Origin of the sequence: Primorskyibacter flagellatus (assembly GCF_014638275.1) — a bacterium.
Lineage (GTDB): Bacteria > Pseudomonadota > Alphaproteobacteria > Rhodobacterales > Rhodobacteraceae > Pseudooceanicola > Pseudooceanicola flagellatus_A.
Genome location: NZ_BMFJ01000002.1, coordinates 224,670 through 279,334 on the forward strand (window position 1 = coordinate 224,670; position 54,665 = coordinate 279,334).

Annotated in this window: 61 protein-coding genes and 1 other RNA gene (2 of these 62 cut by a window edge); 32 read left to right on the top strand and 30 right to left on the bottom strand. The window is 66.6% G+C overall.

Translation table 11 applies throughout. The features are described from left to right. On the top strand, positions 1–2,092 hold the 3' portion of the coding sequence (locus IEV87_RS15300) for an efflux RND transporter permease subunit (RefSeq protein ID WP_188478699.1). It extends 1,307 nt beyond the left edge of the window; the window shows 2,092 of its 3,399 coding nt (coding positions 1,308–3,399); its start codon lies beyond the left edge, outside the window; the stop codon is at positions 2,090–2,092. Between the two features lie 51 nt (positions 2,093–2,143). Here the strand turns inward: IEV87_RS15300 and IEV87_RS15305 are convergent, their stop codons facing one another. Further along, positions 2,144–2,941 carry a protein-disulfide reductase DsbD domain-containing protein gene (locus tag IEV87_RS15305; RefSeq protein WP_188478700.1) on the bottom strand — a complete coding sequence of 266 codons (798 nt, stop codon included), beginning with the start codon at positions 2,939–2,941 and terminating at the stop codon, positions 2,144–2,146. Between the two features lie 146 nt (positions 2,942–3,087). On the opposite strand from IEV87_RS15305, the gene IEV87_RS15310 reads away from it, so the two are divergent. Further along, positions 3,088–3,654 (top strand): YqgE/AlgH family protein, encoded by a 567-nt coding sequence (locus tag IEV87_RS15310; protein WP_229737654.1) that lies wholly within the window; start codon positions 3,088–3,090, stop codon positions 3,652–3,654. A 3-nt stretch (positions 3,655–3,657) separates the two neighbouring features. Here IEV87_RS15310 and IEV87_RS15315 read toward each other — a convergent pair whose 3' ends face one another. Next, positions 3,658–4,596, bottom strand: a complete 939-nt coding sequence (locus IEV87_RS15315) for an L-threonylcarbamoyladenylate synthase (RefSeq protein ID WP_188478701.1) — start codon at positions 4,594–4,596, stop codon at positions 3,658–3,660. Positions 4,597–4,728: 132 nt separating this feature from the next. On the opposite strand from IEV87_RS15315, the gene IEV87_RS15320 reads away from it, so the two are divergent. From IEV87_RS15320 to IEV87_RS15340, 5 genes are read left to right on the top strand one after another with little or no spacing between them, the layout of a single operon-like run. Further along, the gene (locus IEV87_RS15320) at positions 4,729–6,453 is read left to right on the top strand and encodes an acyl-CoA dehydrogenase (RefSeq protein WP_188478702.1); all 1,725 of its coding nucleotides are present in this window, start codon (positions 4,729–4,731) and stop codon (positions 6,451–6,453) included. After that, entirely contained in the window at positions 6,450–7,493 is a 1,044-nt protein-coding gene (locus IEV87_RS15325) for an MBL fold metallo-hydrolase (protein ID WP_188478703.1), read from the top strand. The genes IEV87_RS15320 and IEV87_RS15325 overlap by 4 nt, the downstream gene beginning before the upstream one ends. Beyond that, the gene (locus IEV87_RS15330) at positions 7,493–7,954 is read left to right on the top strand and encodes a DUF6173 family protein (RefSeq protein ID WP_188478704.1); all 462 of its coding nucleotides are present in this window, start codon (positions 7,493–7,495) and stop codon (positions 7,952–7,954) included. Before IEV87_RS15325 ends, IEV87_RS15330 begins: the two co-directional genes overlap by 1 nt. Before the next feature lie 56 nt (positions 7,955–8,010). Continuing rightward, positions 8,011–8,145 carry an aa3-type cytochrome c oxidase subunit IV gene (locus IEV87_RS15335; protein ID WP_188478705.1) on the top strand — a complete coding sequence of 45 codons (135 nt, stop codon included), beginning with the start codon at positions 8,011–8,013 and terminating at the stop codon, positions 8,143–8,145. 43 nt (positions 8,146–8,188) lie between these two features. Continuing rightward, on the top strand, positions 8,189–8,746 hold the full coding sequence (locus IEV87_RS15340; RefSeq protein ID WP_188478706.1) for a hypothetical protein: 558 nt from the start codon (positions 8,189–8,191) through the stop codon (positions 8,744–8,746). 21 nt (positions 8,747–8,767) lie between these two features. On the opposite strand, the gene IEV87_RS15345 is transcribed toward IEV87_RS15340, so the two are convergent. Together IEV87_RS15345 and IEV87_RS15350 are read right to left on the bottom strand one after the other, a co-directional pair. Next, positions 8,768–9,094: an AzlD domain-containing protein gene (locus tag IEV87_RS15345; protein WP_188478707.1), complete on the bottom strand. Its 327-nt coding sequence runs from the start codon at positions 9,092–9,094 to the stop codon at positions 8,768–8,770. Then, positions 9,091–9,816: an AzlC family ABC transporter permease gene (locus IEV87_RS15350; RefSeq protein ID WP_188478708.1), complete on the bottom strand. Its 726-nt coding sequence runs from the start codon at positions 9,814–9,816 to the stop codon at positions 9,091–9,093. The genes IEV87_RS15345 and IEV87_RS15350 overlap by 4 nt, the downstream gene beginning before the upstream one ends. Before the next feature lie 109 nt (positions 9,817–9,925). Here IEV87_RS15350 and mobA point away from each other — a divergent pair, with 109 nt between their 5' ends. Together mobA and mobB are read left to right on the top strand one after the other, a co-directional pair. Then, a complete protein-coding gene (gene mobA / locus IEV87_RS15355; protein ID WP_188478709.1) occupies positions 9,926–10,525 on the top strand; it encodes a molybdenum cofactor guanylyltransferase MobA in 600 nt (199 codons plus the stop codon). Beyond that, a complete protein-coding gene (mobB, locus tag IEV87_RS15360) occupies positions 10,522–11,022 on the top strand; it encodes a molybdopterin-guanine dinucleotide biosynthesis protein B (protein WP_188478710.1) in 501 nt (166 codons plus the stop codon). Before mobA ends, mobB begins: the two co-directional genes overlap by 4 nt. On the opposite strand, the gene IEV87_RS15365 is transcribed toward mobB, so the two are convergent. From IEV87_RS15365 to IEV87_RS15375, 3 genes are all read right to left on the bottom strand, one after another. Then, positions 11,015–12,034, bottom strand: a complete 1,020-nt coding sequence (locus IEV87_RS15365) for a hypothetical protein (RefSeq protein ID WP_188478711.1) — start codon at positions 12,032–12,034, stop codon at positions 11,015–11,017. The two genes, mobB and IEV87_RS15365, sit on opposite strands and share 8 nt — an antisense overlap. 38 nt (positions 12,035–12,072) lie before the next feature. Then, positions 12,073–12,543, bottom strand: a complete 471-nt coding sequence (gene greA / locus IEV87_RS15370; RefSeq protein WP_188478712.1) for a transcription elongation factor GreA — start codon at positions 12,541–12,543, stop codon at positions 12,073–12,075. A gap of 107 nt (positions 12,544–12,650) precedes the next feature. After that, a complete protein-coding gene (locus IEV87_RS15375) occupies positions 12,651–13,034 on the bottom strand; it encodes a VOC family protein (RefSeq protein WP_308419905.1) in 384 nt (127 codons plus the stop codon). A gap of 73 nt (positions 13,035–13,107) precedes the next feature. Between IEV87_RS15375 and soxR the strand changes: the two genes are divergently transcribed. From soxR to IEV87_RS15395, 4 genes are all read left to right on the top strand, one after another. Then, positions 13,108–13,599, top strand: a complete 492-nt coding sequence (soxR, locus tag IEV87_RS15380; RefSeq protein ID WP_188478713.1) for a redox-sensitive transcriptional activator SoxR — start codon at positions 13,108–13,110, stop codon at positions 13,597–13,599. 112 nt (positions 13,600–13,711) lie between these two features. Next, positions 13,712–15,361 (top strand): electron transfer flavoprotein-ubiquinone oxidoreductase, encoded by a 1,650-nt coding sequence (locus tag IEV87_RS15385; protein WP_188478714.1) that lies wholly within the window; start codon positions 13,712–13,714, stop codon positions 15,359–15,361. A gap of 133 nt (positions 15,362–15,494) precedes the next feature. Continuing rightward, positions 15,495–17,204 carry a tetratricopeptide repeat protein gene (locus IEV87_RS15390; RefSeq protein ID WP_188478715.1) on the top strand — a complete coding sequence of 570 codons (1,710 nt, stop codon included), beginning with the start codon at positions 15,495–15,497 and terminating at the stop codon, positions 17,202–17,204. Between the two features lie 3 nt (positions 17,205–17,207). After that, positions 17,208–18,038 carry a 4-(cytidine 5'-diphospho)-2-C-methyl-D-erythritol kinase gene (locus tag IEV87_RS15395; RefSeq protein WP_188478716.1) on the top strand — a complete coding sequence of 277 codons (831 nt, stop codon included), beginning with the start codon at positions 17,208–17,210 and terminating at the stop codon, positions 18,036–18,038. On the opposite strand, the gene IEV87_RS15400 is transcribed toward IEV87_RS15395, so the two are convergent. From IEV87_RS15400 to rpsA, 4 genes are all read right to left on the bottom strand, one after another. Next, complete coding sequence (locus IEV87_RS15400) at positions 18,017–18,676, bottom strand: phosphoribosylanthranilate isomerase (RefSeq protein WP_188478717.1); 660 nt, start codon at positions 18,674–18,676, stop codon at positions 18,017–18,019. The genes IEV87_RS15395 and IEV87_RS15400 overlap by 22 nt on opposite strands. Before the next feature lie 27 nt (positions 18,677–18,703). Then, positions 18,704–19,045 (bottom strand): LapA family protein, encoded by a 342-nt coding sequence (locus IEV87_RS15405; protein ID WP_188478718.1) that lies wholly within the window; start codon positions 19,043–19,045, stop codon positions 18,704–18,706. Position 19,046: 1 nt separating this feature from the next. Next, entirely contained in the window at positions 19,047–19,331 is a 285-nt protein-coding gene (gene ihfB / locus IEV87_RS15410; protein ID WP_188478719.1) for an integration host factor subunit beta, read from the bottom strand. A 320-nt stretch (positions 19,332–19,651) separates the two neighbouring features. Next, entirely contained in the window at positions 19,652–21,334 is a 1,683-nt protein-coding gene (gene rpsA, locus IEV87_RS15415) for a 30S ribosomal protein S1 (RefSeq protein ID WP_188478720.1), read from the bottom strand. 382 nt (positions 21,335–21,716) lie between these two features. On the opposite strand from rpsA, the gene IEV87_RS15420 reads away from it, so the two are divergent. Next, the gene (locus tag IEV87_RS15420; protein WP_188478721.1) at positions 21,717–22,115 is read left to right on the top strand and encodes a DoxX family protein; all 399 of its coding nucleotides are present in this window, start codon (positions 21,717–21,719) and stop codon (positions 22,113–22,115) included. On the opposite strand, the gene IEV87_RS15425 is transcribed toward IEV87_RS15420, so the two are convergent. The 11 genes from IEV87_RS15425 to mgtE form a co-directional block, all read right to left on the bottom strand. Continuing rightward, on the bottom strand, positions 22,103–22,279 hold the full coding sequence (locus IEV87_RS15425; RefSeq protein ID WP_188478722.1) for a hypothetical protein: 177 nt from the start codon (positions 22,277–22,279) through the stop codon (positions 22,103–22,105). The two genes, IEV87_RS15420 and IEV87_RS15425, sit on opposite strands and share 13 nt — an antisense overlap. 164 nt (positions 22,280–22,443) lie before the next feature. Then, positions 22,444–22,602, bottom strand: coding sequence for a hypothetical protein (locus IEV87_RS15430; protein WP_188478723.1), 159 nt, complete (start codon positions 22,600–22,602; stop codon positions 22,444–22,446). 103 nt (positions 22,603–22,705) lie between these two features. Next, positions 22,706–23,437 carry an SDR family oxidoreductase gene (locus IEV87_RS15435; RefSeq protein WP_188478724.1) on the bottom strand — a complete coding sequence of 244 codons (732 nt, stop codon included), beginning with the start codon at positions 23,435–23,437 and terminating at the stop codon, positions 22,706–22,708. Beyond that, positions 23,434–24,759 (bottom strand): FAD-binding oxidoreductase, encoded by a 1,326-nt coding sequence (locus IEV87_RS15440; protein ID WP_188478725.1) that lies wholly within the window; start codon positions 24,757–24,759, stop codon positions 23,434–23,436. The genes IEV87_RS15435 and IEV87_RS15440 overlap by 4 nt, the downstream gene beginning before the upstream one ends. Beyond that, a complete protein-coding gene (locus IEV87_RS15445) occupies positions 24,756–25,160 on the bottom strand; it encodes a GtrA family protein (RefSeq protein WP_188478726.1) in 405 nt (134 codons plus the stop codon). The genes IEV87_RS15440 and IEV87_RS15445 overlap by 4 nt, the downstream gene beginning before the upstream one ends. Beyond that, positions 25,157–26,611, bottom strand: coding sequence for a UbiA family prenyltransferase (locus tag IEV87_RS15450; RefSeq protein WP_188478727.1), 1,455 nt, complete (start codon positions 26,609–26,611; stop codon positions 25,157–25,159). The genes IEV87_RS15445 and IEV87_RS15450 overlap by 4 nt, the downstream gene beginning before the upstream one ends. Before the next feature lie 126 nt (positions 26,612–26,737). After that, positions 26,738–27,361, bottom strand: a complete 624-nt coding sequence (locus IEV87_RS15455; RefSeq protein ID WP_188478728.1) for a (d)CMP kinase — start codon at positions 27,359–27,361, stop codon at positions 26,738–26,740. A 45-nt stretch (positions 27,362–27,406) separates the two neighbouring features. Beyond that, entirely contained in the window at positions 27,407–27,928 is a 522-nt protein-coding gene (locus tag IEV87_RS15460; protein WP_188478729.1) for a hypothetical protein, read from the bottom strand. A 39-nt stretch (positions 27,929–27,967) separates the two neighbouring features. Beyond that, positions 27,968–29,323: a 3-phosphoshikimate 1-carboxyvinyltransferase gene (gene aroA, locus IEV87_RS15465; protein WP_188478730.1), complete on the bottom strand. Its 1,356-nt coding sequence runs from the start codon at positions 29,321–29,323 to the stop codon at positions 27,968–27,970. A 369-nt stretch (positions 29,324–29,692) separates the two neighbouring features. Then, entirely contained in the window at positions 29,693–30,250 is a 558-nt protein-coding gene (locus IEV87_RS15470; RefSeq protein WP_188478731.1) for a 5-formyltetrahydrofolate cyclo-ligase, read from the bottom strand. Then, positions 30,247–31,710 carry a magnesium transporter gene (mgtE, locus tag IEV87_RS15475; RefSeq protein ID WP_188478732.1) on the bottom strand — a complete coding sequence of 488 codons (1,464 nt, stop codon included), beginning with the start codon at positions 31,708–31,710 and terminating at the stop codon, positions 30,247–30,249. Before mgtE ends, IEV87_RS15470 begins: the two co-directional genes overlap by 4 nt. A gap of 131 nt (positions 31,711–31,841) precedes the next feature. Between mgtE and guaD the strand changes: the two genes are divergently transcribed. Then, entirely contained in the window at positions 31,842–33,131 is a 1,290-nt protein-coding gene (gene guaD / locus IEV87_RS15480; protein WP_188478733.1) for a guanine deaminase, read from the top strand. 89 nt (positions 33,132–33,220) lie between these two features. Here the strand turns inward: guaD and IEV87_RS15485 are convergent, their stop codons facing one another. The 3 genes from IEV87_RS15485 to IEV87_RS15495 form a co-directional block, all read right to left on the bottom strand. Continuing rightward, positions 33,221–34,558: an 8-oxoguanine deaminase gene (locus IEV87_RS15485; RefSeq protein WP_188478734.1), complete on the bottom strand. Its 1,338-nt coding sequence runs from the start codon at positions 34,556–34,558 to the stop codon at positions 33,221–33,223. Positions 34,559–34,565: 7 nt separating this feature from the next. Then, entirely contained in the window at positions 34,566–35,354 is a 789-nt protein-coding gene (locus tag IEV87_RS15490; protein ID WP_188478735.1) for an inositol monophosphatase family protein, read from the bottom strand. 90 nt (positions 35,355–35,444) lie between these two features. Continuing rightward, entirely contained in the window at positions 35,445–35,810 is a 366-nt protein-coding gene (locus tag IEV87_RS15495) for a helix-turn-helix domain-containing protein (RefSeq protein WP_188478736.1), read from the bottom strand. 307 nt (positions 35,811–36,117) lie between these two features. Here IEV87_RS15495 and IEV87_RS15500 point away from each other — a divergent pair, with 307 nt between their 5' ends. Beyond that, positions 36,118–37,077 (top strand): NADPH:quinone oxidoreductase family protein, encoded by a 960-nt coding sequence (locus tag IEV87_RS15500; protein ID WP_188478737.1) that lies wholly within the window; start codon positions 36,118–36,120, stop codon positions 37,075–37,077. Here the strand turns inward: IEV87_RS15500 and IEV87_RS15505 are convergent. Further along, positions 37,067–37,966, bottom strand: coding sequence for a LysR family transcriptional regulator (locus tag IEV87_RS15505; protein WP_188478738.1), 900 nt, complete (start codon positions 37,964–37,966; stop codon positions 37,067–37,069). The two genes, IEV87_RS15500 and IEV87_RS15505, sit on opposite strands and share 11 nt — an antisense overlap. A gap of 125 nt (positions 37,967–38,091) precedes the next feature. Here IEV87_RS15505 and IEV87_RS15510 point away from each other — a divergent pair, with 125 nt between their 5' ends. From IEV87_RS15510 to IEV87_RS15520, 3 genes are all read left to right on the top strand, one after another. Further along, positions 38,092–38,304 (top strand): DUF1127 domain-containing protein, encoded by a 213-nt coding sequence (locus IEV87_RS15510; RefSeq protein WP_188478739.1) that lies wholly within the window; start codon positions 38,092–38,094, stop codon positions 38,302–38,304. A 110-nt stretch (positions 38,305–38,414) separates the two neighbouring features. Next, complete coding sequence (locus tag IEV87_RS15515; RefSeq protein ID WP_188478740.1) at positions 38,415–39,185, top strand: Bax inhibitor-1/YccA family protein; 771 nt, start codon at positions 38,415–38,417, stop codon at positions 39,183–39,185. Positions 39,186–39,368: 183 nt separating this feature from the next. After that, positions 39,369–41,228 (top strand): PhoX family protein, encoded by a 1,860-nt coding sequence (locus IEV87_RS15520; RefSeq protein WP_188478741.1) that lies wholly within the window; start codon positions 39,369–39,371, stop codon positions 41,226–41,228. Positions 41,229–41,323: 95 nt separating this feature from the next. Here IEV87_RS15520 and IEV87_RS15525 read toward each other — a convergent pair whose 3' ends face one another. Together IEV87_RS15525 and rpmG are read right to left on the bottom strand one after the other, a co-directional pair. Beyond that, complete coding sequence (locus tag IEV87_RS15525; RefSeq protein ID WP_188478742.1) at positions 41,324–41,875, bottom strand: GNAT family N-acetyltransferase; 552 nt, start codon at positions 41,873–41,875, stop codon at positions 41,324–41,326. Positions 41,876–41,980: 105 nt separating this feature from the next. Then, on the bottom strand, positions 41,981–42,148 hold the full coding sequence (gene rpmG, locus IEV87_RS15530) for a 50S ribosomal protein L33 (protein ID WP_007799108.1): 168 nt from the start codon (positions 42,146–42,148) through the stop codon (positions 41,981–41,983). Between the two features lie 248 nt (positions 42,149–42,396). Between rpmG and IEV87_RS15535 the strand changes: the two genes are divergently transcribed. From IEV87_RS15535 to IEV87_RS15545, 3 genes are read left to right on the top strand one after another with little or no spacing between them, the layout of a single operon-like run. Next, positions 42,397–42,846 (top strand): MarR family winged helix-turn-helix transcriptional regulator, encoded by a 450-nt coding sequence (locus IEV87_RS15535; RefSeq protein WP_188478743.1) that lies wholly within the window; start codon positions 42,397–42,399, stop codon positions 42,844–42,846. Beyond that, positions 42,843–43,952, top strand: coding sequence for an HlyD family secretion protein (locus IEV87_RS15540; RefSeq protein WP_188478744.1), 1,110 nt, complete (start codon positions 42,843–42,845; stop codon positions 43,950–43,952). Before IEV87_RS15535 ends, IEV87_RS15540 begins: the two co-directional genes overlap by 4 nt. Further along, the gene (locus IEV87_RS15545; RefSeq protein ID WP_188478745.1) at positions 43,949–45,490 is read left to right on the top strand and encodes a DHA2 family efflux MFS transporter permease subunit; all 1,542 of its coding nucleotides are present in this window, start codon (positions 43,949–43,951) and stop codon (positions 45,488–45,490) included. Before IEV87_RS15540 ends, IEV87_RS15545 begins: the two co-directional genes overlap by 4 nt. Before the next feature lie 93 nt (positions 45,491–45,583). Here the strand turns inward: IEV87_RS15545 and IEV87_RS15550 are convergent, their stop codons facing one another. Together IEV87_RS15550 and rnpB are read right to left on the bottom strand one after the other, a co-directional pair. Continuing rightward, the gene (locus tag IEV87_RS15550) at positions 45,584–46,387 is read right to left on the bottom strand and encodes a PRC-barrel domain-containing protein (RefSeq protein WP_188478746.1); all 804 of its coding nucleotides are present in this window, start codon (positions 46,385–46,387) and stop codon (positions 45,584–45,586) included. A gap of 241 nt (positions 46,388–46,628) precedes the next feature. After that, positions 46,629–47,041, bottom strand: an RNA gene (gene rnpB, locus IEV87_RS15555) — RNase P RNA component class A. A gap of 140 nt (positions 47,042–47,181) precedes the next feature. On the opposite strand from rnpB, the gene IEV87_RS15560 reads away from it, so the two are divergent. The 10 genes from IEV87_RS15560 to IEV87_RS15605 form a co-directional block, all read left to right on the top strand. Further along, a complete protein-coding gene (locus tag IEV87_RS15560) occupies positions 47,182–48,405 on the top strand; it encodes an MFS transporter (RefSeq protein WP_188478747.1) in 1,224 nt (407 codons plus the stop codon). Positions 48,406–48,466: 61 nt separating this feature from the next. Further along, the gene (locus IEV87_RS15565; RefSeq protein ID WP_188478748.1) at positions 48,467–48,922 is read left to right on the top strand and encodes a universal stress protein; all 456 of its coding nucleotides are present in this window, start codon (positions 48,467–48,469) and stop codon (positions 48,920–48,922) included. Next, positions 48,919–49,305, top strand: coding sequence for a VOC family protein (locus tag IEV87_RS15570; protein WP_188478749.1), 387 nt, complete (start codon positions 48,919–48,921; stop codon positions 49,303–49,305). Before IEV87_RS15565 ends, IEV87_RS15570 begins: the two co-directional genes overlap by 4 nt. Next, entirely contained in the window at positions 49,302–49,823 is a 522-nt protein-coding gene (locus IEV87_RS15575; RefSeq protein ID WP_188478750.1) for an alpha/beta fold hydrolase, read from the top strand. The genes IEV87_RS15570 and IEV87_RS15575 overlap by 4 nt, the downstream gene beginning before the upstream one ends. A 148-nt stretch (positions 49,824–49,971) precedes the next feature. Beyond that, complete coding sequence (locus IEV87_RS15580; protein ID WP_188478751.1) at positions 49,972–50,535, top strand: NifU family protein; 564 nt, start codon at positions 49,972–49,974, stop codon at positions 50,533–50,535. Between the two features lie 10 nt (positions 50,536–50,545). Beyond that, positions 50,546–51,121: a tRNA (adenosine(37)-N6)-threonylcarbamoyltransferase complex dimerization subunit type 1 TsaB gene (tsaB, locus tag IEV87_RS15585; RefSeq protein WP_188478752.1), complete on the top strand. Its 576-nt coding sequence runs from the start codon at positions 50,546–50,548 to the stop codon at positions 51,119–51,121. Positions 51,122–51,128: 7 nt separating this feature from the next. Then, the gene (locus IEV87_RS15590; RefSeq protein ID WP_188478753.1) at positions 51,129–51,542 is read left to right on the top strand and encodes a GNAT family N-acetyltransferase; all 414 of its coding nucleotides are present in this window, start codon (positions 51,129–51,131) and stop codon (positions 51,540–51,542) included. Between the two features lie 147 nt (positions 51,543–51,689). Next, entirely contained in the window at positions 51,690–52,694 is a 1,005-nt protein-coding gene (locus tag IEV87_RS15595) for a BMP family lipoprotein (protein WP_188478754.1), read from the top strand. 280 nt (positions 52,695–52,974) lie between these two features. Further along, positions 52,975–54,579 carry an ABC transporter ATP-binding protein gene (locus IEV87_RS15600; protein WP_188478755.1) on the top strand — a complete coding sequence of 535 codons (1,605 nt, stop codon included), beginning with the start codon at positions 52,975–52,977 and terminating at the stop codon, positions 54,577–54,579. Beyond that, a protein-coding gene (locus IEV87_RS15605; RefSeq protein WP_188478756.1) for an ABC transporter permease crosses the window boundary here: on the top strand, positions 54,572–54,665 show its start. 1,001 nt of this gene lie beyond the right edge of the window; only the first 94 of its 1,095 coding nucleotides appear in the window; its start codon is at positions 54,572–54,574; its stop codon lies off the right edge, out of view. Before IEV87_RS15600 ends, IEV87_RS15605 begins: the two co-directional genes overlap by 8 nt.

The following is a 54,665-nucleotide window of genomic DNA, read 5'->3' on the forward strand; positions in this document are numbered from 1 at the left end:
GGCGCTGCCGGTCTTCTCCGCCACGCTTACCACCGTCATCGCCTTCTTCGGCCTGACCGCCATCGGCGGGCGGTTCGGCGACATGATCGCCGACATTCCCTTCACGGTGATCGTGGTTCTGCTCGCCTCGCTTGTCGAATGCTTCCTGATCCTGCCGCACCACATGTCACACGCCCTTGCCCATGCGGACCGGGACCACTGGTACGACTGGCCCTCCCGCCGCTTCAACGAGGGGTTCGACTGGGTCAACCGCACCCTCTTCCGCCGCTTCGTCGCGCTGGTCGTGCGCGCCCGCTACGTAGTGCTGGCCGCGGTGATGGTCGCGCTGGCCTCGCAGGCGGCGCTGCTGATCCGGGGCGACGTGCCCTGGCGTTTCTTCAACGCGCCCGAACAGCCCTCCATCTCCGGCAATTTCATGATGGCCGAGGGGGCGGAGCGCGCGGACACCATGGCCCAGCTTCGCCTGATGCAGCAGGCCGTCGATCAGGTCGGCGCAGAGTACGAGGCCGAATACGGCACCAACCCCGTCAGCTTTGCCATGGCGCAGATCGGCGGCAACACCGGGCGCGGCCTGTCCGGCGCGGACAGCAAGGACGAGGACCTGCTTGGCGGGATCGCCATCGAACTGATCGACCCCGACGACCGCCCCTATTCCAGCTTCACCTTCCTCGCCTCGCTTCAGGAGGCCGTGCAGAGCCACCCCCTGCTAGAAGAGCTCAGCTTCCGCGGCTGGCGCTCCGGCCCCGGCGGCGACGCGCTGGACGTGCAATTCTACGGCGCCTCCTCGGATGCGCTGAAATCGGCGAGCGAGGCACTGAAGCAGGCGCTTGCCGCCTACCCCGAGGTGTCGGCGGTGGAGGACAACCTCGCCTATGACAAGGAGGAACTGATCCTCGACCTCACCCCGCAGGGGCAGGCGCTTGGCCTCACCATCGACGACCTTGGCCGGGTGCTGCGCAACCGCCTGAACGGGATCGAGGCCGCGACCTATCCCGACGGTCCCCGCTCTGCCGCCATCCGCGTCGAACTGCCCTTGGGCGAACTGACCGCCGACTTCCTCGACCGGACGCTGCTGCGCACGCCTTCGGGCACCTATGTCCCGCTGGCCGACGTGGTGAAGGTCGACCGGCGCACCGGTTTCTCGACCATCCGGCGCGAGAACGGGCTGCGACTGATCTCCGTCAACGGCGACATTTCCGAAGACGACCCCGCCCGCGCGGCCGAGATCAACCGCGCCCTCGCAGAAGAGATCCTGCCCGCCATCGCCAGCGAACAGCAGGTCGAATGGCGCCTGTCGGGCCTGTCGGAACAGGAGGACGAATTCCTCGCCGACGCCCGCACCGGCCTGATCCTCGTGCTTCTGGGCATCTACCTCACCCTCGCCTGGGTCTTTTCCAGCTGGACGCGGCCGATGGTCGTCATGGCGATCATCCCCTTTGGGCTCGTCGGCACGGTCTACGGGCATTTCGCCTGGGACGTGCCGATGTCGATGTTCACGGTGGTCGGCCTGCTTGGCATGACCGGGATCATCATCAACGACTCCATCGTTCTGGTGACGACCATCGACGAACACGCCGAACAGCGCGGCCTGATCCCGGCGATCATCGACGGCACGGCGGACCGGCTGCGTCCCGTACTGCTGACCACCCTCACCACCGTGCTGGGCCTTGCGCCGCTGCTCTACGAAAGCTCCTCCCAGGCGCAGTTCCTGCGGCCCACGGTCATCACGCTGGTCTACGGGCTGGGCTTCGGCATGGTGCTGGTACTGCTGATCGTGCCCGCGCTGATGGCCCTGCAGGACGATGTCGCCCGGCAGGTCCGGTCGTGGAAACGCGCGCTGCGTACCCGCCGGGCGCGGGGCCTGCGGGGTGTCACGCTGGCGGCGACGGGGCTGGTGCTGGGCTGGGCGGCGGTGACGCTTGGATGGGCGGCCTTGGCGGGCGCGCTGCCGGGGCCGCTGGCGGCGATGTTGCCCGGAACGGCCGCGATGCCGTCGGCGCTGGCGCTGTTCCTCGGCGGGGCGGCGGCGATCCTGCTGGTTGTCTACGCGGTGGCGGCAGGGGCCATGGGGATGCGGCGGCGCACTGCGTGATACGGAACGGGCAAGGCCGGGGCGGTCGGGCGTCCGCGACCCGCAGGCCCCCTACCCCGCCGGACACCCCCTGATGTCCACCGCCCGGCTGCCGCCCAGAACCGTCAGCCGCAGCGCGGACCGGTCGAGCATCAGCACACCGCCACGCATCGCCTGCAGTTCCGTCTCTGCGATCAGCCGGGGACCTTCGCGGCGGGTCTCGCTCTCCGACACCCAGACCGAGGGGTCGGCGGTCTCAACGACCACAACCTCCGCCCCGCCAAGCGCGGGCATCTCGATCTCCGTCCGCAGCCGCACCTTCCGGCCATCCGGCTGAACCGAACAGCTCACCCGGCGTACCCCGGCCTCCGCCCCGGAATAGGGACGGTCGGCCATTGCGGCGGCAATCGCCGGAACCGGGCGCGTGCTGTCGGGCAGGCGCAGGTCCTGCAGGTCCACCACCAGCGGCACGCAGATGTCCGAACAGATCCCCATCTGGAGCGATCCGTCCAGATGCACCGGCCCCTGCGCCCCCGGCTCGATCCGGAGCGGCAGGACAAGATGTTTCGAATAGCCGATGGAGCGCATGCCGTTCTGCCAGAACACCTCCGGGCGCGGCCACACGACCTGCACCGCGCGCACGTTGTCCGACCCCGCCCAGGAGAAGACCGGAGGCACCCCGGCATCCCCCGGCGCGCGCCAGTAGGTCTTCCAGCCCTCGGCCAGCGTGACCTCGATTGCGGCCATGTGCGCCCCGTCGGGCAGCTGCCAGCCCGGCAGCAGCCGGACCGAGACATTGTCGGCATAGGGGTTCGCCGCGAGGGGCGCGGCAAAAAGCGACAGCAGGGCGGAAAGGAGCAGCGATTTCATGGCCTGAACTCTTGCCGAAGGGCGGGTTGCCTGCCAACTCACATTGCCGCCAATCGCGAAACTGTGTGCCGGAGCGTTGAAACCGGGTGACAATGCGCTCAAGTTGAAGGGGACACCCTACCCGTTCCCAAAGCAGGCGACACCCTTTGAAAGCCACGACCAACATTGCCGGAAAGGTCCTGATCGCCATGCCCGACATGGACGACGCGCGCTTTGACCGCAGCGTCATCCTGCTGTGCGCCCATTCCGAGGACGGCGCCATGGGCCTGCGCATCAACCTCCCGACAGAGGATGTCGCGCTTTCCGACCTGGCGCAGCAGCTTGACCTCGACCGCGTGCCCGATTTCCACGACCGCCCCGTGCATTCCGGCGGCCCGGTGGAACAGGAACGCGGCTTCGTCCTGCACACCGCGGACTATGCCAGCGCCATATCCACACTCGCCGTAACGCCCGAGATCGGCATGACCGGCACGCTGGACGTGATCGAGGACCTCGTCGACGGCTCCGGACCGGAAACCGCGCTGATCTGTCTCGGCTACTGTGGCTGGGGTCCTGGCCAGCTGGAGGGCGAGATCGCGCAGAACGCCTGGCTGGTCGGGGATGCGCCGAAGAAACTGGTGTTCGGCACGCCGGATGCGCGGAAATGGGAAACCGCACTGGCGATTTCCAAGGTCTCCCCGCTCAACCTCTCCACCACCGCCGGCCACGCCTGAGCGTCAGCGCGGCGCCGCCGCCCGTCTGAGCCGGTCGTTGATCGCGACACCCAGTCCCTCCTCGGGCACCGGGGCGACGGCGATGCGGTCCGCGCCCATGGCGTCGAGCGCGTGGAAATGCCGGAACAGGTTCGCCGCCGCCTCTGCCAGATCGCCTGACGCGGAGAGGGTCAGGTCCCCGCCGACGGCACCGAAGCCGACCATGACTTCGCCGGGCTCCGGCGCCGTCGCCTCCAGCCGCACCCGTCCTTTCGGCGCGTAATGACTGACCAACTGACCCGGAGCGTCAATCTGGTCATTTTCACCCCGCCGCTCCGGCACCGCGCCAAGCACCCCGGCCAGGGCCTCGGCGGTCACGCCGCCGTCCCGCAGGATCACCGCCCGCTCCTCGCGGAACCCGACGATGGTGCTTTCCACCCCGACCGTGCAGTCCCCGCCGTCTAGCACTGCGCCGATCCGCCCCGACAGCCCCGCCATCACATGCGCCGCCGCCGTCGGGCTAACACGGCCGGAGGGGTTCGCAGAGGGCGCGGCCAGCCCGCCCCCGAACGCCGCCAGCAGGGCCCGCGCCACCGGATGCGCCGGCACCCGCACCGCCAGCGTCGTCAGCCCCGCCGTCACCAGCGGCGACACCGGTGAGCCCGCCTTGAGAGGCAGCACCATGGTCAGCGGTCCCGGCCAGAATGCGGTTGCCAAGGCCCGCGCGGCCCCGGACATCACGACCAATTGCTCTGCCGCCGCGAGGTCCGGCACATGCACGATCAGGGGGTTGAAGCTGGGTCGCCCCTTGGCCGCATAGATCGCCGCCACCGCCCGGTCGTCGGCGGCATCGCCCGCCAGCCCGTAGACCGTTTCCGTCGGCATCCCGACCAGCCCGCCCGCGCCAAGCAGCAGCGCCGCCCGCGCGACGCCGTCCGCATCGGGCATCAAAAGCTCTGTCATACCGGGCCTTTCCGTGACGCCGCGTAGGGGCTTGCGGCAAGTCCGGGGTTGTCTAGCCTTCCCCGCCAAAGACGTGCATAGAAGACGCGGCGCAGCTTGCCAAGCGACCCGCCGACCGAGGAGGAAGCCCAAATGCCCTATCGTTCCCCCGTTGCCGAGTACAAGTTCGTTCTGGAAAACATCGTCGGGTTTGACGACGTCGCCGCCACCGAGCGGTTTGCAGAAGCCACCCCCGACACGGTGGACGCGATCCTGACCGAGGTCGGGCGCATGGCGGACGAAAAGCTCGCCCCGCTGAACCGCAACGGCGACCTCTACCCTGCCGTTCTGGAAAACGGCGTGGTGCGGACCTCCAAGGGGTTCGCCGAGGGTTACGCGGCGATTGCCGAGGGCGGCTGGAACGGTCTGTCGGCCCCGGTGGAACACGGCGGCATGGGCCTGCCGCTGACGCTGACCTGCGCGATGAACGACATCTTTTCCGGGTCCTGCATGGCGCTTGGCCTGAACCCACTGCTGACCCAGGGCCAGATCGAGGCGCTGGATCACCACGCGCCCGACTGGATGAAGGACCTCTACATGCCCCGACTGATCTCGGGCGAGTGGACCGGCACGATGAACCTGACCGAACCGCAGGCCGGATCGGACGTGGGCGCGCTGTCCACCAAGGCGGTGCCGAACGGCGACGGAACCTATGCCATCACCGGCCAGAAGATCTACATCTCCTGGGGCGACCACGATTTCGGCGGCAACATCTGTCACGCCGTTCTTGCCCGCCTGCCGGACGCCGCACCGGGGACCAAGGGCATCAGCCTGTTCATGGTGCCGAAGTTCCTGCCCAAGGAGGACGGATCGCTTGGAGAACCCAACTCGCTCCGCGTCGTGTCCCTGGAACACAAGATGGGCATCCACGGCTCCCCGACCTGCGTGATGGAATACGCGGGCGCGACCGGCTGGATGATCGGCAAGGACCATGGTGGCATGGCGGCCATGTTCACCATGATGAACAACGCCCGCCTTGCGGTCGGCATGCAGGGCATCGGCATTGCCGAGGGCGCGCTGCAGCATGCACAGGCCTACGCTCTGGAGCGCAAGCAGGGCCGCACCCCGCTGGAGGGCAAGGGCGGCAGTGGCACCATCGCCGATTTCGCCGACGTGCGCCGGATGCTGGCGACGATGAAGGCCGACACCTTCGCCGCCCGTGCAATCGCGCTGGCCTGCGGCGTCGCGCTCGACATGGCCGCCGCCACGGGGGACAAGGGCTGGCAGGCCCGCGCCGCCTTCCTGACCCCGATCGCCAAGACCTTCGGCACCGAAACGGGGATCACCGTCTCCGAACTGGGCGTGCAGATCCACGGCGGCATGGGCTTCATCGAGGAAACGGGCGCCGCCCAGTATTCCCGAGACGTCCGCGTCACCGCGATCTACGAAGGCACCAACGGCATCCAGGCGATGGACATGGTCGCCCGCAAGATGATGGACGGCGGAGAGATGGCCAATACCCTCATCGACGAGATCGAGAGCTTTGCCGAAACCGCCCGCGCCAGCCTGCCCGAGCTTGGCGGCGCGGTCTGGGAGGCGGCGGAGACCCTGCGCGAAGCGACCGAATGGATGACCGGACAGGGCGACCTGAACGACCGGTTCGCCGGCGCCGTGCCCTATCTCATGGGATTCGCCCGCGTGCTTGGCGCCCACTACCATCTGCGCGCCGCCATGGCCGAAGGCGGTGACGGCCCGCGCACCCGGCTCGCGCGGTTCTACATCGACCGTCTTCTGCCGGAGCATGTCGGCCACCTGGCCCATGCCACATGCGGATCCGCCGATCTCTACGCCTTCACGACCGAGGACCTGACCGCATGAGCAAGTCCGATCACGCCCCCCTGGCCTTCCCCTGGCCCGACGTCCCCGAACCGGGCGAGGCCGTGGAGATCGCGGAGGGCGTGCTCTGGCTGGCGATGCCGCTGGAATCGCCTCTCAAATGGATCAACGTGGTGGCACTGGACGACGGCGACGGCTGGACCGTCGTCGACACCGGTACTTATTCCAAGAAGTCGGTCGGCTACTGGGATCTGAACCTGTCCGGCCCGCTGAAGGGCAAGCCGGTACGGCGGATCATCTCGACCCACCATCACCCCGATCATGTCGGCCACGTCGGCTGGTTCATGATGAAGCACGGGGCGGAACACTGGGCGTCGCGCACCACCTACCTGCTGACCCGGATGCTGGTGATGGATGTGGAGGAACGCGCCTCCGAAGCCTCAATCCGCTACTGGCACCGGGCGGGCATGCCGGCGGACCGGATCGAACGCAAGACACTGGAGCGGCCCTTCAACTTCGCCGACATGGTGCACGAGGTCCCGACCGGCCATGTCCGGATCCGTCAGGGCGATGTGATCCGCGCGGGCGGGCGCGACTGGGACATCCACATGGGAAACGGCCACGCCCCGGAACATGTGACCATGTGGTCGCGTGACGACAACCTCGTCATCGCCGGCGACCAGGTCCTGCCCACAATCAGCCCGAACGTCGGCGTGCAGCCGGCGGAACCCGAGGCCGACCCTCTGGCCGAATGGCTGGAAGCCTGCGAACGGCTTTCGCCTCTTGCCCGCGAGGATCACGTCGTGATCGGCGGCCACAAGCTGCCCTTCACCGGCCTGCCCCGCCGCATGACCGACCTGATCGCGAACCACCACACCGCGCTGGAGCGGCTGATCGAACACATCCGCGAACCGAAGGTGGCGGTTGACTGCTTCTCTCCGCTCTTCAAGCGCGAGATCGTTGACGCGATCTACAACCTTGCGATGGTAGAGGCCTATGCCCACCTTCAGCACCTGCACAAGTCCGGGCGCGCCAGCCGCACCCTGCGCGAGGACGGTGCCTATCTCTGGCAGGCGACATGATGGACGACGACATCCGCACCAGCGCCGAGGCGCATGAGGACGACACCCTGCCCCGCCGCCGTCACGAGGCGCTGCGCGACTGCGCGGGTCTGCCCGACCGGGTGACGGAGAAACCGGCGAAGAAAAAAAGTCCCGCCGAATGGGCCTATGAACGCCTGATTCTCTACATCCAGTCCTTCGAGGAGGGGCTCGACGCCAACCACGAGGTCGCCATGGGGTTTGTCGGCGGAGAGGCGGGCACCCTACGGATCGAGGGCATGGGTTATTTCGACCCCGACATCGTGACCTTCTACGGCCAGGACGCGCAGGGGGCAAAGACGCAGCTGATCCAGCACGTCTCCCAGCTGTCCGTGACCCTGCGGGCCATGACCAAGGCAGAACCGGCGAAGGAGCCGAACCGCATCGGGTTCCGCCTGCGCCGCGATCTGGAAAAGTCGGCGGAGCCCGAGTCCGAGGCGTGACAGCGCCGTCCGGATCCGGTAATCAGCCCCGGAACGATGTCTGAAGGATGAAGGCTATGGCAGACCACAAGCACGGTGAAATGGACACGACGGTTCAGGAAAAGACCTTCGAGGGCTTCATCAAGGCCTCGACCTGGATTGCCGGCATCAGCATCGGCGCCCTGATCTTCATGGCCCTCTTCAACAGCTGACCCGACCAACGGGCGCCGCTGGCCGCCCGGACAGGAGACGACGATGAAACGCCTGTTTCTTGCCCTGGCCGCAGTGGCCGTCATCGCGGGCTGTACCCGCAACCCCGAGGTCCTGACCCCGACCGAAGTCGCGGCCGTGTCCTACCGCAACACCGGCCCGACCTCCCTGACGCTCTACACCATCGTCAACCGCCGCACCGGCGCGGGGGCCCATACCGCGCTTGGCGTCAACGCATCGGAAAAGGTGCTGTTCGACCCGGCGGGCGGGTTCAAGGCCGAAGGGCTTCCGCGATCGGGCGACGTGCTTTACGGATTCTCCCCCGCGTTCGAGGCCGCCTATTCCAGCGCCCACGCCCGCACCCAGTACAAGGTCATCAAGACGACGATCCCCGTCTCGCCCGAAGTGGCGTCACTTGCGCTTCAGAAGGTCAAGGCGAACGGATCCGTGGCATCGGCGCATTGCGCGAAAAGCACCTCTGCCATCCTGCAGACCCTGCCGGGGTTCGAGACGATCGAACAGACCTATTATCCGACCCTGCTGGAAGCCCAGTACGACAGGCTGCCCGGCGCGAAGATCGAGACGATCATCGAAGACGACTGACCGCCCCCGGGCAGTTCAGCCCTACCCGATCAGCCAGAGCAGCCCGTAGAGCGCGCCAAAGCCGCAGATGATCCCGGCAAAGACGTTGCGCGTGGCCAGCCCGACAAGCAGCGCCGCCACGGCCGCGCCGATGCGCGCGGGATCGGGCTCTCCTCCGCTGGCGGCGGGCCAGACGACCAGCGGCGCCACCAGAGCGGGCAGCACGGCCACGGCGGTGTAACGCAGATGCCTGAGCGCCCATTCCGGAAGCTGGCGATCCCCGATCAGGCCAAGGAACACGAACCGCAGCCCGAAGCTGCCCAGCCCGAGCGCCGCGATCACAAGCCAGAGCGCGTGATGGTCGATCATGTCCGCACCTCTCCGGTCACACCGCGCCGCGCCAGCCACAGTTCCGCCTGTGCGCCCGCGATCATGCCCGCCACCGCCGCGACCAGCAGGCCGAGGTTCAACGGCAGTCCGGCACAGACCAGTGCCACGGTGACGGCAACCATGGCCGCGGTCAGGTGCGGCAGGGACCGCAGCATCGGCGCGATCATCGCGATGAAGGTGATCGGCAGCGCGAAGTCCAGCGCGTATTCCGGTGGAATGGTATTCCCGATCAGCGCCCCGACGACGGTCAGAACATACCACATCGGACAGACCGGGGTGACGCATCCGAAGAAATAGGCAACCTTCTGGCGCACGGTCCAGTCCCGCTCCTTCTCGAACTTGGCGATGGAGAGCGCATAGCTCTGATCCACAAGGAAATAGGCGGCAAAGGCCCTCTGCCAGACCGGCGCACGCCCGAGGTGCGGGGTGAGGGAGGCCGAATACATCGCCATCCGCAGATTCACCGCCAGCGCCGACAGGATCGCGATTGCCACCGGGGTCTGGTCCTGCAGCAGCTGAAGCGCGGTGAACTGGGCCGCCCCTGCGATCACCACCACGGAAAAGGTCAGCGCCTCGAGCACGTTCAGACCGGCCTCGGTCGCCACAACGCCGAACAGAAGTGCGAAGGGGCCGACGACCAGCAGGAAGGGCAGACCTTCGCGGACGCCGAGCCAGTAGGTCGATTTGGGAGTGGAGGCCATGCGGGAATACTCGTAGAACGGCAATGAGAACGATGCCTACGCCGCCCCCGGACCCGATGCAATCTCTGCACCTGCACAAAGCCGCCTTTGCCTTCTGCGGGGGCGCGGCATGATCGCCCCTCCTGCGGTCATGCTGTCCGGCGGCGCGTCCCGGCGCATGGGCGGCACCGACAAGGCGCTGATGCCTTTGGCCGGCGAACCGCTGCTTGCCCATGTCATCGCCCGTATCGCCCCACAGACCGAACGGCTGGCGCTGAACACCAACTCTGCCGATCCGGCGCTCGGCGGGTTCGGCCTGCCCATGCTGCCTGACACGCTGCCCGACCGCCCCGGTCCGCTGGCCGGGATCCTCGCCGCGATGGACTGGGCGGCGGAGCTGGGGGACACACATGTCGTGACGGTGCCCGGAGATACCCCCTTTCTGCCCGCCGACCTGATCCCCTGCCTGACCCTGCGCGGGGCCGGGGACGCCCCGGTTGTTGCCGCCTCCTCCGGCCGGTTGCACCCGGTGGCCGGGCTCTGGCCCGTGGCGTCGCGGACCGCCCTGCGCGACGCCATCACCGGAGGCCTGCGCAAGGTCACCGACTGGACCGATGCCGCCGGTGCGCTGACCTGCGAATTCCCGGCGACCGACCCAGACCTTTTCTTCAACGTGAATACGCCCGAGGATCTCGCCCGCGCCGAACGGCTGATCGGGGGCACGCGGTGAAGGTATACGGCATCGCGGGCTGGAAGAACTCCGGCAAGACGGGGCTGGTGGAACGGCTGGTGACCGAATTCACCACGCGCGGCCTGCGGGTATCCACCATCAAGCACACGCACCACCGCGCCGACCTCGACCGCCCCGGCAAGGACAGCTACCGCCACCGCGAGGCCGGCGCGCAGGAGGTCATGGTCGTCTCGGGCGCAAGATGGGCGCTGCTGCACGAGTTGCGCGACGCGCCCGAACCGCCGCTGGAGGACCTGCTCCCCCGCCTGTCCCCTGTCGATCTGGTGCTGATCGAGGGCTACAAGTCCGGCAGCCACCCGAAGATCGAGGTGCACCGGCAGGAAACCGGCCAGCCCCTGCTGGCCGATACCGATCCCGGCGTACGCGCGATTGCCACCGATGCGCCCGGGACGCTGGCGACCGACCGCCCCGTCCTGCATCTGGACGACACGGAAGCGATCGCGGATTTCGTCCTGCGCGACCTGGGGATCAGGTAAAGGTCCCGGCCACCCGGCCAAGCAGCATGAAGGCGCGCGCGGTCCGGGTTTCGGCCAGTGCGGTCAGGTCCTGGTCGCTGGCGGTCTTTTCGAATTCGACAACCATCTGGTCGAACCGGCGCAGGAAATGGTGCGCCGCGTCGCGGAACACCGGGTCCTGCCGCATCCGCCCCGCCGTCAGCGCCAGAGAGGAGCGGTCGCGAATCCCGCCAAGCGCCGCGACGGTCCGCCCGCGTTCGCCCTGCGCGAACCGGCGCCAGAGTTCCGGGCGTGACATGTCCGGCCGCAGGTCGTCCATGTAGATCCCGTCCTGCGCCAGCAGCGTCAGCACATCCTGCGCCGCCTGGATCAGGTTGGAGGTCGGCCGGTCCCGCAGTGCCTGGCGCAGGGCGGAGAAGCCTTCCTCGTCCTCCGCCGTTTCGGGGAAGTTCAGTGCCCGCAGGAAGGTCGCGCGGCCAAGCGGGGTCGCGGGCTGATCGGGTTCGTCGTCCAGCGGCAGGTCGCCCTGTTCCTCGGCCACGGGCGCGGGGGTTTCGGGCGTGCGCTTCGCCGCTTCGATCGTGCGGGTGGTGTGGAAGGTGGCAAGCGCGGTTTCCGTCTTGCGTTGCGCGGCCGCGATCTCGTCAAGTTTCTGGGTGATGGAGGCATCGGGCTTGGTGCCGTTGCCGCGCTGCACCTCGGCCAGGTAGCTTTCGCGGATCGCGTCGATGGCAGCCTGCAACCGGCGGCTTTCCTGCCGGATCACCCGCGACGACCGCACTGCCGTCGCGGCCACCCAGAACATCGCGACCGGCAGGAACACGGCCAGCAGCACCATCACGAAAGTCAGCGGATCGTAGGTGCCCTGCACCTCCGCCTCCGATCCCGACATGACCACGAAAAACACGCTCGACCCGACCAGCCAGAGCACCGAGACCACGATCGCGATCACCTCGGCCGAGGACAGCGGGTCGCGCGGAGCCTTCTGGTAGATGCCGATCGGCGTGGGGCGCGGGTCGTTGCGGTCGGTCATGCTGTCGTCCTGGGGCTCCGGATTCGCCGGGTGGCCCTTCACCTATACTCGATCTTCAGGATCTCATAGGAACGGTCACCACCGGGTGTACGAACTTCGACGGAATCGCCCTCGTCCTTCCCGATCAGCGCCCGCGCAATCGGCGATTTGACGTTGAGCAGACCCTTTTCGATATTCGCCTCGTATTCGCCGACGATCTGCCAGACCTTCTCCTCGTCCGTGTCCTCGTCCACGACAGTGACGGTCGCGCCGAACTTCACGGTCCCCGACAGCGTCGTCGGGTCGATCACCTCGGCCAGCGAGATCACACCCTCGAGCTCCTTGATCCGCCCCTCGATGAAGGACTGCTTTTCCCGGGCGGAGTGATACTCCGCATTCTCGGACAGGTCGCCAAGCGCCCGCGCCTCCGCTATCGCCTGGATGATGGCGGGACGTTCGACGGACTTCAGGTGCTTGAGTTCACCTTCCAGGGCGACGAATCCGCCACGGGTCATCGGGATCTTTTCCATCGGGTCCTCCTCGGCAATGACGAAGGGGCCTTTGTCCAAGGCCCCTTCGCAGACGTACAGCTTTGAATACCTCACCCAAACGGGCGGGGGAATGCAAGCGAAATGGCCTAGGCCTGATGCGAGGCGACCTCCCATTCGATACCGTCGGCGTCGTGGAAATAGAACCGGCGTCCCGGCGCGTAACTGCCGTGGTTGATCGGCGTGAAGCCTTCGGCCCAGACCCTGTCCTCCACCTCTGCGATGTCCTCCTCCGTGAAGACGGCAAGGTGGTTGAGCATGCCGACGGTGCGGTAACGGTCCACGTCTGTCCGGCGGGCATCGCCGTAGGAAAACAGCGCGACATAGCTCTCCTCCTGCCCGACATGCACGGTATAGCCCGTCTGCATCCCCGGTCCTTCCCACCTGACCTGCCAGCCGAAGACCTTGCACAGCCAGCGCGCGGTCGCCTTCGGGTCCGATACCGTGACATTTGCATGTTCCAGCCTGATCATGATCTGTCCTTTCCTTGCCATCCGCTGTCAGGCTAATCTCTCAACCAAAGTTGAGATCAAGCCGAAAGAAACGATGAAAAGCAAAGGTATAACCATCGGCACCCTGTCCAAACGCACCGGGCTGGCTCCGTCTGCCATCCGCTATTACGAGGATCAGGCCCTGGTCGCCCCGGGGCGCGGCCCCGGCGGGCAGCGGCAGTTCGAAAAGGCCGACATCCGCCGGCTGAGCTTCATAATGATCGCCCAGAAGCTCGGCTTTTCCATCCGCGAAATACGCGACCAGCTGGCCAGCCTGCCCGGCCACCGTACCCCGACCGCGAAGGACTGGCGGACCCTGTCCGAACGCTATCGCGGAGAGCTCGACCGCCGCATCGCGACGCTTGAGCGGTTGCGCGACGATCTTGACGGGTGCATCGGCTGCGGCTGCCTGTCGCTGGACAAATGCAGGCTCTACAACCCCGACGACAGCGCCGCGCGACACGGGCCCGGACCGCGCTACCTGATGGGAGACCGTCCCGACAGCGGGTCGGATACCGGAGACGAAAGCGTGGAAATCGACGAATAACCCTGCGACAGGACGGATTTGACGCCTTGTCGCAATTGACCCGTGATACTGCCGCACGATAATCACTGCGAAACAATATTTCGCACAAGACCCCCGGAGGGAAGGAAACGACATGACCGACACGCAGCGCGAGGCGATGGAATACGATGTTGTCATCGTGGGCGCGGGCCCGGCCGGCCTGTCTGCCGCGATCCGCCTGAAACAGCTGGACGCCGACCTGTCGGTGGTGGTGCTGGAAAAGGGGTCCGAGGTCGGGGCACACATTCTGTCGGGCGCGGTTCTGGACCCCTGCGGGCTCGACGCGCTGATCCCGGACTGGAAGGAAAAGGGCGCGCCGCTGAACGTGCCTGTGAAAGAGGACAACTTCTACCTCCTGGGCGAGGCCGGGCAGCTGCGCGTGCCGAATTTCCCCATGCCGCCGCTGATGAACAACCACGGCAACTACATCGTCTCCATGGGCAATGTCTGCCGCTGGATGGCCGAACAGGCCGAGGAACTGGGCGTCGAAATCTTCCCCGGCATGGCCTGTTCCGAAATGGTCTACGGCGAAAGCGGCACCATCAAGGGTGTCGTCGCCGGTGAATTCGGCAAGAACCCCGATGGCAGCGAAGGTCCGGGTTACGAACCGGGTATGGAACTGCACGGCAAGTATGTCTTCCTCGCCGAGGGCGTGCGCGGCAGCCTTTCCAAGCAGGTGATCGCCAAGTACGGCCTGTCGGACGGCAAGGAGCCGCAGAAATACGGGCTCGGCATGAAGGAGATCTGGGAGATCGACCCGGCCAAGCACAAGGAAGGCACCGTCACCCACACCATGGGCTGGCCGCTCGGGTCCAACGCCGGGGGCGGGTCGTTCATCTATCACTTCGAGAACAACCAGGTGCTGGTCGGCTTCGTCGTGCACCTGAACTACAAGAACCCCTACCTCTTCCCCTACATGGAATTCCAGCGGTTCAAGCACCACCCGATAGTGAAGGACCTGCTGGAAGGCGGCAAGCGCGTCGCCTACGGGGCCCGCGCGATCACCGAGGGCGGTTACCAGTCCATGCCGCAGATGGTGGCACCCGGCGTCGCGCTGCTTGGCTGTTCCGTCGGGATGGTCAACGTGCCGCGGATCAAGGGCAACCACAACGCGATGCTGTCCGGAAAAGCTGCCGCGGAGGCCGCTTACAAGGCGATCCAGGCGGGCCGGTCGGGCGACGAACTGCACGACTACGAGGAAGAGGTCCGCAAGGGCGCCATTGGCAAGGACCTGAAGAAGGTCCGCAACGTAAAGCCGCTCTGGTCGAAGTACGGGCTCGCCGCATCTCTCGCGCTTGGCGGGATGGACATGTGGACCAACACCTTCGGGTTTTCCCTGCTCGGCACGATCAAGCACGGCAAGACCGATGCGGAGGCGACCGAGATGGCTGTCGCCCACACCCCGATCGACTATCCCAAGCCGGACGGCAAGATCAGCTTCGACAGGCTGACCAACGTGTCCTTCTCGATGACCAATCACGAGGAAAGCCAGCCCGCGCACCTCAAGCTGAAGGACCCGAACATCCCCGTCCTCGACAACTTGCCGAAATACGCCGGCCCCTCGGCCCGCTACTGCCCGGCAGGCGTCTACGAATTCGTGACGGAAGACGGCAAGGATCCGCGCTTTGTCATCAACTTCCAGAACTGCGTGCACTGCAAGACCTGCGACATCAAGGACCCGGCTCAGAACATCGTCTGGACCACGCCGCAGGGTGGGGACGGCCCGAACTACCCCAACATGTGAGCAATTCGGCGCCGCACCTGTCATGCGGTAGTCACATTATCGAAAAAGCGGGGCATTCCTGGGATGCCCCGCATTGCATTTCCGGGATCGCCTCCGCTAGCCTGTGCCAACCCTGACACAGGCGAGGGACGGTATGACGAAGGCGAACTTCTGGAAATCCGTGGCCGTGGCGGCGGCGGTTGCTGCTGCAGCGGGTCCGGCGATCTCGGGCAATTCCGGCGACTATCTGGCGGCGCGGCAGGCGCGGCTGTCCAGCGATTACGATGCGGCGGTCTACTATTACGTGCGCGCCCTTGGCGCCGATCCGCAGAACCCTGCCCTTCTGGAAGGTGCCGCGCTCTCCCAGCTGTCTGCCGGGGACCTGCCCCGCGCCGTGGCGGTTGCCGAGCGCATGGAAGCCGCCGGGGTTGAGAGCCAGATTTCCCAGGCGATCCTGTCGGCCCACGAATTCCAGTCCGGCAACTTTCAGGCCGTTCTTGACCGCGTGGCCGCCGATCATGGCGTCGGACCGCTGGTCGACGGCCTGATGGCCGCCTGGGCCGAGGTCGGCAAGGGAGAAATGGCCAACGCGCTCGCCTCCTTCGACCAGGTTGCCCAGACCAAGGGTCTGCGCGGCTTCGCGCTCTATCACAAGGCGCTGGCGCTGGCGATGGTCGGCGACTTCGAGGCGTCGGAGGCGATCTATTCCGACAGCTCCGCCGGCCCGCTCCAGATGACCCGGCGCGGTGCCATGGCCCGGATCGAGGTGCTGAGCCAGCTCGACCGTTCCGGCGACGCGCTGAAGCTGCTGGACAAGCTGTTCGGGTCGGACCTCGACCCCGCTCTGTCGCAGATGCGCGCGGTGCTGGAAAAGGGCGAGGCCCTGCCCTTCACCCATGTCACCAAGATCACCGACGGCGTGGCCGAGATCTTCTATTCCGTCGCCGCTGCCCTGAAGGGCGAGGCGACCGACGACTACACCCTGATCTATTCCCGCATCGCAGAGGCGCTGCGCGAAGATCACATCGACGCCATCCTCCTCTCCGCCGAACTGCTGGAGGACATGGACCGCCCGGAGCTCGCCACCCGCGCCTACCGCCGCGTTCCGCGCGACAACCCCGCATTCCACGCCGCCGAACTGGGCCGCGCCAATGCGCTGGAACGCTCTGGCCGGTCCGACGCCGCACTTGAGGTGCTGGACGAACTGGCGGAGACGCACGGCAACCTGCCGATCGTGCACACCACCCGCGGCGACCTGCTGCGCGGCATGAACCGCTATGTCGAAGCCGTGAAGGCCTACGACGCGGCCATCGGCCTGTATGACAGCGACGACAGCTCGCAATGGTTCGTGCTTTACGCCCGTGCGATCAGCCAGGAACGGCTGAACCACTGGCCAGAGGCAGAGGCCGATTTCCGCGCCGCGCTTAAGATGAACCCGGACCACCCGCGCATCCTCAACTACCTCGGCTATTCGCTGGTCGAAAAGCACGAGAAGCTGGACGAAGCGCTCGGCATGATCGAACGGGCCGTGCAGGCGCAGCCGGACAGCGGATTCATCCTCGACAGCCTGGGCTGGGCGCTGTACCGCCTTGGCCGCTATGAGGAGGCCGTGGATCACATGGAGCGTGCCGCTGAACTGATGCCGGTCGACCCGGTCGTGACAGATCACCTCGGTGACGTCTACTGGGCCGTTGGCCGCACGCTCGAGGCGGAATTCCAGTGGAACCGCGCCCTCTCCTTCGCGCCCGAGGACAAGGACGCCACCCGCATCCGCCGCAAGCTGAAGGTCGGGCTCGACGCCGTTCTGGCCGAGGAAGGGGCGGAGCCGCTGAAGGTCGCGCAGGACACGTCCAACGGCGGCTGACCCATGGCGGAGACGCAGCCGGTGGCGGAATTCGCCCCGGCCAAGATCAACCTGACCCTGCACGTCACGGGACAGCGGCCCGACGGCTATCACCTGCTGGATTCGCTGGTGGTCTTTGCCGATGTCGGTGACCGCCTGACCCTTGCGCTGTCCGACACGCCAGCCCTGAACGTGACCGGACCGCGCGCTGAAGGCGTGCCGGGCGACGCCCGCAACCTTGCCCTGCGCGCGGCAGAGACGGCCGGGACCACGGTTCGGATTGCGCTGGACAAGCACCTCCCGGCCGCGGCCGGGATCGGCGGCGGGTCCTCGGACGCGGCTGCGGTGCTCCGGGGCATTTCGCGGCTGACCGGGCTGGCCCCGCCCGACGACACGGTGCGGCTTGGCGCAGATGTCCCGGTCTGCCTTCCCGCCCGCGCCGCGCGTATGCAGGGGGTCGGGGAAATCGTCACGCCGGTTGCCGACCTGCCCCGGTTGCATGCCGTTCTGGTCAACCCCGGAGTAGAGGTCGCCACCCCCGCCTGTTTCGCGCGGCTGGCCACCCGCACCAACCCGCCCATGCCCGATCCCCTGCCCCGCTGGTCCGGCCCTGCCGATCTGATCGACTGGCTTGCCACCATGCGCAACGACCTGGAACCGCCCGCGTGCCACATTGCCCCGGTCATCGCCGATCTGCTGGAAACGCTGCGCGCCGATCCGGCCTGCCGGCTCGCCCGCATGTCCGGGTCCGGCGCGACCTGCTTTGCCCTGACCGACACGGCAGCGCACGCGCGGGCCATGGCCGCGCGCCTGTCCCGCCCGCAATGGTGGGTTCAGCCGACCCGGCTGTCCTGACCCGTCGCCGCCGCGACAAAGGCGGCGATCCTCTCAGGGTCCTTCACACCCGGCGCGCTTTCCACGCCCGATGAGACATCGACCTGCCGCGCGCCCGTCAGCCGCACCGCTTCGGCCACGTTGTCCGGGGTCAGCCCCCCGGCGAGCATCCATGGGCAGGTCCAGTACTTACGCCCCTGCAGCAACCGCCAGTCGAAGGCCAGCCCGTTGCCGCCCGGCAGGGCCGCGTCCTTCGGCGGCTTCGCGTCGATCAGCAACTGGTCGGCAACACGGGAATAGACGTCGATGGCGGCCAGATCCTCCGGCCCCGCCACGCCGATCGCCTTCATCACCGGCAACCCGGTACGCGTCCGGACCTCCGCCACCCGCTCAGGTGTTTCGCGCCCGTGCAGTTGAAGCATGTCGAGAGGCACCGCCCCCGTGATCGCGTCAAGCAGCGCGTCATCCGCATCGACCACCAGCGCCACCTTGGCCAGCCCGACCGGCGCCTCGACCGCCAGCGCGCGCGCCTCTTCCACCGTCAGATGGCGCGGCGATTTCGGAAAGAAGACAAAACCGCCATAGACTGCCCCCGCACGCGCGGCGGCGTCAACGTCCTCGGGCCTTTTGAGGCCGCAGATTTTGACACGGATGTCCATGGGCCGGGTCTACGCCAGCCGCGGGCGTCAGTCCAGCAGCGCCAGGACCTCGTCCTTGCCACGGTGCTTCTCGCCCTTGAGCTTCTTGACCTCGCGCTCCAGCTTGCCGACCTCACGCTGTTTGCGCGACGCCTCGGCCCGGTGCTTGTGCTCGCGCAGCCATTCCCAGACGAATCCGATCAGCAGGCCGACGATGGCCCCGCCGAAGATCACCGCGAACAGCGGCAGTTCGACCGACTGGTTCATGCCAGCGATCCGCGCCAGTCCCTCGGGCAGCAGCTTGAGCGAGACGATTTCACGGTTGGCCAGCGCAACCGCGATCAGCGCAACGCCGAGGACGGCGAGAAAGAGGTAACGGATATATCGCATGTCAGCCCTGCCCGTTCAGCCGGTCACGCAGCAGCTTGCCGGTCTTGAAGAAAGGTACGTGTTTTTCCTCCACATCAACCGCTTCGCCGGTTCGCGGGTTCCTCCCGGTCCGTGCGTCGCGTTTCTTTACGGAGAAGGCCCCGAACCCGCGCAGCTCCACCCGGTCGCCGCGCGCCATCGCTTCGATGATCTCGTCAAAGATGACATTCACGATCTTTTCAACATCCCGCTGATACAGGTGCGGATTTTCGTCGGCAATTTTCTGGATCAGTTCGGATCGGATCATCGGCGGTTTCTCCCCAGGATCGGTCGGCAGCGCAATCAGACACCACCCGACTATAGGGGGTTTCCGGCCCCCTCGAAACTGTGACCTCGGGCGCGAATGGCAGATTTTTCATGCGAAATCGGGCAATTGCGCCCTTCACAGGCGGGATTTTGCGTGACCTGCGCCGCGAATCCCCCCGACGCCCAGTACGCTGCAACGCGGCACAAACGACTGATTCGCTGCGATTTTCCGATTGCTGCGCCCCCGATGCAGCTTTGAGCGGGGCAAAGCAAAAGGCCCCGGATATATCCGGGGCCTTCCTGTTTCGTCTGACCGGAGGATCAGTTGTCGCCGGACTTCAGCGCAGCGCCAAGGATGTCGCCAAGCGACGCGCCGGAGTCCGAAGACCCGTACTGTTCCACGGCTTCCTTCTCTTCCGCAATCTCGCGTGCCTTGATCGACAGGCCCAGACGGCGGGTCTTGCTGTCCACGTTGGTCACGCGCACATCGACGTGGTCACCGACGGAGAAACGCTCGGGGCGCTGTTCGGAGCGGTCGCGCGACAGGTCGGAGCGGCGGATGAAGGACTTCATGCCTTCGTATTCCACTTCGATCCCGCCGTCCTCGATCGAGGTCACGGTCACAGTGATGATGGAGCCGCGCTTGGTGCCACCGACAGCCTCAGCGAACTTGTCGCCGCCGACGTTCTTGATGGAGAGCGAGATGCGCTCCTTCTCGGTGTCGACCTCGGAGACAACCGCCTGGACGATGTCGCCCTTGCGGTAGTTCTGAATGGCATCCTCGCCACGCTCGTCCCAGGACAGGTCAGACAGGTGAACCATGCCGTCGATGTCACCCGGCAGGCCAACGAACAGACCGAATTCGGTGATGTTCTTGACCTCGCCTTCGACCACGGTGCCCTCGGGATGCGTTTCCGCGAAGACTTCCCACGGGTTGCGCATCGTCTGCTTGAGGCCGAGGGACACGCGGCGCTTCGCACCGTCGATCTCCAGCACCATGACTTCGACTTCCTGCGAGGTCGAGACGATCTTGCCCGGATGGACGTTCTTCTTGGTCCAGGACATTTCGGACACGTGGACCAGACCTTCGACACCCGGCTCCAGCTCGACGAACGCGCCGTAGTCGGTGATGTTGGTCACGCGGCCCTGATGCACGGATTCCAGCGGGTACTTGGCAGCGACCAGATCCCACGGATCTTCCTGCAGCTGCTTCATGCCGAGCGAGATGCGGTGCGTGTCCTTGTTGATCTTGATCACCTGGACCTTCACGGTCTCGCCGATGTTCAGGATCTCGGACGGGTGGTTGACGCGGCGCCATGCCATGTCGGTCACGTGCAGCAGGCCGTCGACACCGCCGAGGTCCACGAAGGCCCCGTATTCGGTGATGTTCTTGACCACGCCGTCAACCGACTGACCTTCTTCGAGGTTCGAGATGACCTCGGCACGCTGTTCGGCACGCGACTCTTCCAGAATGGCCCGGCGGGAGACGACGATATTTCCCCGGCGGCGGTCCATTTTCAGGATCTGGAACGGCTGCTTCAGACCCATGAGCGGGCCGGCATCGCGCACGGGGCGCACATCGACCTGCGAGCCCGGAAGGAACGCGACGGCACCGCCGAGATCGACGGTGAAACCGCCCTTCACGCGGCCGAAGATCGCGCCATCGACGCGGGCGTCGTCGGCATAGGCCTTTTCCAGACGGTCCCAGGCTTCCTCGCGGCGCGCCATTTCGCGCGAAACGACAGCCTCGCCACGCGAATTCTCGGCGGCGCGCAGGAAGACCTCGACCTCATCGCCGACTGCGATTTCGGGGGTCTCACCGGGGTTTGCAAATTCTTTGAGATCGACACGGCCTTCCATCTTGTAGCCGACGTCGATGATGGCCTGTCCCGCTTCGATCGCGATGACCTTGCCTTTGACAACCGAACCCTCTTCGGGGGTGTCCATTTCGAAGCTTTCATTTAGGAGGGCTTCGAATTCCTCCATGGATGCGTTCTGAGCCATGTGGCTATGAGTTCCTTTTCAAGGTTTATGCTGGCCGAGCGGTTGTCTCCGCCGGTCTTGGGGTTGGTCAGTTGAGCGGCTGCAATGACGAAAGGGCCGGTGGTTCCGACCCTGCTCGCTTTCTCATCGCGGCGTTGTGCCTTGTCGACGGGGGGCAGATAGCCCCGTTTGGCCAATAATGCAACAGGAGAAGGGTCGGAGGTGTCGCCTCGCACGCGGCCGCGGAGGTGAAACGGCCCCTGACCCGTTCCGGGTCATCCTCCGACTTGATCCGAGGATCTCCGCGGCAGGAGGTCCTCGGATCAAGTCCGAGGATCACAACACGCCGGATTGACTTCCGCACCCCATTAATTAACCATTCCGCTAATTAATGGAGGCGCACATGTCCGAAAAATGGATGACCCGCACCGGCTGGACCCTGTCAGCCCTTTACGCCCTGTTCATGGTGGCAGCCTCGGTCGCCCCGAAATTCCTGACCGACATCGGCCAGCAGACCATGGCGGCGCTTGGCTGGCCGGAAGCGCCGGTCCCGTTGATCGGCGCTCTGGAACTCGTCTGCATGCTGCTCTTTCTGATTCCCCGCACCGCCCTTCTGGGCGCAACGCTCACCATGGCGATCTTCGGCGGGGCGATCGTGACCCAGATGCGGGCCGACAGCCCGTTGTTTTCGCACACGTTGTTCAGCTTCTACCTCGGCGCACTGATGTGGGCCGGGCTCTGGCTGCGCGATCCGGGCATACGGGCCGTCTGGCCGATCCGCCGACGTTTTCAGTCGTCCTGAGACCCTTTGCGCAGGCTTTTCGGCAGCGCGTAATCCTCGGCCGGGATAAGGCAATCCATGCCGAAATCGTACTGTCTCCAGGTGCTTTCGGGGGCAGCGCGGCGGTCGCCCTTGGCAGGGTCGCTGGCGTCGGACCCGCCCGTCGGCTTGAAAATATAGGACATCTCAAATGCTCCTGACTTATTCCGTTGTTAAAATATCAACGGTTCAAGGGTACACCCGTTCCGAAAAAGCTCCGAGTACGGAATACCCGACACACCGGGTGTGATCTGGAAACAATACCGTCCGGTGTCCGGTCCGGCCGGACACCGCAACGGAAGATGCCTTTTCAGCCGGCCTTCGCGGGCGCGGAAGCGGCGGGCTGCGCCGCGCGTACGATCAGGCAATCCGACGCGAAGTCGAGGTTGCGCCAGTCGACGCCTTGCTGTTGCTGGGCCGGGGCCGGGTTGGTCTCCGCCGGGGTACGCGGGGTGTTGTCGGTCTGCATTTGGTTACCTGTATGAATGGTTCGCTCTGGTCTTCATTGTCCCCTCCCTGGTCTTCCTTCCGCCCCCTCCTGGGCTGCAATTCTTGACCGATTGCAGGCCCTTTCAGATTTTCAGCTTCTTGAACACGCGCTCCGGGATGAGACGGATGATTCCCATGATCATCCGCCAGACGGCGCGCACATAGATCACGTCCTGACCCTTCTCAACGGCTTTCAGCACAGCTTGGCCAACTTCCGCCGGAGCGGCGGTCAACTTTTCGGGAAGGTCCATGTTTTCCGTCATGCGTGTTGCAACAAAACCCGGTTTCACGGTCACCACATGCACCCCCTGCCCCGCCAGCCGGTTGCGCAGACCTGACAGGAAGGCGGTGAACCCCGCCTTGGCGGCGCCGTAGGTGTAGTTCGTGGCCCGCCCGCGATCCCCCGCGACCGACGAAATTCCGACGATCACGCCGCTACCGCGCGCGGCCATTGCCGTGGCGTAGGCGCCAAGCACCGCCGCCGGACCTTCGAAGTTCGCCCGCATCAGCGCGACGGAGGCCGCGACGTCGTCCTGCACCTCCTCCTGCGGGGCCAGGGCACCGACGGCACAGATCACCACGTCGGGCAGATCGGCCCCGGCGACGAAACCCGCGTGCCCCTCGACCGCCGTGGCGTCGAAATCGCGCAGGGTGACGGAGATGCGGTGACGCAACTCCAGATCCCTCGCGGCGGCTTCGAGCGTCCCGGCCCCGCGTGCCGCAAGTACGAGGTCATACCCGGCCGCCGCGAAAGCATGCGCGCAGGCCATCGCGATGTCCGACCGCGCGCCGAGGATGGTAACGCTCCCCGTCATATCTTGAGCCTTTCCGACTGCGCCGACGCGAAGGCACCGCCGCAACCCTCCTCCGCCCGCGCCCGTGCAAAGACGGCGGCACGGGGGTCGGCGCGGTGGAAGGTTTCCGGCGACAGGCGGCTGTCCTTGGCCAGATAGTGCCGCCCGCCATGCGCCAGCGTGATCGCGTCCAGCTGGTCGAGAAGGCGCAAAGCCGCCTCGCTGACCGGGAAGTCCAGCGCCAGCGTGTAGCCCTCCATCGGGAAGGACAGCGGACTGTCCTGCGCGCCAAGCCGTTTCAGAACCGCCAGAAAGGACCCCTGCCCCGCGTCGGAAATCGCGCCGAGCAGGGCGGTCAGCCCGGCGTGGGACGCCGCCAGCGGCAGCACCACCTGATACTGCGCGAAACCGCGCCGCCCGTAGATGCGGTTCCAGTCCCTGATCGCGTCGAGGGGGTAGAAATAGCTGTCCCAGTCCACCACGGAATGCCCGCGCTTCTTCATCCCTGCCGCATAATACAGCCGGTTGAAGGCGCGCAGCGTGTGGCGGTTGAGCACAAAGCCCGGCGCGTCCAGCGGCACCCGGCGGGCCCGGCGCACCGGCACGTCATAGGGCGCGGCGCGGCGCACGTCGCGCAGGTCCTGCGGTTCGGCGTGATCGCCCAGCATGACCAGCGACCGGCCAAGCGCCTCTCCCCGCCCGAGGCAATCGAACCAGGCGACGGAGTAGCGGGTGGTCGCGGTTTCGAAGATGTCCATCGCCTCGGTCAGATTGGACGCCGCCACCGTCTCCTGCCGGATCCAGCCCGACGGCACCGGCATCAGGCGAAGCGCGGCGCGCAGGATCACCCCGGTCAGGCCCATGCCGCCGACGGTCCGCGCGAACAGGTCCGAATTGTCGCGGGCAGAGGCGCGGCGCACCGTGCCGTCCGGGCCCATGACGTCGACCCAGTCCACATGGCGCCCGATGGATCCGTCGCGGCGATGGTTCTTGCCGTGCACATCCGCCGCGATCATCCCGCCAAGCGTCACGAACTTGGTGCCCGGCGTCACTGGCGGAAACCAGCCGCGCGGCAGGAAGGCGGCGATCACGTCCCCGAGCATCACCCCGGTCTCGGCCTCCAGCACACCGGTCTCCGCGTCGAAGGACAGCATATGCGCCATCCCGCGCATGTCGATCGTCCCCTTTGGCTGCGCGGCCGCGTCGCCATAGCTGCGCCCGTTGCCCCGCGCGATCACCGGACCCTGACCGATCAGCGCCCGGATCGCCGCCGCGTCGCGGGGCCGGTGCAGATCACCGGCAAGGCGGGGAAAACGGCCCCAACCCGACAAGTTCGCCCTCATGCCGCCACCGCCCGGTCAAAGACGAACCGCCGGTCCAGCCGATATTTCACGACATATCCCACGGCCAGCCCGGCAATGGCTCCGGCCTCCCGCGCCATGTCGGTGTGCCAGATCAGCCAGGCGGCGCATTCCGCCCCCCAGAAGATCGCCGTCGTGGCGAGCCCCATGAGCGAATAGAGCGTGAAACGCCGGCCATGCGCGGCGATCCCGGTGCTCCGGTCTTCGAATATGAACGCCTTGTCGAGCAGGTATTTCACCACCAGCCCCGCCGCCGTCCCCGCCACGAGCGCCGGGATCAGGCCAAACGACAGGCCCAGCACCCCGCGCTGCACGCCAAGGTTCACGATCACTGCGATCACGGCAAATCCGGCATAGCGGAGGAGGAGCGCCGGAAGGCTCACAGCTGGCTCCCCGCCGCGACGAAGGCGACCACCAGCGAGAACGAGACAAGGCTCACCCGGTCACGGGCGGCAAATACCACGGGGTCGTCATGCATCTCGCCGCGGTGTGTGATGAGAACGATGCGGCTGATCCAGAACAGCAGCACGGCACAGATGCCGAACAGCACCTCGGGCCGGGAATAAAGCGCGGTGACGGCGGGGGAATTGATGTAGAGCGCCATCACCAGCACCGACACGAACCCCGCCCCGACGGCCATCATGGCGACGATCGGCAGATCCTCGGCCCGGTAGCCGCGCCGCGCGTTCAGCCCCGTACCATTCTGCACGGCGTCCACCAGTTCCGCCTGCCGTTTCACCGCGGCCAGCGAGAAGAAGAAGAAGGTCGAAAACGCCAGCAGCCAGATCGACAGCGGAATTCCGGCCGCCGCCGCCCCCGCCCCGATCCGCAGCGTATAGAGCGCAGCCAGCGTGCAGACATCCATCACCGGCATCCGCTTGAGCCACAGCGAATAGGCCGTCGTCGTCACCGCATAGGCCCCGAGCACCGCCAGGAACAACGGCCCGAGGAACGCGCCCAGCCCGAAGCCGGTCAGCACCAGCCCCGGGGTCAGCCATAGCCCGTGACGCAGCGCCAGCTGGCCTGAGGCAAAGGGCCGTTCCCGTTTTCGCGGATGCGCCCGGTCCGATGGCAGGTCGAGCAGGTCGTTCAGCACGTAGACCGCCGATGCCACCAGCGCGAAGGCGATGAAGGCCAGAATGCCCTGCGCGACGGAGACCGCGTCCAGCTGATGTGCCGCGAGCAAGGGAAGGAAGATCAGCAGGTTCTTCAGCCACTGATGCGGCCGCATCGCCTGCATCAGCGCGCGGGGAAAATTGCGGACCTCCGCGTCCAGATGCGCGACCCCCTCCTGCGCCGTCACCTGCGCCCGGAGTGCGTCGGGCAGCCCGATCGTGGTCGCCTGCGCGGCCCCGGCCCAGACCGGAAGGTCCGCCGCCGATCCGCCGATGTAACTGTAGTTCCCGCTGCCGAACCGCCCGGCCAGGAAGTCGGCCTTGGCCTGTCCGCGCAGATTGCGCACCCCGTCCGATCCGTGAACCTCGTCGAACACGCCGAGGTGGTCTGCGATCCGGTCCGCAACCGCCTGATCCGCGCAGGTCACCAGTGCCGTGCGCCCGCCCCGCATCCGCCAGGCGCGAAGTCGCGACACGACTTCGTTCCTGTAAGGCAACAACGCCGGATCCACCGTCCCCCGCACCGCCATGCGCTGTTTCAGCGCCCCGCGCCCGCGCAACAGGCTGGCAAAGGCTTCGAATGGCGCGGTCCAACGCGCGGCCAGGGCGGCCCAGAAGGTTTCGTCCAGCATTTCGGTGCGGATCAGCGTCCCGTCCAGGTCGCAGACCAGAACGGGGCGGGAATCGCCCGGAAAATCAAGGAGTTGTGCCTGCGCCATCCGGCTGCCTTCTCTGCCCGTGCCGGTGTCCGGCTCTTGCGGCCAGACTGTTCCGGAACAATGGCAGGATAATGGAATTCACCTGACACAACAGGGATTTCCGCGCAGATTTGTGAAAAGTTGCGCCTATGTGGCCGGTTGGCAGCCGGTCTTTTCGGTGACCAGCCGGATCGCCTCGGCCACCACCGCGTCGATCGCCAGCCCGGAGGTGTCGAGCACCACCGCATCCTCCGCCGGCATCATCGGCGCCGCCGCACGCGCGGAATCTCGCGCGTCGCGCTCGCGCAGGTCCTTCAGCACGCCGTCCAGCGTCACCTCGTGCCCGCTGTCCCGCAGTTCGGCAAACCGCCGTTCCGCCCGCACCTGGTCAGAGGCGGTGACAAAGAACTTCACCTCTGCCTCGGGGCAGATCACCGTGCCGATGTCGCGCCCGTCCAGCACCGCCCCGCCGGAGCGGCGGGCAAAGGCGCGCTGGAAGTCGACAAGGGCCGCGCGGACCTCGGGCAGGGCCGCGACGACGCTGGCGGCGCGGGCGACATCGGGTGTGCGCAGGTCATCCGCCTCCAGATCCGCAGCGCTGAGCGTCTGCGCGGCCTCCAGCGGCGGCGTCCCGTCCAGAGTGCGCCGCCCCGTCGCGCGGTAGATCAGCCCGGTGTCCAGATGCGCCAGGCCAAAGGCTTCCGCCAGGGCGCGCGACAATGTGCCCTTCCCGGCGGCGGCAGGTCCGTCAATGGCAATGGTCAGTCTCATCCGGCCCTCGCATCAAGTGGAAGACCTTGATGCCACCCTTCGCGATCAATGACCAGCCCGGCGGCGGCGCCTGCGCGGCGCGGGCCGGACCGAAACGGCACGCCACGCCAGGAGCGCCAGAGCGGCGAGGCAAAGCACGACGCTCAGCAATTTCACCTGCGTCAGCGTACTGGCCAGCGCCACGTCCCCCTCTGTCACCGTCTCGGTGAGGATGCGCGCGATCATCGCGTTTTCCGCATAGTTCGCCACCGCCCCCGCAATGGCCACCAGCGACAGCGCCAGCGAAGCCACCGGCGGCAGCCAGGCCCGGAACCCGGTCACGAAGGCGGCGGCCAGGAAGAGCGGAGCAATCAGTTCCAGCTGCCGCTGCGGACCGAGGTAGAGCGCCAGCCCGTCCTCCGTCAGCCGGGCGAGGTAGGCCTGCGCCTCGCCATAGGAATAGCCGAAGGGTCGCAGGTCGAAGGGCAGCATCCCGCCCGCCTCGTCCAGCAACTGCGGCACGGTTGTCACCAGACTCAATACCTGCACCGCGCCGGCCAGCGCGAACAGCCCCCAGATCAGCCACATGTCCCCGACCCTTTTCTACCCTGTATGCAGGGTACAGGATCAGGTAGCCCCTGTCCGCAAAATCCTTGCACCAAGCCCGGTCATCAGCGGTTCGAATATCGGAAAGGAGGTCGCAATCGGTCCGCCGTCATCCACCCGCACCGCCTTTTGCGCGGCCATTCCGAGGCAGAGGAAGGACATGGCGATGCGGTGATCCAGATGGCTGGCGACCTCGGCCCCGCCCGGGACGTTGCCATGGCCAAGACCGGTGACGATCCACCAGTCCTCGCCATCCTCGACCGTCACGCCGTTGGCACGCAGCCCGGTGGCCATGGCGTCGATCCGGTCGGATTCCTTGACCCGCAGCTCCTTCACCCCGCGCATCACCGTGCGCCCTTGGGCAAAGGCCGCGACAACCGACAGCACCGGGTATTCGTCGATCATGGAGGCCGCACGTTCCGGCGGCAACTCGATACCCTTCAGGTCCGGTGAGAAGCGGGCGCGCAGATCCGCGACCGGCTCCCCGCCCTCTTCGCGCGGGTTCTCGTAGGTCAGGTCCGCGCCCATGTCGCGCAGCGTCTCGAACAGTCCGGCGCGGGTCGGGTTCAACCCGATGTTCGGCACCAGCACATCCGACCCCGGCACGATCAGCGCCGCACAGACCGGAAAGGCGGCGGAAGACGGATCGCGCGGCACGACGATGTCCTGCGCCACCAGTTCCGGCTGGCCGGTCAGGGTGATGACCCGGCCCTCCTCGGTCTGATCCGTCGTGATGGCCGCGCCGAACCCGGCGAGCATGCGTTCGGTGTGATCGCGGGTCGCCTCTTTCTCGATGACAACGGTCTGCCCTGGCGCGTTCAGCCCGGCCAGCAGCACCGCCGATTTCACCTGTGCCGATGGCACCGGCACGGTGTAGCGCACCGGCACCGGATCCCCCGCGCCGACGATGGTCATCGGCAGCCGCCCGCCCTGCCGCCCGTAGGCGCGCGCGCCGAACAGCGCCAGCGGATCCGTCACCCGCGCCATCGGCCGCTTGTTGAGACTCGCGTCACCGGTGAACGTCGCGGTGATCGGAGAGGTCGCCATCGCCCCCATGATCAGCCGCACCCCGGTGCCGGAGTTGCCGCAGTCGATCACGTTGCCCGGTTCGGCAAAGCCCCCGGTGCCGACACCATGCACCGACCAGCGCCCGCCACCGTGATCCGTCACCTCCGCCCCGAAGGCGCGCATGGCCTTCGCGGTGTCGATCACGTCCTGTCCTTCCAGCAGCCCTTCGATCCGGGTCTCCCCGACCGAGAGCGCGCCGAGGATCAGCGACCGGTGGCTGATCGACTTGTCACCGGGGACATCGGCGGTGCCTGTCAGCGGGCCGGAGGCCTCGGACATCATCGGGATCGGGGTGCCATGGGCGGACATGTGAGCTCTCCTCCTCGGGTGCAGGGCCTCTTAGCGCGGGGCGCGCAGGGCGTCCATGGGGAGAGGCGCTCCACACGCCCGCCCGGTCGTTGCGGGCCACACCCCCCGACCCTCCCCCTTCCAGGAGGAAGGGACATGTCGCGCGGGATGGCAGGACATGTCGCGTCAATCGGCAGAGGCACTGCCCTCCCCCGGACCGGGGGAGGGAGAGGGAGTCGCTCCCAGTGAAGAAACTCGGTGAAGAAAGCTGTGCTTGCCCCAGAAAATACGGCCGCTCGAATGCAACAGTGGAGCCCGCTCAAAACGAGGCTCCGCTCTCGCCGTACCGCACCCTCTCTCCCCCGAGGGAGAGGGTCAGGGTGAGGGGGATCAGCGCGCCACCTCCAAGACCCCACGCTCCGTCACCACCATGTCGAGCGGCTGATCCGTCGCTTCGAGGGGCAACCGCTCGGCCTCCTGCGCCGCATAGGCAAATCCGACCGCCAGCACCGCCCCCCGGGAGCGCAGCCCGGCAAGCGTCCGATCATAGAACCCGCCACCATACCCTAGCCGCCCCCCGTGCCGGTCGAAGGCCACCAACGGAACGATCACGATTTCCGGCACCATCGGCACATGCAACGCCGGGACCTGCGCCCCGAACGGCCCCTCGGCCATCGCCATGTCCGGCTCCCACTGCGCGAAGACCAGCGGCTCACCCGCCGCCACAATCACCGGCACACCGACAATGCCATGCGCTGCCGCCTCTGCCATCGCGGGCAGTGGGTCGATCTCCGACCGGATCGGCATGTAGCCTGCCACCGGAACGCCACGATATCCCGCCAGCAGCTCCGACAGCGCCCCGCAGGCCCGACCGTCCTGCGCCTGATGCGCCGCCTTCCGACGGGCGAAGGCCGCCTTCCGCGCCGCTGCCTTGGCCGCCTCGTTCACAACAGGATCACTCCGGCCAGGCCGAGGAAAGCGAAGAAGCCGACGATGTCCGTCACCGTCGTCACGAAGGCGCCTGAGGCCAGCGCCGGATCGACCCCGACCCGTTCCAGCGCCACCGGGATCATCGTCCCCGCCAGCCCCGCCACGACGAGGTTGATGACCATCGCCGCCGCGATCACGTAGCCAAGCGCCGGAGAGCCGAACCAGATCAGCCCGACAATCCCCATCACCACCGCAAAGATCACCCCGTTTATCAGCCCGACGAGGCATTCGCGCCGGATCACCCGCCAGACGTTTGCGCCGGTAAGGTCCTTGGTCGCGATGGATCGCACCGCCACCGTCAGCGACTGCGTGCCCGCGTTCCCGCCCATGGAGGCCACGATCGGCATCAGCACCGCCAGCGCAACGAACTGGGCGATCGTCGCCTCGAACTGCGCGATGACGAGCGAGGCGAGGATCGCCGTCACGAGGTTCACCGCCAGCCACGGAAACCGCCGCTTGGTCGTGTCGATCACCCGGTCGGTGAGCGAGCTTTCCTCGCTCACCCCGGCGAGGCGCAGGATGTCCTCGTCGTGTTCCTCGTCCAGCACGATCATCGCGTCGTCGATCGTGATCACCCCGACCAGCCGGTCCTCCGCATCGACCACCGGGGCCGAGATCAGGTGATACTGGTTGAACGCATAGGCCACATCGCCCTCGTCCTCCGTCGCCTCGAAGGTGCGGAAGCCGGGTTCGGTGATGTCGGACAGAAGAGTGGCACGGCGCGAGGCCATCAGCTTGCCCAGCATCACATGCGCCACCGGATGCATTCGCGGGTCGGTCAGGATGACATGATAGAACTGTTCCGGGAGGTCCTCCCGTTCACGCATGTAATCGATGGCCTGCCCGACGTTCCAGTCCTCCGGCACCGCCACGACCTCGCGCTGCATCAGACGGCCGGCGGATTCCTCCGGATAGGCCAGCGCCTGCGCCACCGCCGCCCGTTCGCTGTCGGGCAGCGCGTCGAGGATCGCCTCCTGCTGCGGCTCGTCCAGGTATTCGACAAGGTCCACGACGTCGTCGGAATCGAGCTCCCGCACCGCCTCTGCCAGCACGTCCGGCTTGAGGACAGAGATGACCTCCTCCCGGATCGACTCGCCCAGTTCCGACAGGATCTCCCCGTCGAATTCCTTGTCATAAAGCAGGATCAGCCGCCGCCGGTCATAGGCGTTGATCTGTTCCAGCATGTCGGCGATGTCGGCCGCGTGCAGCGGCTCCATCAGCTCGACCAGCTTCTCCCGGTCGTCGGTATCGACCGCGTAGAGGATCGCGGTAATGGTCCGCCGGTCCAGCGAATAGCCGTCCTCTTCCAGACCGTCCTCGTCGGGGCCGTCTTCCTTCGGCGCGGCGTCCCCGTCCTCCGCGTCAGCGTCGGCGGCGAGGGTCTGGTCGGTCTTCTTCACCTCGTCGTCGTCGCTCATCCGGGCCTCCTGACTGTCCTGCCCCTCATAGAGGACAATCCGCGCGAAAAACAATGGCGGAGGTCGCAGTCCTGCCCCGTTTACGCCCGCCCGCCCAGAGGCTACGCTGCGCCGCGGAACCGGAGACCCCAATGCCCGACCCCACCCTTCTGACCGGCCGCGTCCTGCGCACCCTCGCCTCGCCCTTCGACACCCCGCCGGAAGAGGCGCTGCGCATCGAAACCGACTGGGGCCTGATCGTCGAACGCGGTCAAATCTCCGCCATCGGTCCCGCCGCCGACCTGCGCCGCGACTGGCCGGGCACGACGGAAATCGTCTACGGGTCGGACCTGATCTGTCCGGGCTTCGTGGACGCCCATGTCCACTACCCGCAGACCGCCATCATCGCGTCATGGGGCAAGCGGCTGATCGACTGGCTCAACAGCTACACCTTCCCCGAGGAGATGCGCTTTGCCGATCCCGCCTATGCGGCCGAGGTTGCGGCGCGCTACCTCGACCTGACTGCCGCCCATGGCACCACCACCGTCTGTTCCTTCTGCACGATCCACCCCGCCTCCGTCGATGCGCTGATGGCAGAGGCACAGCGGCGCGGCCAACGCATCGTCGCCGGCAAGACCTGCATGGACCGCAACGCGCCCGACGGTCTGCAGGACACCGCGCAATCGGGCTATGACGACAGCAAGGCGCTGCTCGAGACATGGCACGGTGTCGACCGCCTAAGTTATGCAATCACACCGCGCTTTTCGCCTACCTCGACGCCCGACCAGATGGCGGCCATGGGCGCGCTCTGGGCCGAACACCCGGACTGCCTGATGCAGACGCACCTGTCCGAACAGACGGACGAGATCGCCTGGGTCAGATCGCTGTACCCGCAGGCCCGCGACTACCTCGACACCTACGAACGCCATGGCCTGCTTGGACCGAACGGGCTGTACGGCCACGCGATCCACCTCGAACAGCGCGAACGCGACCGGCTTCGGGCAACCGGCGCGGCACTGGTGCATTGCCCGACCTCCAACACCTTCATCGGGTCCGGTCTGTTCGACATGGCCGGCCTGATGGCCGAGGGGCAGCGTATCGGGCTGGCCACCGATACCGGCGGCGGGTCTTCCTTTTCGATGCTGCGGACGATGGCGGCGGCTTACGAGATCGGGCAGCTGCGCGGTACGCCCCTGCACGCGGCGCAACTGATCTGGCTGGCCACCGCCGGATCGGCCGGAGCGCTGAGGATGGGTGACCGGATCGGATCGCTGACGCAGGGGGCCGAGGCGGATCTGGTCGTGCTCGACCTCGCCTCGACAGCGGCGATTGCGCAGCGGGTGGCGCGGGCCGAGGACGCCTGGGAGGAACTGTTCGCGACGATCATGATGGGTGACGACCGCGCGGTCCGGGCAACGTGGATCAGCGGGCGGGTCGTGTGATTGCCTTGCGGGGTTGGAAATCGGCTGTTCCGGCTCATTTGGTTTTATGATTGCTGTCGCAGCGCTGGCGGGCTGAAGCCCCGCATCGGTCACCCTTCCGCCAACCCCCTGGCCATCCGCCGCGCTTCTTCGACCACAACCGGCAGGTCCACCGTCACCACGACCCCGTCCCGCACCACCTGCGCGCCCTCGACAAACAGGTCGCGCACCCGTCCCGGCCCCGCCAGCAACAGCGCCGCCGGATCCCACGATCCCGCGCTTTCGACCCCTGATACGTCCCAGACGGCCACGTCGCCACGCGCGCCGATCTCGATCCGTCCGCAGTCCGCCCGGCCCAGCACATCCGCCCCGCCACGCGTCGCGATCTCCAGCGCCTCCCGCGCGGACATGGCATCGGCGCCCCGCGCGACCCGTTGCAACAGCATGGCCTGCCGCGCTTCGCCGATCAGCGAACCCATGTCGTTCGACGCCGACCCGTCGACGCCCAAACCCACATTCACCCCGGCATCCCGCATCGCCCGCACCGGCGCGATCCCCGAGCCGAGCCGGCAGTTGGAACACGGGCAATGCGCAACCCCCGTCCGCGACGCGGCAAACAGATCGATCTCCGCCCCGTCAAGCTTCACGCAATGCGCGTGCCACACGTCCGGCCCGGTCCAGCCGAGCTCCTCCGCATACTGCCCCGGACGACAGCCGAACTGCGCCAGCGAATAGGCGATGTCCTCGTCGTTCTCGGCCAGATGCGTGTGCATCATCACACCCTTGTCCCGCGCCAGCAGCGCCGCGTCCCGCATCAGCCCGCGTGAGACCGAAAACGGAGAGCACGGCGCCACGCCAACCCGCACCATCGCCCCCACGGAGGGGTCGTGGAAAGCGTCGATCACCCGGATGCAGTCCTCCAGAATGGCCCGCTCGTTTTCCACCAGCGCATCCGGGGGCAGCCCGCCCGCGCTTTCCCCGATGCTCATCGCGCCCCGCGTCGGATGGAACCGCATGCCGATGTCGAGCGCCGCGTGAACCGTATCATCCAGCCGCGCCCCGTTCGGGTAGAGGTAAAGATGGTCCGAGGTCAGCGTGCACCCCGTCATCGCGAGCTCTGCCAGCCCGACCAGCGCGGAGACCCGCATTTCCTCCGGTCCGAAGCGGCTCCAGATCGGGTAGAGCGTCTTCAGCCAGCCGAACAGCAGCGCATCCTGCCCGCCCGGCACAGCCTTGGTGAGCGTCTGGTAGAGATGGTGATGCGTGTTCACCAGCCCCGGCGTGACCACGCAGCCATGGGCCAGCACAACTTCTCCGTCGCTCCGCAGTCCCTTCCCGATCTCGGTGATCGCGCCGTCCTCGATCCGGATGTCGGCGCCCTGCAATTCCCGCCGGTCGTCGTCCATCGTCAGGACGTGGTCGGCGCCGCGGATCAGGACATCGGACATGGGGACCTCAGGCGTAGGGTTTCAGCAGTTCCAGGGCCCGAGCGTGGAGGGTTTCGTTCGCCGCCGCAACGGCCTTCCCGCCCATGTGGACCGGTCCGCCGCTCCAGTCCGTGACGATGCCGCCCGCGGCGGCAATGACGGCCATGGGCCCCTGAATGTCGTAAGCGTTCAGCCCGGCCTCAATCACCAGATCGGCCTGGCCGAGCGCGACGAGAGCATAGCCGTAGCAGTCCATTCCGTAGCGAACCAGCCGCACCCGGTCCGCCACCGCGCCGAACCCCTGCCGGTCCCGCTCCGCCCCCACTTCCGGAAAGGTGGTGAACAGCTTGGCCTCTGCCAGCGATGTGACCGTACTGGTCTGCAACGTGGCCTCGCCAAGCGGCCCGCGCACGCTGGCCGCGCCGAACCCGCCCGCGAACCGCTCGCCGATATAGGGCTGGTCGATGATCCCGTAGACCGGCCCCGTGTCATCCGACACCGCCACCAGAACCCCCCAGGTCGGCGTGCCCGAGATGAAGCCGCGCGTGCCGTCGATCGGATCCAGCACCCAGGTCAGCCCGCTGGTGCCCGCGATCGCGCCAAGCTCTTCCCCCAGGACCCCGTCCTCGGGCCGCCGCCGCGCCAGAACGGCCCGCATCGCCGCTTCGCCCGCGCGGTCGGCCACCGTGACCGGATCGAAGCCTCCCGACAGCTTGTTCTCGGCTGCCAGCCCCCGCACCCGGAAATACGGCAGGATCGCTGCGCGTGCCGCATCGGCCATCTCATGCGCCGTGTCGATGATATCCTGCCGGTCCATTCCGCCCTCCGTTTTCCGTCCCAATGGCTGACGGGCAGGCAAAAGAAAAGGGCGCCGAAGCGCCCCGTCCGTTTCTGCCGCCGTCAACCCTCAGGCGACGTCGCTCAGCACCCGCGCCAGTTCGAACAGGCGCCGCCGCTGCGCTTCCGGGATTGCGTAGTAGGAGCGCACCAGATCCAGCGCCTCCTTGTCGCCGAGGATGTCGGCCGGGATTTTGCTCGCCGGTTTCGGGTCTTCCTCGTCCAGCCCTTCGAAGAAGAAACTGACCGGCACTTCCAGCGCATCCGCAATATCCCAGAGCCGGGACGCGCTGACGCGGTTCGCGCCTGTCTCGTACTTCTGAATTTGCTGAAATTTAATACCAACGCTTTCGGCAAGCTGTTGCTGAGTCATTCCGACCAGCCACCGGCGATGGCGGATGCGTTTTCCCACATGTACATCAACGGGGTGCGTCATCGCACGGCTCCTTATACTTCAAAACGCGGGCGAGATACCGGACCGCCGCCAATGACAAACCACTCTATCAACGGTTGCAAACCCCTTCCCTGCCTCCCTAGAAGGGTTACAGGAGACTACCATTTTCAGACCTTCACGCAAGCAATTTGCCTTTTGCCCGCAATGTTTGACGTTAGGTCAAAAATCGCACGACATACATGTATGTCAACAATCAATACGTTTCGAATGAATTGAACGCGGCCGGGAACCTTGCTCAAATTTCAGTCATGCGAGTAACGTCAGACCGAATCACCCGAGGCAAATTCGATTGCGCATATTTTCCGTAACCAGCCACGATCTTCCGCCGAAGCTCACGACCGCACCCGATTGTACACCCGGAAGAGGAGAAATCCTTGTCCGGAATCGGGCCTGTGGGCTGAATTTCGCCGACCTGCTCATGATGCGCGGAAAATACCAGGACACGCCCGCCCTGCCCTTCACGCTCGGAATGGAGGTCGCAGGCGTGGTCGAGGCGCTTGGCCCCGGCACCGGTGGTCCGCCGCCGGGCACACGCGTGGCGGTCTTCGGCGGCTCCGGCGGGCTGGCCGATCTTGGCACCTACCCGGCGGACCGCACCGTGCCCCTGCCGGACGCGGTCGACGACATCAGCGCCGCCGCGCTCCAGATCGCCTATGGAACCAGCCATGTCGCACTGGACCACAAGGCGCGCCTGCAACCCGGTGAGACGCTTGTCGTTCTCGGCGCGGCGGGCGGCGTCGGTCTGACCGCGGTGGAACTGGGGCATCTCATGGGGGCGACCGTCGTCGCCATCGCCCGCGGCACGGAGAAGCTCGAAGTTGCCCGCGCCGCCGGGGCCGACCACCTGATCGATGCGGAGGACCCGGACATCCGCGGCCGCATCAAGGCACTTGGCGGGGCCGACGTGGTCTATGACGCGGTTGGCGGGGACCTGTTCCGCGCCGCCTTCCGCGCGATGAAGCCCGAAGGACGGATCCTCGTCATCGGCCATGCTTCGGGTGACGTGCCGCAGGTCCCGGCCAACCACCTGCTGGTCAAGAATATCGATCTGCTCGGCTTCTACTGGGGGGGATACATGTCGTTCCGGCCGAAGGTCGTGACGGACAGCCTCGCCACCCTGCTCCAGTGGGCCGCCGAAGGCCGGATCAAACCGCATGTCAGCCAAGTCCTGCCGCTGGAGCGTGCGCAGGAGGGGCTGGATCTGCTCAAGTCCCGCGCCTCCACCGGCAAGGTCGTTATCACGCTCTGACGCGGGCGACCTCGCGCAGGGCGGGCCGTGCCAGAGACTCGCCGCCCGTGTAATGCGCCCGGAGCATCGCGGTGAGCCGGTCCAGAACCTGCCCGGCGCCGCGATCCTGCGAATACATGCAGATCTTCTGCATGCCGAGCGTCGGGAGTTCGCCATTGTGCTCGATCCGCGCCAGTTGCGGCGGCTCCGTCCCCTCGATCATGGCACAGACCGCGAGATCGGCAGAGATCGTCGCCTCCACCGTCCGGTCCTGTTCCGTCTCCACCGCGCTTTCCCAGTCGATCCCCGCCTCCTCCAGCGCCCGGATGACGGACGCGCGGAAGATGCAGGTCTTGGCCGAGGCGTAGCGCAGCGGCCGCTGACGCCATGCGGTCCCGCCCGGCGCGCCGATCCACGCCATCGGCCGGGTGTCCAGCACCTCCGCCTCCGCATCCGGATTCGCCTCCGTGGTCAGGATCACGTCGACCTGTCCGCGCGCGAAATCGGCCTTCAGCTTTGACGTGTAGGCCGACACCAGCTGCACCTTCATCCGGGGGAATTCCGTGTTGAAGCGATGCAGCACCCGCGGGATCACAGGATAAACGATGTCATGCGGCACGCCTATCACCACCTCGCCCTCGAACACCTCGGACGTCAGGCGCGACATGGCCTCGTCGTTCATGTCGATGATGCGCCGGGCGTAGCCAAGCAGCTGCTCTCCGGTCGGGGTCAGCGCGATCTTGCGGTTGGAGCGGTCAAGCAGCACGACGTCCAGCATGTCCTCCAGCCGCTTGAGCTGCATGGAGACGGCCGATTGCGTGAAGTTCAGCACGCCCGCGGCCCGCGTCACTCCGCCATGATCGGCGACGGCGACAAAGCTGCGCAGGGCGGTCATGTCGAGATTTCTCATCCATCAATCTCCGTGATGATTGCGCTCAGAAACATTCATTTCCAATGTTGAACACACTCCTCCATATACATCAACATAAATCATCAACACGGGTCAACGCATCACTGAATCGAAAGGCTACCCCAATGACCACCCTGTCCCGCACCCCCGCCCTCACCGCCATCCGCCCCCTGTCCCTGATCGGAGCGGCGTTCTCGCTTCTCGCCCTCAGCCGGTCGCGCCAGGCGCTTGCGGATCTGGACGCGCGCGCGCTGGAGGACATCGGCCTGACCCATCACGACGCCCGCCGCGAAGCCTCGCGCCCGGTCTGGGATGTCCCGACCAACTGGCTGAAGTGATTTTCTGCACCCTCCGGCTGCCGCGGCATCTTGAAATAAAGCCCCGCCTTCCCGATATTGGACGCGAGACCCCCGATTTCCGGGGATGAGTTCAACTATCGGAGGCTTGAATGGCTGAATTCAACACGATGCGCGCGGCGGCCGGCACACGCACCGCAGCCATCGACGAAGGGCTCCGCGCCCACATGAACAAGGTCTACGGGACGATGTCCGTAGGCATGCTGATCACCTTTGCCGCAGCCTGGGCGCTGTCCGGGCTGGCGGTGTCCGACGTGCCCACGGGCTACCAGATCGGAACGGACAAGTACCTGACCGACCTCGGTGTCGCGCTCTACGCCTCGCCGCTGAAGTGGGTCATCATGTTCGCCCCCCTCGCCTTCGTGTTTGGCTTCTCGGCGATGATCAACCGGATGTCCGCAGCCACCGCGCAGACCGTCTTCTACGCCTTCGCGGCCGTCATGGGCCTGTCCATCAGCTCCATCTTCCTGGTCTTCGCGGGCCAGTCGATCGTGCAGGTGTTCCTGGTCACCGCCATCGCCTTCGCGGGCCTGTCGCTGTACGGCTACGTGACCAAGAAGGACCTGTCGGGCATGGGCTCCTTCCTGATCATGGGCGTGATCGGCCTGATCGTCGCCTCGATCATCAACATCTTCGTGGCTTCGTCCGCTCTGCAGTTCGCCATCACGATCATCGGCGTGCTGATCTTCGCCGGCCTGACCGCGTATGACACGCAGAACATCAAGAACACCTATGTGCAGCACGCGCATTCCGGTGACAGCGAGTGGCTGGGCAAGGCTGCCATCATGGGCGCCCTGAACCTTTATCTCGACTTCATCAACATGTTCATGTTCCTGCTGCAGCTCATGGGCAACCGCGAATAACCGCAGTCGCATGACCCGATCAGGGGCCGGTCCGCAGGAACCGGCCCTTTTTCGTTCCGCCTCCTTGCAGGCGAATTGTCGCGCACGTCACGCAATCATCGCCCCGGCGTTACAATCGCCGGTTAACCGGACCGGAGGGGTTCCCCCACCACATCCACCCAGCATGACGAGCAAGGTTTGGCCATGACACATCACGACCCGAAGGATCTTTCCTGGGACGACTTCGACGAACTCCGCGACCCGCGCCCCGCAGCCAGTGACTTCGACGCCGTGGTGAACCGCGCGCTCGACCGCCGCGGGTTCCTCGCCGGTGTCCTGGCCTTCGGATCGGGCGCCGCCGCCATGGGCACCGGCCTGTTTTCCGCCACCTCCGCCCGCGCCCAGGCCGCAGCGTTCGATTTCGAACCGATCGGCATCGCCACCGACCACTCCATACAGGTCCCCTCAGGCCACTCCTGGAAAACTCTGGTCCGCTTCGGCGATCCGCTCTTCTCCGAAGCCGCGGATGCCTATTCCAACGAAACCGCCGTGCCCGCAGCGATGTCCGACAAGGTCTTCGGCGAAAACACCGACGGAATGGAGTTCTTCGAAATCGACGGCAAGACCGTCATCACCGTGAACTCCGAATACGCCAACCCCGAAATCAACCTGCCCGCCGCCAACGAAGGCACGCCTAAAAACGCGGATGAGGTGATGCTGCTCAAGAACATCCAGGGCGTCACCATCATGGAAGTCGCGGACACCGGCAACGGCTATGAGGTCGTCGTCGACAGCCCGTTCAACCGCCGCATCACGCACGAAACCCAGATGACCATGGACGGCCCCGCCGCCGGGTCCGCTCTGGTCAGGACAAATGCCGACCCTGAGGGCATGTCGCCCAAGGGCACGATGAACAACTGCGGGTCGGGCAAGACGCTCTGGGGCACCTACCTGACCTGCGAGGAAAACTTCAACGGCTACTTCGGTACCACGACCGAGAAGGAGCCGACGGACGGCGAGAAGCGTTACGGCATCGGCGGGCAGAGCCGCTACGCCTACGAGGTCTATGACGAGCGCTTCGATATCTCCAAGGAACCGAACGAACCGCACCGTCATGGCTGGGTGACGGAGATCGACCCCTCCGACGCGTCCTCCGTTCCGGTCAAGCACACCGCCCTCGGCCGCTTCAAGCACGAGAACGCGGAGATGGTGCAGGCCGCCGATGGCCGCATCGTGGTTTACATGGGCGACGACGAACGCGGGGAATTCATCTACCGCTATGTCTCCAACGCCACCTGGGCCGCCGGTCAGCCGACCGAGGGCCTGCTGTCCGAAGGCACGCTCTACGTTGCGAAGTTCAACGACGACATGACCGGGGAATGGCTGGCCCTGACGCCCGAAACCACCGGCATGTCGCTTGAAGACCTGCTGGTCTTCTCCCGCCTCGCCGGGTCGAAGGTCGGCGCGACGACGATGGACCGCCCGGAATGGATCGCCGCCAACCCGATGAAGGTGGAGGCCTACTGCGCCCTCACCAACAACTCCAAACGCGGCGGCGACAAGATGCCGACCAACGCCGCCAACCCGCGCGAGACCAACAACTACGGTCAGATCGTGCGCTGGCGGCCCGAGGGTGAGGATCACGCGGCGGATACCTTCACCTGGGACCTCTACGTCATGGCAGGCAATCCGAAGGTCTATCAGAACGAATACGCCGGGTCGCCGAACGTGACCGAGGGCAACATGTTCAACTCTCCGGACGGCATGGCTTTCGACAGCAAGGGCATGCTTTGGATCCAGACCGACGGCGAGGATTCCAACGAGGGTGAGTTCGAGGGTCAGGGTAACAACCAGATGCTCGTCGGCAACCCCGAGACGGGCGAGATCGCGCGCTTCCTGACCGCGCCGAAGGGCGCAGAGGTCACGGGTCTCTGCTGGTCCGGGGACGGCAAGGTCGCCTTCGTCGGCATCCAGCACCCCGGCGGCAGTTGGCCCGACGGCGCGGGCCTGCCCCGGTCGTCGATCATCGCCGTCTGGCGGGATGACGGTCAGGCAATCGGCTGAACCGCATATTGGCCGACGCGCAGGGTGGGGATTTTCCCCACCCTTTTCGCTTCGGGGACGCCGGACTGAAGCCCGGCACCACGAGGCACCCCAACCTATGCCACGCGGCGCATCTGCACCGCCGGGAACAGAACCCCCGTGGGCAACCGCACCTCGATCTGGCCGAGGGAGCCGAACCCGTGCGCCGCATAGAACCCTTCTGCCGTCAGCGTGCTCTGACACCGCAGGTCGGTGACCCCCGCCGCCGACGCCGACCCCAGGATCCGCCGCATCAGCAGCGACCCGACCCCGGTGCGCACCACCGAAGGATCGACCGCCACATGCCGGATGTGCCCGACCCCGGCCCGCCCCGGCGCGCCATGCGGCGACACGTCGGTCCAGCCACCGGCCGCCAGCACTCGGTCGTCGCGTTCGGCAAGGAAATAGGTGCCGCAGCTGAGCAGGCTCGGCCGGGCGGAGGAGATCAGCGGCAGCGCCTCGCGCAGCAGTTCCGGATCGTAATCCGCCGCCAGCAGCGCCCGGTAGGACCGGGCCAGCATACGCGACACGCCCTCCGTATCGGCGGGCATCGCGGGCCGGATGACAATGTCGCAAAGCCCGGCACCGGGGGGCGGAGGCGTGGAACGGGAAGGGGATAGATCGGGCATCGGAGTCGTCCTGTCTCGGGAAGGAGGGGGAGAGAGGGCGGCCCGGAAATGAGGAAGGCCGCGCTCTGCGGCGCGGCCTTCATGTCGTTGGAAGGGTCTGTGATCTTACTTGATCTTGCCTTCTTTGTACTCGACATGCTTCCGCACCACGGGATCGTACTTTCGTACGGTCATCTTCTCGGTCATGGTGCGTGCGTTCTTCTTGGTCACGTAGAAATGGCCCGTGCCCGCGGTCGAGTTCAGACGGATCTTGATGGTCGTCGGCTTCGCCATTGTCTTGTCTCCTGCACCGGACGCGCTCCGCGCCCGCGAAATCTCATGAAGCCTGCCTTTTACCCATAGCCCCGACCGAGTCAACCGCGAATCCGGCCCCCTCCTGCGTTTTCCCGCGCAAGGATCATCGCCTCGTTCATCCGACCCGACAGCCGTGTCGGCCGCGCAGTTGCAGGAATCACCGGTGGCAGGGGGGTTAAAACATACGGACCACTACTATATGGCTCCGTATCAAAAGGGGGTGCCCCATGATGCGCGACGTCGCGATGCTTATGCATGAAACCGCCGGCCTGATGCGCCGCCGCTTTGAACAGGAGGCGCGGCCAAGCGGCCTGACCCTGCTGCAATGGCGCGCCCTGAGCCTGCTTGAGAAAAGCGGCCCCCTCCGGCAGGTCGCGGTCGGTGAGGCGCTGGAAGCCTCCGCCATGGCGATCAGCGATCTGGCGGAGCGGCTGCAGGCGGCCGGTTATGTCTCCCGCGAGCCCGACCCGCGCGACAACCGCGCAAAAACCCTGTCGCTGACCGCGGACGGCGCCCGCAAGGTGACCGAGATGCACGACGCCGCCACCGGCATATTCACCGAGATCTTCGACGGCGTGACAGAAGCGGAGGCCGACGCCCTGCGCAGCGCGCTGACCCGGATCAAGACCAACCTTGGCGGCCCCGACGAACCGCCGGCACGAGGATCCCGCAGATGAACGCGAAACCCGGCGCAATGGACGACGCCACCCCCGCCGCACCCGAATCCATCACCCCGGCTAGGACGGAACCCGCCGCCAGATCACCCCGCGCGCGCCGCCGCCGGGCGCTGATCCTGTCGGTCCCGCTGGTCCTGGCGCTGGCGGGCGGGGCCGCGTGGCTGCTTGGCGGGCGGTACGTGACCACCGACAATGCCTATGTGCATCAGCGCATGATCTCCGTTTCCCCGGATGTCAGCGGCCGCATCACCGAGGTGCTGGTTACGGAGAACCAGACCGTCCCCGCCGGCACCCCGCTCTTCCGGCTCGACGACAGCGGCTACAGGATTGCACTGGACAGCGCAGAGGCGCAGCTTGCCGCCGCCCGGCTCTCTGTCGCGCAGCTTCGCGCCGCCTACCAGACCGCCGCCGCCCAGCTTGACGCGGCGGAGGCGATCAAGGACGTCCAGCAGCGGGAACTGGAACGCCAGCAGGAACTGACCGCGCGCGGTGTCGGCTCTCAGGCCTCGCTCGACGACGCGACGCTTGCCAACCGCAGCGCCGCCAATGCCGTTGCCGTTGCACAGCGCCAGCTGAACGCCGCAGCCGCCGCCCTCGGCGGCGATCCGGAGGCCGAAACCGATACCCTGCCAGCCGTCCGCACCGCACTCTCCGCGCGCGAAGCCGCCGCCCGCGACCTCGCCCATACCGAAATCGCGGCCCAGACCAGCGGTACTGTGAGCCAGATCGAAAGCCTGAACATCGGCCAGTTCGTCGCCGCCGGAACCGGGGTCGCCACGCTGGTGGACGGATCGGACAGCTGGATCGAGGCGAATTTCAAGGAAACCCAGCTTGCCGCCCTGACAGAGGGGCAGCCTGTCACCATCGGCATCGACGCCTACCCGGACGCCGACCTGCACGGAGAGGTCGAAAGCTTCGGGTCCGCCACCGGATCCCAGTTCTCGCTGATCCCGGCGCAGAACGCGACCGGCAACTGGGTCAAGGTGGTCCAGCGCGTGCCCGTCCGCATCCGGATCGACGACGCCTCGGCCACCCGGCTGCGCGACGGGATGAGCGTGCATGTCTCCGTCGACACGGGCCATTCCCGGCTGGACAACCTGAGATGAGCGACGACCTTCCGCCGACGCCGGCCTCCGGCAGCGCCCCGGCGCAGGGCGGGCTGTCGAAGCCGAACGTGGTGGTCGCCGCGCCGGGCCTGCTCACCGCCTCCATCATGGTCGCGACGGTGATGCAGGTGCTCGACACCACCATCGCCAACGTAGCGCTGCCGCACATGGCCTCCTCTCTCGGCGCGACGCAGGAGGAGATCACCTGGGTCCTGACCTCCTATATCGTCGCCTCCGCCATCGCCACGCCGCTGACCGGCTGGTCGGCGGACCGGATCGGGCGGCGCTCGGTGTTCTTGGGGGCCATCGCCGGGTTCATCCTGACCTCCGTGCTCTGCGGCATCGCGACCTCACTGCCCGAGATGGTGGTGTTCCGCATCTTCCAGGGCGTTTTCGGAGCGGCGATCATCCCGCTGGCGCAGGCCACGCTGCTGGACATCAACCCGAAGGAAAAGATCGGTCAGGCCATGGCGATCTACGGGGCCGGGATCATGGTCGGCCCGATCGTCGGCCCCACGCTCGGCGGCTACCTGACCGAGGTCTTCAACTGGCGCTACGTCTTCTTCATAAACCTGCCCGTGGGCATCCTCGCGCTGTTCGGCGTTGCCGCCTTCATGCCGAAGGAGGCCACGCGGGAACGCCGCTTCGACATCATGGGCTTCGCCTATCTTGCCGTCGCCGTCGGGTCGCTTCAGCTCATGCTCGACCGGGGCCAGTCCGCCGGATGGTTTGAATCGGTCGAGATCATCCTCTACGCCGGGTTGATGATCTCCGGCCTCTGGGCCTTCGTCATCCATTGCTGGGGCGCGAAGGATCCCTTTGTCGACCTCGCCATGTTCCGTGACCGAAACTTCGTCATGGGCCTGATGTTCATCTTCCTGATCGGGATGACCCTCTTCTCCGGCCTCGCCCTGCTGCCGCCGCTGCTGCAGAAGCTCATGGGCTATCCGGTCATCACCACCGGCCTCGTGATGGCGCCGCGGGGCGTCGGCACCATGATCTCCATGATCCTCGTCGGGCGGCTGGTCGGACGGTTCGATCCCCGCGCGCTGGTGCTGTGCGGGCTCGCCATGACGGCCTGGTCGCTGCACATGATGTCGGGGTTCGAGACCGGGATGGACAGCCGTCTCATCATCCTATCCGGCGTTTTGCAGGGCTTCGGCCTCGGCTTCGTCTTCGTCCCGCTCTCGACCCTGACGTTCGCCACCATCGCGACGCGCTTCCGGGGCGATGCGACCGCCATGTTCTCTCTGGTGCGAAACATGGGGTCGGGCGCAGGTATCTCCATCGTCACCGTGGTCCTTGCGCGCATGTCCACCGTGAACCATGAGGAACTTGCCGCCACGCTCACCGCTCAGTCCGGCGCGGTGCGCGACACGGTGCCGGGGCTGCTGCAGGGCACCCCGTTGTATGCCGCCGTCGCCGATGCATTGGTCAGCCAGCAGGCGGCTATGCTGGCCTATATCGACAACTTCTTCCTGATGCTGATCCTGACACTGGCCACCGTGCCGATCGTCCTCTTCCTGCGGAAACCCTGAACTTTCCCCGGTACGAAACAGACCGCGTCACCATCCCCCGGGACACGAAAAAGGGGGCGGAAAGTCCGCCCCCTTCCCCTCGATGAACGAGCGTTACTCGATCGGCTGCGTCGTGCCGCCCGAGATGCCGCCCATGGTGTCACCCGAACTCTGCATCGAAGCCCGGTCGGCCTCTGCCTTCTGGTCGGCGGCAGAGACGAACTCCTGCGCGTTCTCAAGGTCCGTCCGGGTGGCCGAGGTCACCAGACGCGGCGAGCCGTCATTGTCGATAACCTGAAGCGAGGCCATCTCGACCGCGACTTCACGCTCGCCCATTCCGAGGAAACCGCCGACGCCGATAACGACACCTTCCACCTTGCCGTCAAGGCCGATGATCAGGTCATTGATGTCGCCCACGTTTTCGTCAGCACCGTTGTAAACGGTCGCGCCAAGAAGATCCTCTGCAAGCACCGTGTCGGCATCCTGCATGGTGATCTGGCCTTCGACCGGCTTGGCCGGTTCCTCTGCGGCAAGCTGTTCGTCCTCACCGATCACGGCGTCGCTGTCCGCAGCCATGTTCGTCCCGTCGTCGGCAGGCGCCATGCTGTCGGTCGCCACATCCGATCCTTCGTCCGTCACCGGAGCGGTCTCATCCGTCGCCACGTCGGAGGACTCATCGGTCGGCGCCGCTTCGTCCGTCGCCACATCCGACGACTCGTCCGTCGGTGCGGTGGAGTCCGTGGCGGTATCCGTAGACGTGGAGTCCGTCATCGGCGCGGCATCGGTCGCCGCCGGATCGGTCTGTTCGACCTTGGGCTGTTCGGCAGCACCTTCGCTCTGGGCAAAGGCCACGACCGGGGTTGCGGCAATCAGCGCGATCATCGCGCCACGGCTGGCAGTCTGGAGCAGGGTTTTCATGTCGTCTTCTCCTCTCATGCGAACCCGCTGGTCAGGTCTGCCCGGCGTCCGGCTGTTGTCGGTGCGGGGAAGGGCGGGTCCTTCTGGCAGCCCAACACCGGCAAACCGACCGCCGTTCCGCAGCCCCGGAACGGCGTTGGCGGAAACTGGCGCGCGGCGGTGCAGAAAAGCGGCGGGTTCCCTCCCACGATCACGAAAACGTAGGGAAATCTTCCGGAACCCGGTCGTCGGGACAAGAATAACGCACGGAGAGCCTGTAAGCCGGATTCTGTTCCCCGGCCCGTCTCCGGGTGCCGGTTCGATGACCATTCCTCTGGACGCGCGGTTGCCCGACGTCTCAAGCTGCCAACCCGAACCTCCGGGCCAGGGCGGCCCTGCGGCGGTATCGGCTCTCCCGAAGAAGAAGCCGACCGGCCCCGCGCGAGGTTCCTATTCGGCATTGCTCCTGGTGGGGCTTGCCATGCGGGTCCGGTTGCCCGTCCCCCGGTGCGCTCTTACCGCACCGTTTCACCCTTACCCCCGAAGACCGGAGGCGGTCTGTTCTCTGTGGCGCTGTCCCTGGGGTCGCCCCCGCCGGGCGTTACCCGGCACCATTGCCCTGTGGAGTCCGGACTTTCCTCGGGGCCGAAACCCCGCGGCCATCCGGCCCTCCGTGCGCCACAGCGGTTAGCCGCAACCCGCCCCCTCAGTCAACCTGCAAGCACGGACCTGCGCGTCACGCCATTGACCGCAGGGTAAGCGCGGCGCACAAGACTGGACGGATCGGTCCAATTCGGTGAGTCCCGGTGAATCCCATGCCCCTGCCTTCCCGCCCCTCGGACACAACGCTGATCGTGATCGGCGCCGCCGTGCTGCTCAGCCTCGCCATGGGTCTGCGGCAGAGCTTCGGCATCTTCATGCAGCCGCTTGCCACCGACCTCGGAATTGCCGTGGCCGACTTCACCCTCGCCATCGCCATCCAGAACCTGATGTGGGGCGTGACCCAACCCTTCGCGGGCGCGCTGGTGCCCCGGATCGGGTTCCGGGCAATCATGCTGGCCGGCGCCGTGCTCTACCTGACCGGCCTCACCGGCCTGTCCATGGCGGGCTCACCGGGGGCCGTGCTGTTCTTCGCCGGCTTCTGCATCGGCCCCGCCATGGGCTGCGCGGGCACTGCGATCACCATGTCCGTCACCTCGCGCGCGGTGCCGGCCGCCCGGCGCAGCCTGTTCCTCGGTATCATCTCGGCCTCCGGATCCGCCGGGGCGCTTTACGCCGCACCGATCGGCCAGTGGCTGAACACCCATATCGACTGGCGCGCGGGGGTCACCGCCTTTGCCGTGATGGCCTGCGTGATGATCCCCGCAGCCTGGATCGCCGGACGCATCGACCGCCGCCCCCTGCCCCCGGCCGCCCCCGGCACCACCGACGCGGGAACCGCCGGGCAGGCACTGAAAAAGGCCCTCGCCAACCCGGCTTTCGTCGTCATGGCTCTGGCCTATTTCGTCTGCGGCATGCAGCTGATCTTCCTGACCACACACCTGCCCGCCTATATCGCGCTCTGCGGGCTGGACCCGATGCTGTCGGCCACCGCGCTGGCGCTGATCGGCGGCTTCAACATTCTCGGGTCGCTCTTTTTCGGCTGGGCCGGGGGGCGCTGGAACAAGCAGATGCTGCTCGGGATGATCTACATCTCCCGCTCTTTCGTCGTGGCCTGGTACTTCGTGCAGGTGCCGACCCCGGCCACCACCATGCTGTTCGCCTCGCTCATGGGCTTCCTCTGGCTTGGCGTCGGACCGCTTGTCGCCGGATCGGTGGCCGAGATGTTCGGACTCCGCTGGCAGGCGATGATCCAGGGCATCGCCTTCATGTCCCACCAGTTCGGCAGCTTCACCGGGGCATTCGGCGGCGGCTGGCTGTTCGACCTGACCGGAAACTACACGCTGGCCTGGCAGATCGGCGTCGGCATGGGCCTGACCGCGGGCGTGATCCAGACCGCCTTTGCCCTGGGCCGCCCGCCCGCGCCGACCCCCGCCTGAAATCCGCAATCGACACCGCCCGCCCCCTCCGTCATTATCCCGCCGGAACGGGAGGTCCCAGATGCGCAAGTTCCTCGTCATCCTAGACGACAGCCGCGAATGCCTGAACGCCATGCGCTTTGCCGCCATGCGCGCGGCACGGACCGGCGGCGGCGTCGCCATCCTGTCGATCATCCCGCCCGAGGAGTTCCAGCACTGGATCGGCGTCGCCGACATCATGCGCGAAGAGGCCCGCGAACGGATCGTGGTCCATTACGAGGTCTTCGCCAAATGGATGCGCGACCGTCAAGGCATCGACCCCGAACTGGTGATCCGCGAAGGCGAACCGGTGTCCGAAATCCTCGCCCAGATCCGCGAGGACCCGGACATCGGCGTGCTCGTCCTCGGCGCGGGAACCGAGAAATCCGGCCCCGGTCCGCTGGTCAGCCAGATGGCCCGCGCCTCCGGCTCCCTGCCCGTGCCGATCACCATCGTGCCCGGTGACCTGTCCAAGGAAAAGCTCGAGGCAATCACATGAGCGCACGGCTGCATGCCGTCGCTCTCGTCGTGCCCGATTACGACAACGCCATCGCCTTCTACACCGGCCCGCTGGATTTCGATCTCATGCAGGACACCGACCTCGGCAATGGCAAGAGATGGGTGCTCGTCCGCCCGAAGGGAGGCGACACCGCCCTCCTCCTCGCCCGCGCCGTCAATGACGATCAGCGCGCCGCCATCGGCAACCAGACCGGCAGCCGAGTCGGCTTCTTCCTCCACACGGACGACTTCGCCTCCGACCACGCCCGCATGACCGCCGCCGGCGTGACATTCGAGGAACCGCCAAGGCACGAACCTTACGGCACGGTCGCCGTCTTCCGCGACCCCTTCGGCAACAGATGGGACCTGCTCCAGCTCACATGATCCCGCTCTATTTCGCCCATGGCGCCGGGGCCGGCCCGACGGACCCGCTCCTGCCGGCGCTCCGCGCCCGTCTCGGCGCGGGTTACGCGATCACCGCCCCCGATCTCGGCCCGCCCGAGCCCGGGGAATGGGCCCGCCGCATGAAAGCCGACCTCACGGCCTTGCCCGACGGGGCGCTGCTTGTCGGCCACTCCCTCGGCGCCTCGCACCTGCTGAAGTGTCTGGCAGAACTCGGCCCCGCCGTCCGCCCCCGCGCCCTCGTCAGCCTTGCCGCGCCGCTCTGGGGTATGCCGGGCTGGGATGCCAACGGCTTCGCCCTGCCCGCCTGGGCGCCCGAGGCCCTCGCCCACCTTCCCCTGCGCATGTTCCAGTCCCGCGACGATGAGGTGGTCGCCTTCGATCACCTCGCCGCCTGGGGCCGCCTGCTCCCGCATGCGCGCCTTTATCCGCTGGACAACCAGACCCACGTCTTCACCGGCGATCTCTCTGCCATTGCCATCGCCATCTCCGAACTCTGACCCTTCATCTTGCCCGAAATACTTGGGGGGCCGCGCCTGCGCGGCGGGGCGGAGCCCCTCCCGGGACACCAAATTAGAACCGTTCCAAATCTTGACTTCCCGCGCCCGGAAGCGCACATAGGAAGCCTGACACAAAGGGGACCCGCAGATGTTCATTCAGACCGAATCCACGCCGAACCCGGCGACGCTGAAGTTCCTGCCCGGCCAGACCGTGCTCGACGCCGGCACCGCCGACTTTCCCTCTGCAGAAACCGCCGGCAAGTCGCCGCTCGCCAGCCGTCTCTTCGGCGTCGACGGCGTGACGGGCGTCTTCTTCGGTGCGGATTTCGTGACCGTGACCAAGGCCGACGCGGTCCAGTGGGACCACATCAAGCCCGCCCTGCTCGGTGCGATCATGGAACACTTCCAATCCGGCGCCCCGGTCATGGACACCGGCGAAACCGCCGCCTCCGGCCATGCGGAACACACGGGCGAGGACGGCGAAATCGTCGGCCAGATCAAGGATCTGCTGGACACCCGCGTGCGTCCGGCCGTGGCGCAGGACGGCGGCGACATCACCTTCCACGGCTTTGACCGCGGCGTCGTCTACCTGCACATGCAGGGCGCCTGCGCCGGCTGCCCGTCCTCGACCCTGACCCTGAAGATGGGGATCGAGAACCTGCTGCGCCACTACATCCCCGAGGTGACGGAGGTCCGTCCCGTCGCCGTCTGACCGGCGCGGGATGCTCACCCTCGGCTTCGACACCTCGGCAGGCCACTGCGCCGCGGCCCTGCTTTCGGGCGACGTCATCCAAGGCGCTCGCGCCGAGGAGATGACGAAGGGCCAGGCGGAGGCGCTGTTTCCGCTGCTGGAAGCGCTGCTCTCCGATGCGGGCAGAACCTGGGCCGACCTCGACCGCATCGGCGTCGGCATCGGCCCCGGCAACTTCACCGGCATCCGCATCGCCGTCTCCGCCGCGCGCGGCCTGGCGCTGTCGCTCGACATCCCGGCCATCGGGGTGTCCACCTTCGACGTGATCGCGCAGACCGCCCCGGACCGCCCCGCCGCCGTTCCTGCGCCACGCGGCATGATCTATCTGCGCACCACACCCGGTGCTGACCCGCAGCTCGTCGCGGCAGAGACCGCGCCCGGCGTCGCCCTGCCCCCGCCGCCCGCCGACTGGGCCGCCGCCATCGCGCGCCATGCCGCCGGTACCACGCCCGGAGCCTCCCCCGCCCCGCTCTACCTCCGCCCCGCCGACGCGGCCCCGGCGCGCGACGCCCCGCCCGACATCGTCGCGGACGCGGCGCAGTCATGACACGCCCATGACCCCGGCCCAGCTCGCCACGCTTCACGCCGCCTGCTTCACCACCCCCCGCCCCTGGAGCGAGAGCGAATTCGCCACGCTCCTCGCCTCTCCCTACACCTTTGTCACCGGATCACCGGATGCCTTTGCCATGGGACGGGTCGTTGCCGGGGAGGCAGAGCTCCTGACCATTGCGACCGCCCCCGCACGCCGCCGCAGCGGACTGGCGCGCACCTGTCTCGCCAGGTTCGACGCCATGGCGCGCGACCGGGACGCAGAGATCGCCTTTCTCGAGGTTTCGGCCGAAAACGAAGCGGCCATCGCGCTGTACGCCGCCACCGGATGGACCGAGCGTGCGCGCCGCACGGGCTACTATACCGCGCCGGACGGCCGCCGGATTGACGCCCGGATTCTGGGCAAATCCCTCGCATGACGTGACGCAATATTCAGCGATGGCCCAAGGTTATCGCCGGATTCACCCTTGACCCCCGCTTGGGGCGCGGACTTAATTCCAGATGATCAACCACGATCCTTGCCTGCCGGAGGGGACCAACCCTCTGCTGCCAATTGGGAGAAAACCATGACCCTGATGACCAAATTCCTCGGCGCCGCCGCTGCCGCCGCGCTTTCCGCCGGTACCGCGCTCGCCGACCCCGCGCTTGTCTACGACCTCGGCGGGAAGTTCGACAAATCCTTCAACGAGGCCGCCTACAACGGTGCGGAACGCTGGGCCAAGGAAACCGGCGGCACCTACAAGGACATCGAGATGCAGTCCGAAGCGCAGCGCGAACAGGCGCTCCGCCGCTTTGCCGAGGCCGGGTTCAACCCGGTCGTGACCACCGGCTTCTCCTTCTCCACCCCGATCGCCGCGATCGCCAAGGACTACCCGGACACCAAGTTCGTCACCATCGACGGTTATGTGGACCCGGCGGAATACCCGAACGTGAAGTCGATCCTCTTCTCCGAACACGAAGGCTCCTACCTGGTCGGCATGATGGCGGCGATGGCATCGAAGTCCGGCACAGTGGGCTTCGTCGGCGGCATGGACATCCCGCTGATCCGCAAGTTCGCCTGCGGCTACGCACAGGGCGTGAAGGCCGTGAACCCGGACGCCACTGTGATCTCCAACATGACCGGCACCACCCCGGCCGCCTGGAACGATCCGGTGAAGGGGTCGGAACTTGCCAAGGCCCAGATCGGCCAGGGCGCGGACGTGATCTATGCGGCCGCCGGCGGCACGGGTCTGGGCGTCCTGCAGACCGCCGCGGACGAGGACATCCTCTCGATCGGCGTCGACTCCAACCAGAACCACCTGCACCCGGGTAAGGTCCTGACCTCCATGCTCAAGCGTGTGGACAACGCCGTCTATGAATCCATGACCGCGGGCGCGGACCTGGAAGCCGGCGTCGAGGTACTGGGCCTGGCGGAAGAGGGCGTCGGCTTTGCGCTGGACGACAACAACGCATCCCTCGTCTCGGACGAGATGAAGGCCGCGGTCGAGGATGCGAAAGCCAAGATCGCCGCAGGCGAGATCGAGGTCCACGACTATTCCTCGGACGACACCTGCCCGGCACTGACGTTCTGATCCGGCTCGACATCTTGGGGGCTGCGCACATGCGCGGCCCTTTTCCGACCCTCGGCTTCCCAAGCCATATGCAAGGTAGGGGCATGGCGCTTCGTTCGAGCCGCATCGCCCGGCGGCAGGCCGGGCAGCGCCCGACCCTCCCTCCGGGAGGGCGCATCTTCGCCGCCCCGATCCGGACAACCGTATTGAGCGCGAAACCCCTGCACGCCGATCCAGATCTGCACGCGCCCACCCAGGGTCGGGCGCTTCCCTTATCACTTCCCGCGCAAAGGTCGCTGCATTGACCGACACCGCCCCCGCCATCGAACTCAAGGGCATCTCCAAGGCCTTCGGTCCCGTCCAGGCGAACAAGGACATCTCCATCCGCGTCATGCCGGGCACGATCCACGGCATCATCGGGGAAAACGGCGCGGGCAAGTCGACGCTGATGTCAATCCTCTACGGCTTCTACAAGGCCGACCGGGGCGAGATATTCGTCAACGGCAGCAGGACCGAAATCCCCGACAGCCAGGCCGCCATCGCCGCCGGCATCGGCATGGTCTTCCAGCACTTCAAGCTGGTCGAGAATTTCACCGTGGTCGAAAACGTCATCCTCGGGGCCGAGGACGGGGCGATGCTGACCCCCTCCATCGCCAAGGCCCGCAAGTCGCTGAAACAGCTGGCCGAGGAATACGAGCTCAACGTCGACCCGGACGCCCTGATCGAAGACCTTTCGGTCGGCCACCAGCAGCGCGTGGAAATCCTCAAGGCGCTCTACCGCCAGGCCGACATCCTGATCCTGGACGAACCGACCGGCGTGCTGACCCCGGCCGAGGCCGACCACCTGTTCCGCATCCTCGACAACCTGCGGAAAGAAGGAAAGACCATCATCCTGATCACCCACAAGCTGCGGGAGATCATGGAATATACCGATACCGTTTCCGTCATGCGGCGCGGTGAGATGACCGCCACCGTCAGGACCGCCGAAACCTCGCCCGAGGAACTGGCGGAACTGATGGTCGGCCGCAAGGTGCTGCTGCGCGTCGACAAGAAGCCGGCCAGCCCCGGCAACATCGTCCTGTCGGTCAAGGACCTGCGCGTCACCGACGGCGCGGGCGTCGAACGGGTCAAGGGCATCAGCTTCGATATCCGCGCCGGCGAGATCTACGGCATCGCGGGCGTCGCCGGGAACGGCCAGTCCGAACTGATGGAGGTGCTGGGCGGCATGCGCTCCGGCACCGGTACGATCACGATGAACGGCGAGACCATCGACCTGACCGGCACCCGGTCCGACGGCCAGTCCCGCCGCGCGCGCGGCATCGGCCACGTCCCGGAGGACCGGCATGACGAGGGGCTGATCCTGGACTACACCGCCTGGGAAAACACCGTTTTCGGATACCACCGCGACCCGCAATGGGCGCTCGGCCCCCTGATGAACAACGCCGCCATCGTGAAGGAAGCGGCGGCAAAGATGGAGCGGTTCGACGTCCGCCCGCCGATCCCGACGCTGAAGGCCAAGAACTTTTCGGGCGGCAACCAGCAGAAGATCGTTCTGGCGCGCGAGATCGAGAAGAACCCCGACCTGCTGCTTGTCGGCCAGCCGACGCGCGGTGTCGATATCGGCGCGATCGAATTCATCCATCAGGAAATCATCCGCCTGCGCGACGAAGGCAAGGCGATCCTTTTGGTTTCGGTCGAACTGGACGAAATCCGCTCGCTCTCCGACCGGATTGCGGTGATGTTCGACGGCAGGATCATGGGCGAACGCGACCCCGGCGCAACCGACGAACGCGAGCTTGGCCTCATGATGGCGGGGATCTCCGGCGAACCCGACAAGCCGGACTGGAAGGCCGTGGAGGAAAACCTCGAAGCGGTGGAGCACGGAGAGGCCCCGAAGCATGGATAAGATGCCCGCCTGGGCCGATGTGGTCCTGATCCCGCTGATCTCCCTCCTGCTGGCCGCACTCCTCTCGGCGCTCGTGATCCTCGCCA

Bases quoted from the DNA above. Each gene is read 5' to 3' on its own strand.
- IEV87_RS15305 (WP_188478700.1), bottom strand. From the start codon at position 2,941: ATGAAATCGCTGCTCCTTTCCGCCCTGCTGTCGCTTTTTGCCGCGCCC.
- IEV87_RS15315 (WP_188478701.1), bottom strand. From the start codon at position 4,596: ATGACAGAGCTTTTGATGCCCGATGCGGACGGCGTCGCGCGGGCGGCG.
- IEV87_RS15320 (WP_188478702.1), top strand. From the start codon at position 4,729: ATGCCCTATCGTTCCCCCGTTGCCGAGTACAAGTTCGTTCTGGAAAAC.
- IEV87_RS15325 (WP_188478703.1), top strand. From the start codon at position 6,450: ATGAGCAAGTCCGATCACGCCCCCCTGGCCTTCCCCTGGCCCGACGTC.
- IEV87_RS15330 (WP_188478704.1), top strand. From the start codon at position 7,493: ATGGACGACGACATCCGCACCAGCGCCGAGGCGCATGAGGACGACACC.
- IEV87_RS15335 (WP_188478705.1), top strand. From the start codon at position 8,011: ATGGCAGACCACAAGCACGGTGAAATGGACACGACGGTTCAGGAAAAG.
- IEV87_RS15340 (WP_188478706.1), top strand. From the start codon at position 8,189: ATGAAACGCCTGTTTCTTGCCCTGGCCGCAGTGGCCGTCATCGCGGGC.
- IEV87_RS15345 (WP_188478707.1), bottom strand. From the start codon at position 9,094: ATGATCGACCATCACGCGCTCTGGCTTGTGATCGCGGCGCTCGGGCTG.
- IEV87_RS15350 (WP_188478708.1), bottom strand. From the start codon at position 9,816: ATGGCCTCCACTCCCAAATCGACCTACTGGCTCGGCGTCCGCGAAGGT.
- mobA (WP_188478709.1), top strand. From the start codon at position 9,926: ATGATCGCCCCTCCTGCGGTCATGCTGTCCGGCGGCGCGTCCCGGCGC.
- IEV87_RS15365 (WP_188478711.1), bottom strand. From the start codon at position 12,034: ATGACCGACCGCAACGACCCGCGCCCCACGCCGATCGGCATCTACCAG.
- greA (WP_188478712.1), bottom strand. From the start codon at position 12,543: ATGGAAAAGATCCCGATGACCCGTGGCGGATTCGTCGCCCTGGAAGGT.
- IEV87_RS15375 (WP_308419905.1), bottom strand. From the start codon at position 13,034: ATGATCAGGCTGGAACATGCAAATGTCACGGTATCGGACCCGAAGGCG.
- soxR (WP_188478713.1), top strand. From the start codon at position 13,108: ATGAAAAGCAAAGGTATAACCATCGGCACCCTGTCCAAACGCACCGGG.
- IEV87_RS15385 (WP_188478714.1), top strand. From the start codon at position 13,712: ATGACCGACACGCAGCGCGAGGCGATGGAATACGATGTTGTCATCGTG.
- IEV87_RS15390 (WP_188478715.1), top strand. From the start codon at position 15,495: ATGACGAAGGCGAACTTCTGGAAATCCGTGGCCGTGGCGGCGGCGGTT.
- IEV87_RS15395 (WP_188478716.1), top strand. From the start codon at position 17,208: ATGGCGGAGACGCAGCCGGTGGCGGAATTCGCCCCGGCCAAGATCAAC.
- IEV87_RS15400 (WP_188478717.1), bottom strand. From the start codon at position 18,676: ATGGACATCCGTGTCAAAATCTGCGGCCTCAAAAGGCCCGAGGACGTT.
- IEV87_RS15405 (WP_188478718.1), bottom strand. From the start codon at position 19,045: ATGCGATATATCCGTTACCTCTTTCTCGCCGTCCTCGGCGTTGCGCTG.
- ihfB (WP_188478719.1), bottom strand. From the start codon at position 19,331: ATGATCCGATCCGAACTGATCCAGAAAATTGCCGACGAAAATCCGCAC.
- rpsA (WP_188478720.1), bottom strand. From the start codon at position 21,334: ATGGCTCAGAACGCATCCATGGAGGAATTCGAAGCCCTCCTAAATGAA.
- IEV87_RS15420 (WP_188478721.1), top strand. From the start codon at position 21,717: ATGTCCGAAAAATGGATGACCCGCACCGGCTGGACCCTGTCAGCCCTT.
- IEV87_RS15425 (WP_188478722.1), bottom strand. From the start codon at position 22,279: ATGTCCTATATTTTCAAGCCGACGGGCGGGTCCGACGCCAGCGACCCT.
- IEV87_RS15430 (WP_188478723.1), bottom strand. From the start codon at position 22,602: ATGCAGACCGACAACACCCCGCGTACCCCGGCGGAGACCAACCCGGCC.
- IEV87_RS15435 (WP_188478724.1), bottom strand. From the start codon at position 23,437: ATGACGGGGAGCGTTACCATCCTCGGCGCGCGGTCGGACATCGCGATG.
- IEV87_RS15440 (WP_188478725.1), bottom strand. From the start codon at position 24,759: ATGAGGGCGAACTTGTCGGGTTGGGGCCGTTTTCCCCGCCTTGCCGGT.
- IEV87_RS15450 (WP_188478727.1), bottom strand. From the start codon at position 26,611: ATGGCGCAGGCACAACTCCTTGATTTTCCGGGCGATTCCCGCCCCGTT.
- IEV87_RS15455 (WP_188478728.1), bottom strand. From the start codon at position 27,361: ATGAGACTGACCATTGCCATTGACGGACCTGCCGCCGCCGGGAAGGGC.
- IEV87_RS15460 (WP_188478729.1), bottom strand. From the start codon at position 27,928: ATGTGGCTGATCTGGGGGCTGTTCGCGCTGGCCGGCGCGGTGCAGGTA.
- aroA (WP_188478730.1), bottom strand. From the start codon at position 29,323: ATGTCCGCCCATGGCACCCCGATCCCGATGATGTCCGAGGCCTCCGGC.
- mgtE (WP_188478732.1), bottom strand. From the start codon at position 31,710: ATGAGCGACGACGACGAGGTGAAGAAGACCGACCAGACCCTCGCCGCC.
- guaD (WP_188478733.1), top strand. From the start codon at position 31,842: ATGCCCGACCCCACCCTTCTGACCGGCCGCGTCCTGCGCACCCTCGCC.
- IEV87_RS15485 (WP_188478734.1), bottom strand. From the start codon at position 34,558: ATGTCCGATGTCCTGATCCGCGGCGCCGACCACGTCCTGACGATGGAC.
- IEV87_RS15490 (WP_188478735.1), bottom strand. From the start codon at position 35,354: ATGGACCGGCAGGATATCATCGACACGGCGCATGAGATGGCCGATGCG.
- IEV87_RS15495 (WP_188478736.1), bottom strand. From the start codon at position 35,810: ATGACGCACCCCGTTGATGTACATGTGGGAAAACGCATCCGCCATCGC.
- IEV87_RS15505 (WP_188478738.1), bottom strand. From the start codon at position 37,966: ATGAGAAATCTCGACATGACCGCCCTGCGCAGCTTTGTCGCCGTCGCC.
- IEV87_RS15510 (WP_188478739.1), top strand. From the start codon at position 38,092: ATGACCACCCTGTCCCGCACCCCCGCCCTCACCGCCATCCGCCCCCTG.
- IEV87_RS15515 (WP_188478740.1), top strand. From the start codon at position 38,415: ATGGCTGAATTCAACACGATGCGCGCGGCGGCCGGCACACGCACCGCA.
- IEV87_RS15520 (WP_188478741.1), top strand. From the start codon at position 39,369: ATGACACATCACGACCCGAAGGATCTTTCCTGGGACGACTTCGACGAA.
- IEV87_RS15525 (WP_188478742.1), bottom strand. From the start codon at position 41,875: ATGCCCGATCTATCCCCTTCCCGTTCCACGCCTCCGCCCCCCGGTGCC.
- rpmG (WP_007799108.1), bottom strand. From the start codon at position 42,148: ATGGCGAAGCCGACGACCATCAAGATCCGTCTGAACTCGACCGCGGGC.
- IEV87_RS15535 (WP_188478743.1), top strand. From the start codon at position 42,397: ATGATGCGCGACGTCGCGATGCTTATGCATGAAACCGCCGGCCTGATG.
- IEV87_RS15540 (WP_188478744.1), top strand. From the start codon at position 42,843: ATGAACGCGAAACCCGGCGCAATGGACGACGCCACCCCCGCCGCACCC.
- IEV87_RS15545 (WP_188478745.1), top strand. From the start codon at position 43,949: ATGAGCGACGACCTTCCGCCGACGCCGGCCTCCGGCAGCGCCCCGGCG.
- IEV87_RS15550 (WP_188478746.1), bottom strand. From the start codon at position 46,387: ATGAAAACCCTGCTCCAGACTGCCAGCCGTGGCGCGATGATCGCGCTG.
- IEV87_RS15560 (WP_188478747.1), top strand. From the start codon at position 47,182: ATGCCCCTGCCTTCCCGCCCCTCGGACACAACGCTGATCGTGATCGGC.
- IEV87_RS15565 (WP_188478748.1), top strand. From the start codon at position 48,467: ATGCGCAAGTTCCTCGTCATCCTAGACGACAGCCGCGAATGCCTGAAC.
- IEV87_RS15570 (WP_188478749.1), top strand. From the start codon at position 48,919: ATGAGCGCACGGCTGCATGCCGTCGCTCTCGTCGTGCCCGATTACGAC.
- IEV87_RS15575 (WP_188478750.1), top strand. From the start codon at position 49,302: ATGATCCCGCTCTATTTCGCCCATGGCGCCGGGGCCGGCCCGACGGAC.
- IEV87_RS15580 (WP_188478751.1), top strand. From the start codon at position 49,972: ATGTTCATTCAGACCGAATCCACGCCGAACCCGGCGACGCTGAAGTTC.
- tsaB (WP_188478752.1), top strand. From the start codon at position 50,546: ATGCTCACCCTCGGCTTCGACACCTCGGCAGGCCACTGCGCCGCGGCC.
- IEV87_RS15590 (WP_188478753.1), top strand. From the start codon at position 51,129: ATGACCCCGGCCCAGCTCGCCACGCTTCACGCCGCCTGCTTCACCACC.
- IEV87_RS15595 (WP_188478754.1), top strand. From the start codon at position 51,690: ATGACCCTGATGACCAAATTCCTCGGCGCCGCCGCTGCCGCCGCGCTT.